Here is a 55102-nt window from a genome sequence, read left to right as displayed (position 1 = left end):
GATCCCGTCCCGCTGACCGAGATCGTGACAAACCGCAAGCAGGCCAGCGAACTGGTCGACCGCGTCGGCTTCGACAACTGATCGGGGCAACCCGGCCGCGGCAAGCTGCGGCCGGAAAGCAGGCATGGCGGTCCTGACGACAGATGGCGAAAAGGTTTCCAGATCCTTCTCTCTCGGGGGAAGGGTCTGGGTCCTTGCCAGCCTGCTGATCGCGGGGCTGGTCCTTGTTCCCTTGCTGGCTCTGGCGTGGCAGGCGGCGCAGGGGTCCGAGGGCCTGTGGTCGCATCTGGCGGCCCATGTGCTGCCGCACGCCCTGGGGCAAACGGCCATGCTGATGGCCGGGGTCGGTGTGCTGACCGCGCTGATCGGCACATCGGCGGCCTGGCTGGTGACGGCGCACGAGTTTCCCGGCCGGCGGCTGCTGGAATGGGCGCTGTTGCTGCCGCTAGCGGTGCCCACATATATTGTGGCCTATGCCTATCTGGACCTGCTGCACCCGCTGGGGCCGGTCCAGTCGCTGGTCCGCGCGGCCCTTGGCTACGACAGCCCTCGCGATTTCCGCCTGCCCGACATCCGGTCCATGACCGGGGCGATCCTGCTGCTGAGCCTTGTGCTCTACCCCTATGTCTACCTGCCCACGCGGGCGATGTTCATGACGCAGGCCGGGAACCTCGTCGAGGTTGCCCGCACCCTCGGCACCACCCGCCGCCAGATCTTCCAGCGCGTCGCCCTGCCCCTCGCCCGGCCCGCCATTGCCGTGGGCGTCAGCCTAGCCCTGATGGAGACGCTGAACGACATCGGCGCCTCGGAGTTCCTGGGCGTCCGGTCGCTGACGATCTCGGTCTACACGACCTGGGTTACACGGTCGGACCTGCCGGGCGCAGCGCAGATCTCGCTGGCGATGCTGCTCTTGGTGGTGGCGCTGATTTCGCTGGAACGCTGGGCGCGCAGGCGCCAGCGCTATGCGGTCAGCGGCCAGCGCGCCCGCAGCTTCGCGCGCGAGCGGCTGTCGCGGCGGGCGGGGTTGGCTGCGCTGGGCCTCGGGCTGCTGCCGGTGATCTTCGGCTTCCTGCTGCCAGCGCTCTACCTCGCGGTCGAGGCTTGGCAGCGCTTCCAGTTCGCCGGGTTGTCGGACCGGCTGATGATCGAGGCGCGCAACACCTTCCTGCTGTCCGCGTTTGCCACCGTGGCGGTGCTGGTCTGCGGGCTGGTTGTCGCCTATGCCTCGCGCGTCTATCCGCAGCGCGCCATGCAGATCGTCCACCGTGTCGCCTCGCTGGGCTATGCCATGCCGGGCACGATCCTGGCGCTGGGCATCCTGATCGCGGCGGCAGGGGTGGACCGCTGGATCAGCCAGACCGGACGGGCGATGTTCGGCATCGACCCCGGACTGGTCCTGATCGGATCGGGGGTGGCGCTGGGCTATGCCTATCTGGCGCGGTTCCTCGCCATCTCGATCGGCTCGGTCGAGGCTGGTCTGACCCGCATCCCGCGCAGCTACGACCAGTCCGCCCGGACGCTGGGCCATGGTGTCACCGGGATGCTGACCCATGTCCACCTGCCTCTGTCCAGGGCGGCGCTGGCCGCCGCCGGGCTGCTGGTCTTCGTCGACTGCATGAAGGAACTGTCCGCGACCCTGCTGCTGCGCCCGCTGAACTTCGAGACTCTGGCCACCCATCTTTACGGCGAAGCCGCGCGCGGCACCTACGAGGAAGCCGCGCTTGCCGCCTGGGCCATTGTCCTTGTGGGCATCCTGCCGGTGATCCTGCTGGCCCGCGTTGGACCGGCCAGTTCGCGCCCGTGATCTCGGCGGCGCAGAGCCGACCGCCACCGCGGGCCGGATGGCAAAGACTGCTTCTGCCGCTTTCCCGTTCCGGGGCCTGCCTCGGTGGTCATGACTAGGCTTGGGAATGGGCCATGCGGTGGCTGATCCTTTCGGACCGCTACGATCACCGCGCCGTAGCCAAGCCCTGCCATGCGCGAACTGCCAAGGACGGGCCCGCGAGCCTGACGGAATCTGTGTCCGCCGGAACAGCCCCGGCGACGCCAGAACGATCGCTGCCGTTTCCGGACCCTACGCCTGCCGTCCCGGCCAGCCGCAAGGCCAGCGGCCGTGATGCGGGTTGTCCCAGGCCGGCATGTCCAGCCACGGATACCAGCAGAGACCGGCGACCGGCACCTCCGACCGCTCGATCTCGGCCTTCACATAGGCGAGCCAGTCCCAGCGGTCGCGGACATGGGGAAAGCGGCGGTGCGCCTCGGGCAGCCCGTCGTGCCAGCCGGTCTCGGTGATCATCACCGGCAGGTGGTAGCGGTCGGCGACGGCGCGAAGGACCCGGTGCAGTGGCTCGATGGCGTGATGGGGATAGTAGTTGACGCCGACCATCCGCACATGGCCGCTGGCAACCAGCCGGTCGGTGGCCTTGAAGACGTTGGGATGCAGGTGGTGGAACGGGTCGCAGGTGGCAAAGCGCGGGCGATTGGGCAGGCAGGCCGCCGTGGTCATCATCCGCAGCGCCATCTGCGTAGCCCGGCCGGGCGTCATGCCCGAGACGCGGCGGCCGATCGAGGGCTCGTTCACCGCGATCACCCAGGAATCCGGCGGCAGCGCGCTGCAGCAGGCGACCGCGTGCTGCGCGGGGCGGGACGGGGCATCGAAATGCACGAGGTCCCAGATCACCGGGAAACCTTCGGGCACCGCGCGGATGCGGGCGGCGATGTCGTGGCGCCAGGACAGCCCGTCGCGAGCGCCGGCGGCGCCCTCCTCGGCGGCGACGCGATAGTGGTGGGGCATCGCACCATCCGGCAGGTGGTTGGTCGAATGCAGCAGGTCGTGGCCATTCCAGTGCAGGCGGCTGCACTCGAATCCGGCGAGGATCGGGGTCGCGCCGGCCATCTGCGCGCGGGCGGGGTCCGGGGTTGAAAGGAACATCGGGTCAACCTGGCTTCGATATGCCGGATGCGCCGCGTGAAAGGGCGTCTGGGCATGGTTGAAGTTGGGGGGATGGACACGGGCACTGTCGGCTGATCGCCGCGCCCTTCGGGTGCCGCCTGATGCCGCAAAACCGCACCAAGGTCAATGCCGGGACCGAAAGCCGGTCGATCCGGGGGACGGAACATGCTTCGATCGTCCTGCGGAAACGTGGAAGGAACGCAGGAATGCGCGATTCAAGCTTCGCTCACCGCTTTCTGGTGCCGGATCAACCCGACGGGTCGGTGATCGTCCTGCTGCATGGCACCGGCGGCGACGAATCCGACCTGATGCCGCTGGCGGGCCGCCTCAGCCCCCATGCCCGGCTGCTGGGCGTCCGCGGCCGCTCGCAGGAGGAAGGGATCAACCGCTGGTTCCGCCGCTTCGACGCCGTGACCTACGACCAGGACCACATCCGCGCCGAGGCGGCGGCCTTTGTCGCCTTCATCGCGGCCGAGCTTGCGGGGCTGGGCCTCGATCCCGCCCGCACGACCTTTCTGGGCTATTCCAACGGCGCCAACCTGTTGGGCGCGATCCTGCGCCTGTATCCGGGCGCGATGCGGCAGGCGATCCTGTTGCGCGGGATCGAGGTTCTGGAACGCCCGCCCGCCGCCGACCTGACGGGCACGCGCGTGCTGCTGGTGACGGGTGCACGTGATCCTTACGGGCGGATGGCCCCGGCGCTTGAAACCTCGCTGTCGGCGGCGGGCGCCGATCTCGACGCGCGGGTGATCGAGGCCGGGCACGAGCTGTCGGCCGAGGACCTGCGGATCGCAGGGGCTTGGCTGCACGGGTGATGCAGCCACGCAAGGCGCTTCAGTCCAGCGGCTTCAGCCCGGCCTCGATCTGGGCGCGGCGGGGTTCGAGGAAGGGCGGCAGCGACAGCGTCTCGCCCATCGTCTCGAAGGGCTCGTCCACGGCGAAGCCGGGACCATCGGTCGCGATCTCGAACAGGTTGCCGCCCGGCTCGCGGAAATAGACCGAGCGGAAGTAATAGCGCTCAACCTCGCCCGAGGACGGGACGCGCAGCGCCTTCAACTGCTCTGCCCATTGCCGGATCGCCACGTTGTCGGCGACCCGGAAGGCGACATGATGGACGGCGCCCGCGCCCTGCCGCGCCACCGGCAGGCCGGGCTGGACGGCGACGTGCAGTTCCGCACCCGGCCCGCCCTCTCCCATGGAAAAGACATGGACCTGCCCCTGCCCGTCCGGGCTGGGGAAGTCGGCCAGCCGCCGCATCCCCATCAGCCGGGTCAGCACCGCCTCGGTCGGGCCGAGGTCGGGAACCGAGATGGTGATCGGCCCGAGGCCGCGGATCTGGTGCTCGGCCGGAACGGGGCTGCGGTTCCACGGATGCGCCGCGCCGGGCTGGTCGGCGGTCAGGCGGAAGCGCTGGCCCTCGGGGTCCTCGAAATCCAGCGTGGCGCGGTTATCCAGCGTGGCGATCCCGCCCACGGTCAGGCCCTCGCCGCGCAGGCGGTCGGCCCAGTAGTCGAGGCTCGGTTCATTCACCCGCAGCCCGGTGCGGCTGATCGAATGGGTGCCCCGCCGTTCCGGCGATGCCGGCCAGTCGAAAAAGGTCAGGTCGGTGCCGGGGCTGCCCGCGCCATCGGCGAAGAACAGGTGATAGGCGGATGTGTCGTCCTGGTTGACGGTCTTCTTGACCCGCCGCATCCCCAAGGTTTGCGTGTAGAAGCGGTTGTTGCCGGTCGCGTCGGCGGTGATCGCGGTCAGGTGGTGAATGCCGATGAGTTGCATGGCGGTGTCCTTTCGTTGAAACCGATATCGGAACCCGGTTTCCGGCCCGCCAGTGGCACAGATGTTACCACCCGTCCCGCACGTTGAATCGACAGGCCCGAACTGCGACATTGCCGCAACGCACAGCCAAGGATCGCCCGTTGGTCGCCGAGATCGCCCGTCCCCTTCCCCGGCCCCCCGCCCGCCTTGCGCGGTCCGGCGGCGCAAGGCTGGCGGTGCTGCTGCTGGCGCTGCTGGCCGTGACCCTGTGGGCGGGCGGGCGCATGGCCTTCCGGCATTACCTGTCAGCCGGGCAGGAACGGGCCGAGATGGCGCTGGGTCTGACGGCCAACGGCCTTGATGCCGATCTCGCCCGCTTCGAGGTCGTTCCGCAGTTGATCGCCGAGTTCGACCTGATCCAGCGGCTCGTCTCGCATCCCACTGACGTCGGGCTGCGCCGGGCGGCCAACGCCTGGCTTTCGGCCGAGAACGCGGCCATCCATGCTTCGGACATCTATGTGATCCGCCCAGACGGCGACACCATCGCCTCGTCAAACTACCTTGACGGCGAGGCCAGCTTCATCGGCCGCAACTTCAGCTACCGCCCCTATTTCATCGAGGCGATGCGCGGAGGGCCGGGCCGCTTCTACGGCATCGGCACCGCGTCATCCGTGCGGGGCTATTACTTCTCGGCCCCCGTCTTCGATATGGACGGCCGGATTGCGGGCGTGGTCGCGGTCAAGGTCGCGGTGGACCGGATCGAGCAGTCCTGGCATGACGGGGAATACCGCTTTCTCGTCACCGACCCCGAGGGGCGGGTCTTCCTGTCATCGGAACCGCGCTGGCTTTCCGCCAGCTTCGAGCCTCCCACCCCAGAACGGCTGGCCCGCACCATCGAGACCCGCCGCTATGCCGATGCCGAGCTTGCCGATCTGGGCGTCGAGCGCGTGACCCGCTTCGGCGTGCCGGTCCTGTGGATCGCGTCCGATGGCGAGGTCCGCGAATACGTCGCCGTCTCGCAGCCGATGCCGCGGGCGGGCTGGACCGTCCATGTGCTGCTGGACAGCGCCGAGTTGCGGCGCGAGGCGCGGATGGCGGTGCTGACGCTGGTCCTGCTGCTTTGCGCCGGGGTCTTCGGCGCGCTGATCCTGGCGCAGCGCCGGGCGCAGGTGGCCGAGCGGATCGCCATGCACCAGTTCGCCACAGCCGAACTGGAACGTCGGGTCGAGGCGCGCACCGCCGACCTCGCCCGCCTGAACGGCCAGCTTGAGCAGGAGGTCGCCGAGCGCCGCGCCACCGAGTCCGAGCTGCGGGCCGCGCAGGCGAGCCTCGTGCAGGTCGGCAAGCTGGCGGCGCTGGGGCAGATGTCGGCGTCCCTGTCGCACGAGATCAACCAGCCGCTCGCCGCCGCCCGCAACTATGCCGACAGCGCCGGTGTCCTGATCGAGCGGGGCGACTACGCCGCCGCGCGCGAGAACATGCAGCATATCCTGTCGCTGGTGGACCGGATGGCGGCCATCGGCAGGCACCTGCGCGATGCCGCCCGCAAGCCCGACGACCGGCTGGGGGCGGTGGACCTGGCCGCGCTGCTGCCCGAGACGCGCACCATCGTGGCCCAACGCCTTGCCAGCAGCGGCGCCATGCTGGAAATCGACCTGCCGCCGGATCTTCCGCCGCTGAAGGCGGGACCGACGCGGCTGCAACAGGTGCTGGTCAATCTCATCACCAACGCCGCCGACGCTGCCGAGGGGACGGACGACCGCCGCATCACCCTGTCGGCAAGCACCGAGGGCGAGTGGATCGCCCTCCGCCTGCGCGACCGTGGCCCCGGCGTGCCCGAGGCCATCGCGGAACGTATCTTCGACCCCTTCTTCACCACCAAGGGCATGGGCGCGGGGCTGGGCCTCGGCCTGTCGATCACTGCCAATATCGTGCGCGACTTCGGCGGCACCATCGCGGTCCGCAATGCCGGCCCCGGCGCCGAGTTCTGCGTCCGCCTGCCTGTGGCGAGGCCCGCATGAGCGGCGGCCGGCTGCTTCTGGTCGATGACGACGACCAGATGCGCGGGTCCACCGCGCAGGCGCTGCGGCTGGCGGGCTTCACGGTCGAGGCGCTGACCGGCGGGACAGAGGCGCTGGCGCTGGCCGCGCCGGGCTTCAACGGCGCCATCGTCAGTGACATCCGAATGCCGGGCATGGACGGGATGACCCTGCTGGGTCGCGTCCACGAGATCGACCCCGACATCCCCGTGATCCTGTTCACCGGCCATGCCGAGGTTCCCTTGGCGGTCGAGGCGATCCGCAATGGCGCCTATGACTTCATCGAAAAGCCCTTCGTGGTGCAGGAGCTGGCCAATGTCATCCGCCGCGCCATCGACCACCGGGCCTTGGTGCTGGAAAACCGCCGACTGCGCGCCGTCGCGGGCAAGCGCGACGATGTCGAGGCGCGTCTGCCCGGCCGGACCCAGGTCATGGTGGATCTCCGCTATCGCCTGCGCGCCATCGGGGCGTCGGACGCCGATACGTTGATCATCGGCCCGACCGGCGTCGGGAAAGAGGTGGTGGCGCGGACGCTGCACGACATCTCCTCGCGCGCGGAACGGCCTTTCATCGCCATCAACTGCGCCGCCCTGCCCGCCGCCCTGATCGAAAGCGAACTGTTCGGCCACGAGGCCGGCGCCTTCCCCGGCGCGCTGCGGCCGCGCTACGGCAAGTTTGAACATGCCCGTGGCGGCACGGTGCTGCTGGACGAGATCGGGTCCATGCCGCTGGACCTGCAGGCCAAGCTGGTCCGGGTGCTGCAGGAACGGGTCATCACCCGGCTGGGATCGAACGACCCCGTGCTGCTTGACGTGCGCTTCATCGCCACCAGCAAGGAAGACCTCGCCGCCCCCGTCCAGCGCGGCGAGTTCCGCGAGGACCTGTTCTGGCGCCTGAACGTCGCCGTCCTGCACGTCCCGCCGCTGTCGGCCCGGCGCGAGGACATCCCGCTGCTGTTCCTGCAACTGATGCGCGAATCCGCCGCCCGCAACAACTTGCCCGAACGCGAGGTGCCCGCGGGTTTCCTGTCCGACCTCGCCGCACGGGATTGGCCCGGCAACGTGCGCGAGTTGCGCAATCTCGCAGAGCGCATGGTCCTCGGCCTCGAAGACCCGCTGAGCGTCGGGGCCGAGGGTGCCCGCCTGCCCGAGCGCGTGGCCGAATTCGAGCGCAGCCTGATCGCGGGCGCCATCGCCGCCCATGGCGGGCGCCTGCGCGCGGTCTACGAGACGCTGGGGATCTCTCGGAAGACGCTTTACGAGAAGATGCAGAAATACGGTCTCGATCGCCGCCTGATCGTCGAAGCCGGCGAGGACGACAGCGGCTGAGGCTCATATGTGTGGATTTCCACACATCAAGTTTCAAGCTTGTCACTGTTTCCACCCATTCGGCTGCCGGGCATGACGGAAAGTGGCAGAAAGGGATGACGAAGCGCTTTGAACAAAGCCGATCCTCGCGCAAACGTTCCGCGATTGGCGCATTCGAGGAGCTTGCGCCATCCGATTCAATACCGGGAGGAATAATGTCGGTTTCCAAACTTCTGGGCGCGGTCTGCGCCGCCTCGATCATGGCCGCTCCGGCCTTCGCGCAGGACTATCCGGCGCGCCAGATCACCATGATCATCCCCTTCTCGGCAGGTGGGCCCACCGACACCGTCGCTCGCCTGCTGGCCGAACGGATGTCGGCCGACCTGGGCAAACAGATCATCGTGGAAAACGTCACCGGGGCCGGCGGCACCCTGGGCGCGGACCGCGTCGCCAAGGCTGACCCCGACGGCTATACCATGCTGCTGCACCACATGGGCATGGCGACCTCGGCCACGCTGTATCGCACCCTGCCCTACGATCCGCTGAACTCGTTCGACTATGTGGGCGAGGTCGTGGACGTGCCGATGATCATCACGGCCCGCAAGGACTTCGAGCCCGCGAACATGGCCGAGTTCATCGACTATGTGAAGGCGAATGCCGAAACCCTGACGCTGGCCAACGCGGGCATCGGGGCGGTCAGCCAGTTGTGCGGGATGCTGCTGATGCACTCGCTTGACGCGCAACTGACCACGGTTCCCTACAAGGGCACCGGCCCGGCGATGACCGACCTGCTGGGCAGCCAGGTTGACATCCTCTGCGACCAGACCACCGGCGCCACCCAGCACATCCAGGGTGGATCGATCAAGGCCTATGCCGCCACCACGCCCGAGCGGCTGGACCTGTTCCCCGACCTGCCGACCGCCATCGAAAGCGGGTTGCCGGACATGGAACTGGCGGTCTGGCACGGCATCTACACGCCCAAGGGCACGCCCGCCGAGATCAACCAGCGCCTGTCGCAGTCGCTGCAGGCGGCGTTGGCGGATGAAGGCGTGGTCCGGCAACTGGCCGAACTCGGCACCGAACCGGTGCCGGTCGAGCAGATGACGCCCGAGGCGTTGAAGACCCAGCTTGAGTCCGAGATCGCCCGCTGGAAGCCAATCATCGAGGCCGCCGGCGTCTACGCCGACTGATCCGCCGGCCTCCACGCCGTTCCTGAGAACACCCGCTCGCCGCCCCCATGAAGGGCGGCGAGTCCTTGCAAGAGACCGGAGGGAAACCACGTGTCCACGAAACCAAAGGACAACACCGACCTGATCGCGGGGCTGGGCCTGATGGCGGTCGCCGCGTTCTTCGGCTGGCAGACGCTGGGACTGGAGATCGGCACCTCGCTGCGGATGGGGCCGGGCTACTTCCCGATGATCCTGTCGGGCCTGATGTTCCTGCTGGGACTGGTGATCTTTCTGCAGGCCTTCGGCCGCGAGGGTGAGCCGATGGGCCCCATCGCCTGGCGCGGCATCTTCTTCATCCTGCCGGCGCCGATCTTCTTCGGCCTGACGGTGCGGGGCCTGGGCTTCGTCCCGGCGCTGTTCATCACCACGCTGATCGCCTCGCAGGCCTCGGTCAAGATGCGCCCCGGCTATGCGCTGCTGCTGGCGGTGCTGGTCACGGTGATCTCGACGCTGATCTTCAGCTATGGCCTAGGGCTGCCGTTCCGGCGCTTCGGACCATGGGTCCAGTTCTGAGGAGGATGGAATGGATCTTCTTTCAAATCTTGCGCTGGGCTTCTCGGTCGCAACGTCGCTGGCGAACCTGCTCTTCTGCCTCATCGGCGTCATCCTCGGCACGCTGATCGGCGTGCTGCCGGGCATCGGCGCGACGGCCACCATCGCCATGCTGCTGCCGATCACCTTCCAGCTTGAACCCGTCAGTTCGCTGATCATGCTGGCCGGGATCTACTACGGCGCGCAATACGGCGGCTCGACCACCGCGATCCTGATCAACATGCCGGGCGAAAGCTCGTCGGCGGTCACCGCCATCGACGGCTACCAGATGGCCCGCAAGGGCCGCGCCGGGACGGCACTGGCGACCGCCGCGATCGGGTCGTTCTTCGCCGGATCGGTCGCGACCTTCCTTGTCGCGCTGTTTGCCCCGCCGCTGACCGCCGTGGCGCTGAAGTTCGGCGCGGCCGAGTATTTCAGCCTGATGGTGCTGGGCCTGGTGATGTCGGTGGCGCTGGCGCATGGCTCGATCATCAAGGCCTTGGCGATCGTGATCCTGGGCCTACTGCTGGGCATCGTGGGCACCGACATCTACACCGGCACGCCCCGCTTCACGATGGGCATCACCCAGTATGCGGATGGGCTGAACTTCGTCGCCGTCGCCATCGGCGTCTTCGGCTTCGCCGAGATCCTGCGCAACCTGGAAAACGAGCATGACCGCGAGGTCATGACCCGCAACATCAACCGGCTCTTCCCCAGCAGGCAGGAGTTCCGCGAGATGGCGGGTCCGATCCTGCGCGGCACGGGGATCGGCTCGGTCCTCGGCATCCTGCCGGGGGGCGGTGCGATCCTGGCCTCCTTCGCCTCCTACACGGTGGAAAAGAAGCTGTCGAAGACGCCGGAGGAATTCGGCAAGGGTGCGCTGGCGGGCGTGGCCGGTCCCGAAAGCGCCAACAACGCGGGGGCGCAGACGAGCTTCATCCCGCTGCTGACCCTCGGCATCCCGGCGAACCCGGTGATGGCGCTGATGATCGGCGCAATGATCATCCAAGGCATCGTCCCCGGCCCCAGCGTCGTCACCGACCAGCCGCAACTGTTCTGGGGCATCATCGCGTCGATGTGGATCGGCAACCTGATGCTGGTGGTGCTGAACCTGCCGCTGATCGGGCTGTGGGTGAAGCTGCTGACCGTGCCCTATTACGTGCTGTTCCCGATCATCATGGCGATGTCGGCGATCGGGGTCTATTCGGTGAACTCGAACACCTTCGACCTTTACGCCGTCGCCTTCTTCGGCCTTCTGGGCTACATCATGTCCAAGCTGCGGTTCGAGCCGGCGCCGCTGCTTCTGGGCTTCGTCCTCGGCCCGCTGCTGGAGGAAAACCTGCGTCGCGCCATGATCCTGTCGCGGGGCGATCCGATGACCTTCATCGAGCGGCCAATCAGCGCGGGCCTGCTGATCGTCTCGCTGATCGTGCTGGTGCTGGTCTTCCTGCCCCAGATCCGCCAACGGCGCGAAGAAGTGTTCACCGAAAGCGAAGACTGATCGACGGGCCGGGGCCGCCTTGCGCCCCGGCCTTTCGCCAATCCATAACAAGCAAGTCCAGACAGGAGGTTGACATGACCCTGACCCTGACCCGCCGTGTCCTCATGGGCACGGCGCTCGCCTTCGGGCTGGCGGGAGCCGCCGCCGCGCAGGATTTCCCCACCCGCTCGATCGAGCTGGTGATCCCCTTCGCCGCGGGCGGCTCGACCGACGTGGTGGGCCGCATCGTCGCCGACCGCATGAGCCAGGAGCTTGGCCAGCAGATCATCGTGCAGAACGTCGGCGGTGCGGGCGGCAGCCTGGGCGCGTCTCAGGTCGCCAAGGCCGACCCGGACGGCTACACCATCCTGATGGGCACCGTCGCGACCCACGCGCTGAACCCGCTGATTCTCAAGCGCAAGCCCTATGACGCGGTCGAGGATTTCGCCCCCGTCTCGCTTCTGGTGCTGGTGCCGAATGTGCTGGCGGTGAACCCCGCCCTGCCCGTCAATACCGTGCAGGAACTGATCGATCTCGCCAAGGCCGAGCCGCTGGCCTATGCCTCGTCCGGCAACGGCACGCCCCTGCACCTGTCGGGCGAGCTGTTCAAGTCGATGGCGGATCTGGACATCACCCACATCCCGTATCAGGGCTCGGGTCCGGCGCTGACGGACGTGCTGGGCAACCAGGTGCCGGTGATCTTCGACAACCTGCCCTCGGCGTCCAGCCACATCAGCAGCGGCAAGCTCAAGGCGCTGGGCGTTACCACGGCCGAACGCGCACCCTCCTTCCCCGACGTCCCCGCCATCTCGGAAACGCTGCCGGGCTACGAGACCTATAGCTGGAACGCCCTTTTCGCCCCCGCCGGCACCCCGCCCGAGGTGGTCGAGGTGCTGGCCAACGCCGCCAAGGCGGCCATGGCCGACCCCAAGGTCGCCGAGCGCATGGCCGAGTTCTCGGCCGAGATCGTGGCCTCCGGCCCCGAGGAACTGGGCGAGCACGTCAAGGCCGAGATGGCCAAGTGGGAACCCGTCGTGGTCGAGGCCGAAGTCAGCCTCGACTGACCACTGCGGCGGAAGCGCCCGGCCCACGCGAACCTGCGCCTTCTGCCACACCGAGACAAGGAGACGCCCGGCCTCACGACCGGGCGTTCTTCACAACAGAAGCCGTGTAACGCCCGGCCTCCCGCGTTCTTCTTCGCAAAAATATCCCGGGGGAGTCGCCCGAAGGGCGACGGGGGCAGCGCCCCCAGCCGCCTCGACGAAGTCCTGCCCTTATCCCGCCAGCACTTCGTCCAACACCTTCGTCAGCCGCGCCACAGTGCCGTCCACGTCCTTCAGCTTGTCCAGCCCGAAGAGCCCTAGCCGGAAGGTCGAGAACTCCGGCCCCTCGCCGACCTGCAGCGGCACCCCCGACGCGATCTGCATGCCCTTCTCGGCGAACTTCCTGCCGCTGCGGATGTCGGGATCATCGGTATAGCTGACGACCACCCCCGGCGCCGCATAGCCCTCGGCCGCGACAGAGCGGATGCCCCGTTCCGCCAACGCCGCGCGGATCTTGCGGCCGAGATCCCATTGCGCCTCACGCGCGGCCTCAAACCCCATCTCGCGGGTTTCCACCATCGCATCGCGCAGGGTCACCAGCGCGTCGGTCGGCAAGGTCGCATGATAGGCGTGGCCGCCGTCCTCATAGGCCTTCATGATTGCGCGCCACTTCTTCAGGTCCAGCGCGAAGCTGTCGCTGGTCGTGGCCTCCAGCCGCTCAAGCCCGCGGCCCGAGAACATCACCAGCCCGGCCGCGGGCGAGGCGCTCCACCCCTTCTGCGGGGCCGAGATCAGCACGTCCACGCCAAGCGCTCGCATGTCCACCCAGATCGCGCCTGAGGCGATGGAATCCAGCACCATCAGCCCGCCGACCTCATGCACGGCATCCGCCAGCGCGGCGATATAGTCGTCGGGCAGGATCAGCCCGGCCGAGGTTTCCACATGGGGTGCGAAGACCACGGCGGGTCGGGTGCGGGCGATCTCGGTCACCACGTCCTCGATGGGCGCCGGCGCATAGGCCGGGCGCGGCTGGTTCCCGTCGGGACGCGCGGCCTGCACCTGTGCCTCGGCGTCGAAATCGGCGGCATCGAGGATCTGCGTCCAGCGGAAGCTGAACCAGCCGTTCCGCACGATCAGCGCATTGGCGTCCCGCGCGAACTGGCGGGCGACCGATTCCATCGCAAAGGTGCCGCCACCAGGCACCAGCGCCACGCCGTCGGCGCCATAGACCTCGCAGGCGATGTCCGAGATGTCGCGCATGACCTGCTGGAACTTCTTCGACATGTGGTTGAGGCTGCGATCGGTGAAGACGACCGAGAACTCCATCAGCCCGTCGGGGTCGACATGGCTGTGTCCGTCGTCGCGCAATCCCGTCATGGCGGTGTCTCCTGCATGAACCTGGGGCGAACCTAGCTGCAGCCCGGGCCGGGTTCCAGCCGCGCCTTTGGTCGGACCGCCCCCTTGCGGCCCCCCCGGCGGCAAGCCTACCTTGACGCCACCACGATCATGAGAGTTCCCGATGCGGATCGGCATCCTGAAGACCGGCCAGTCGCCCGAGGTGACGCGGGCCGAACACGGCGACTACGACGACATGTTCGAGCGGCTGCTGGCCGGGCGCGGCTTCACCTTTGACAGCTATCACGTCGAAGAACTGGACTTCCCCGCAAGCGTCCATGCCGCCCAGGGCTGGCTGATCACCGGATCGCGCCATGGGGTTTACGAGAATCACCCCTTCATTGCCCGGCTGGAAGATTTCATCCGCGACGCCTTTGCGGCCGAGGTGCCGATGGTCGGCGTCTGCTTCGGCCACCAGATCATTGCGCAAGCAATGGGCGGGCGCGTGGTCAAGCATCCCGGCGGCTGGCGCGTGGGCGCGAACGATTATGTCATCGGCGGCCAGCCGATGGTGCTGAACGCCTGGCACCAGGACCAGGTGGTGGACCTGCCTCACGGCGCTACGGTGGCCGGCACCAACGAGTTCTGCCAGGCCGCCGCGCTGATCTATGACCACCGCGCCTTCACGGTGCAGCCCCACCCCGAGTTCCGCGACGGCTTCATCGACGGGCTGATCGACCATCGCGGCGGCCCCGTCCCGCCCGATCTGCTGGACCGCGCCCGCGCCCGCCGGGGGCAGGCGGATCCCCTGGCGCTGGCAGACAGGATCGAGGCGTTCTTCAAGAACCCGCAGACGACCGCGGAAGGCCTGACCTGATGTATGTGCCCCCGCTCTTCGCCGAGAACCGGCCCGAGGTGCTGGCCGCGCTGATGGCCGCCCATCCGCTGGCCACGCTCGTCAGCCTGGGGCCGCAAGGGTTGACGGCGAACCTCATCCCCTTCCTGCACGATACGAACGGCGGCATCCTGCGCGCGCATCTCGCCCGCGCGAACCGGCAGCTTGACGATCTGCGCGAGATGCAGGAGACGGGCAGGCAGGTGCTGGTGCTGTTCCAGGGTGCGCAGGCCTATGTCTCGCCCGGCTGGTATGCGACCAAGGCGGAAACCGGCAAGGTGGTGCCGACCTGGAATTATCTTGCCGTCGAGATCCGGGGCGTGCCCCGCGTCATCGACGATCCCGCGTGGCTGCGCGCGCAGGTGGGCGCGCTGACCGACCGACACGAGGCCCCGCAGCAGACCCCTTGGTCGGTCGGGGACGCGCCCCCGCCCTTCGTCGCGGCGCAACTGCGCGGCATCGTCGGAGTTGAGATTCCGGTGGCGCATGTTACCGGCAAGTGGAAGGCCAGCCAGAACCGCAGCCTTCCTGACCGGCAGGGCGTGATTGCCGGGCTTGCCGCGCAGGACAATCCGATGGCCGGGATCGTTCCCGGCGCCTGAACCCGAAAGCGAAAGCCGGCCCAGCCGGCGGAAAGTAACCATGTCAGACTGGCTGACGCAGATCCCCCAACCCGCCCGCGATTATGTCGAGGGCCGACGGCTCGACGAGATCGAGTGCATCGTTCCCGACATGGCGGGCGTCGCCCGCGGCAAGGCCATGCCTGCATCCAAGTTCGCGCGGCAGGAAAGCTTCTACCTGCCGAACTCGATCTTCCTGCAGACTATCACGGGGGAATGGGCCGACAACCCGGCCGGGGCCTTCACCGAGCCCGACATGGTGCTGGTCCCGGATTTCGACACCGTTTCAGCCGCGCCCTGGACGGCCGACGTGACCCTGCAGGTGATCCACGACGTCTTCGACCAGCAGGGGCGGCCGGTGCCGATGGCGCCGCGCAACGTGCTGAAGCGCATCGTCGGCCTTTACGCCGAACGCGGCTGGCGCCCCATCGTGGCGCCCGAGATGGAGTTCTTCCTCGTCGCCCGCAACATCGACCCGAACCAGCCGATCCAGCCGCCGATGGGCCGCTCGGGCCGTCGCGCGGCGGCCAAGCAGGCCTATTCGCTGTCGGCGGTGGACGAATACGGCAAGGTGATCGACGACATCTACGACTTCGCCGAGGCGCAGGGCTTCGAGATCGACGGCATCCTGCAGGAAGGCGGCGCGGGGCAGGTGGAAATCAACCTGGCCCACGGCGACCCGGTCAAGCTGGCCGACGAGATCTTCTACTTCAAGCGCCTGATCCGCGAGGCCGCGCTGCGCCACGACTGCTTCGCCACCTTCATGGCCAAGCCCATAGAGGGCGAGCCGGGCTCGGCCATGCACATCCACCACTCGGTGATCGACGTGGCAACGGGCCGCAACATCTTTTCCGACGAAAAGGGCCGCGAGACGCCCGAGTTCCTGCATTTCATCGCCGGAATGCAAAGCCACCTGCCCGCCGCGATCGCGCTGCTGGCGCCTTACGTCAACAGCTATCGCCGCTATGTCCCGGACTTCGCCGCGCCCATCAACCTTGAATGGGGCCGCGACAACCGCACGACAGGACTGCGGGTGCCGATCTCGGCGCCCGAGGCGCGGCGAGTGGAAAACCGGCTGGCCGGGATGGACTGCAACCCTTATCTAGGCTTCGCGGCCTCGTTGGCGACGGGCTACCTTGGGTTGGTGCAAGGGGCGAACCCGCGCGCCGAATGCCTGGGCGATGCCTACATATCCGAGGACGAACTGCCCACGAACATCGGCGACGCGCTGGACGAGATGGTGGCGTCCGAACCCATGGGCGAGGTGCTGGGGTCCGAGTTCCTGGCCGTCTACGAGGCCGTCAAGCGTAATGAATACAAAGAGTTCCTGCAGGTTATCAGCCCTTGGGAACGCGAGCATCTGCTGCTGAACGTGTAAGCGCGCCCCTGCGTCCATTCACCGCTTGCGGCGGCACGCGGGCGGTGGCAAGGGACTGGGCATGAGCGACAAAGACCAGAAACTTGCCATCGTGACCGGCGCCTCGCGCGGCCTCGGCGCGGCCATTGCCGAGCGCCTGGGCGCGCGCGGCTACCATGTCGTGGCCGTTGCCCGCACCACCGGCGCGCTTGAAGAACTGGACGACCGCATCCGCGCCGTCGGCGGCGCCGCGACGCTGGCGCCGATGGACGTGACCCAGCCGGCAGCGATGATCCAGCTTGTGCAGGCGGTGCTGGACCGCTGGGGCGGCTGCGACCTGTGGGCGCATGCGGCGATCCATGCGGCACCGCTTGGGCCTGCGCCTCATGTCGATCCCAAGGACATGGACCGCTCGATCTCGACCAACATCACCGCGACGCACGGGCTGTCGGTCCTGATCGAGCCGCTGCTGCGCGCCCGCAACGGCACCGCGCTGTTCTTCGACGACCCGCGCGGGGGCGAGTCCTTCTTCGGCGCCTATGGCGCGACCAAGGCCGCCCAGATCGCCTTTGCCCGCAGTTGGCAGGCGGAAAACCAGCGCATCGGCCCCCGCGTCGTTATCGCCACGCCCAAGCCGATGCCGACCGCCATCCGCGGCCGCTTCTTCCCCGGCGAGGACCGTTCAGCCCTGACCCCCTGCCGGACCGAGGCCGACCGCATCCTGTCGGAACTGGCGATCTGACGGCCCCTTACAGGCCGTAGATCGCCCCGAACTTTCCTTCCAGATAGTCCAGCAGCGGCTCGGGCGTGACCGGGCCGCTGACCGCCTGCTCGACCAGCGCGGCGGGTTCGTAAAGCCCGCCGTGGCGCTGCAGGTTCTCGCGCAGCCACTCGGTCCCCGGTGTCGCGTCGCCGCGGGCCAGCGCCTCGTCCAGATCGGGCACCGCCTCGCGCATGGCCGCATTCAGGGCGCCGGCATAGACGTTCCCCAGCGCATAGGTCGGGAAATAGCCGAACAGCCCGACCGACCAGTGGACATCCTGCAAAACCCCGTTCGAGGGCCGGTCCACCGCCACGCCAAAGTCGCGCAGGAAGCGGTCGTTCCACGCCTCCTCCAGATCGTCGGTGGAGAGCCTTCCGGCGATCAGGTCGCGTTCCAGGTCGAAGCGCATCATGATGTGCAGGTTGTACTGCACCTCGTCGGCCTCGGTGCGGATATGGCCGGGCGTTACCCGGTTCACGGTGCGGTAGAAGGCGTCAGCGTCGGGCACCGACAGCCCGCCCATCATGTCGCTCATCCGCTGGAACAGCCAGCCGGTGAAGGCGCGGCTGCGGCCCATCTGGTTCTCGTAAAGCCGGCTCTGGCTTTCATGGACGCCCATGGACACGCCGCGCCCCAGCGGGGTGAAGGCGTGGTCGGGGTCGACCCCCTGCTCATAGCCGGAATGGCCGACCTCGTGGATGGTCGAATAGATGCAGTTGAAAGGGTCGGTTTCCACGATCCGCGTGGTGATCCGGCTGTCCTGCCAGCGCCCGCTGGAGAAGGGATGCACCGCGATGTCCATCCGCCCGCGCGTCCAGTCATAGCCGAAGCCCGTCGCGCAGGCGCGGGCAAGACGCATCTGACCTTCCTGCGGGAAGCGCCCTTCCAGCGGCGCGGGCTGGTCGGGGGCGCCCAGCACAGCCTCGCGCAACTGCACCAGCCGGGGGCGCATCGCCTCGAACAGGGACGCGATCTCGGCCTGCGTGGTGCCGGGTTCATAATCATCCAGCAGCGCGTCGTAAGGGTCGCCACCGCCGAAGCCCGCGGCCACCAGCGCATGGGCCTGATCCTGCTTCAGCACGAGGATCTGGTCCAGCGTCGGCAGGAAGTCCGCCGGCTCCTCGTTGGCCCGCGCCCCGGCCCATATCCCCTGCCCGAGACTCGTCTGCCGCGCGAGTTCTGTCGCGAGATCGGCGGGAATTGCGTTCGCCCGAGCATGGTCGCGGCCGATTAGCGCGAGAATGCGCTCCTCGTTTTCCGTCTGCGGGTCGGCGGCGTCCAGCCATTCGCCGATGCGGGGATCGGTGCGGCGCTCGTGCAGGACGGCTTCGATCGCGGCCATTTCCTCGGACCGCTGCTCGACCGCGCCGCGTGGCATCATGGTTTCCTGGTCCCATGACAGCCGCTCGGCGACCGAAGACAGCGCCTCGGTCTGGCGCTGAAAGGCCAGAAGGGCATTCATCGCTGCATTCTCCGAAATCATCGGATCGTCCCCCTGACGCTGGTTTCATAAGGATAACGGGCGTGGTGCCGCGCCCGGATGATGAGGACGAACAGCGCCACCGCGCCGAACTGGTGCGCCAGCGCCTCGCCCAAGGGCGCGCCGCGCATCACCGTGACGATGCCCAGCACGATCTGGAAGGCGACCGCCGCGATCATCACCGTGAAGGCGCCGCGTGTCACCGGATGGGGCGAGCGGCGCGAGCGCATCCAGACCACCACGGCGAAGATCGCCAGAAGATAGGCCACCATACGGTGCGTGAACTGCACAGTCGCCGCGTTCTCGAAAAAGTTGCGCCACCCGAGCGCGGGGTCCCAGATGGCGGCCGGAATCCATTCGCCGCCCATTGTCGGCCAGCCGGTATATTGCCGCCCTGCGTCGATCCCTGCGACCAAGGCGCCGATCAGGATCTGCACAAAGGTCAGGTGCATCAGGCCGGTGGTCATGGAAAACAGCTTCGGCTCTCCGGCCCGGCGGGCGCGGATAAGTTGCGCCTCTGGCCGGTCCAGGTGGAACACATACCACGCGATCAGCCCGAGGATGGCGAAGGCCAGTCCAAGATGCGTCGCGAGGCGATATGAGGCGACCGCCGTCATCCCCTCGACCAGCCCCGAGGCGACCATCCACCAGCCGATGGCGCCCTGCAGCGCGCCAAGGCCGCCCAGTATCAGCAAACGCGGCGTCCAGCCCGGCGGGATGCGCTTTGTCAGCCAGAAGAACAGGAAGCCCACCGCCCAGACGAGGCCCACGGCGCGGCCGAGCTGCCGGTGGCTCCATTCCCACCAGTAGATGCGCTTGAACCCTGAAAGGTCCATTGTCGGGTTGTCCTCGCGGAACTGCGGGATCTGCTGGTATTTGGCGAACTCGGCCTCCCACGCTGCCGCACCGCTGGGCGGCAGCGCGCCGGTGACGGGTTTCCATTCGGTGATCGACAGGCCCGAGCCGGTCAGCCGCGTGGCGCCCCCCAGCGCTATCATTGCGGCGACCAGCACGAAAAGGACGATCAGCCAGACGCGGATCGCCCCGCGCGCACCCTTGGGGGCGGTGTCGATCAGGTTGGCGACGGGTCGGGCGGAAGGCGTCGCGGTGGACACCTCCTCGAAAATCGGGCGCTTGGCCATGCGGGGCCCCTTCGGTGTTCGCTTGCGGTCCGCTTGCGGGATGCGGCCGGACATTGGCGTTCCGGCCCGCAAAGGTCAATCCACGCGGCTTTTCCACGTCAGTTGCCGCACCATGCCATGCAGGATCTGCACATCGGCGCGGGTCAACGGCAGGCGCGACCACAGGTTCCGCAACGTCAGCCGCATGGGCGCGGCCTTTTCCGGCGGGAAGAAGAACCGCGCCTCGGTCAGCTTCTCCTCCCAGTGGTCGGCGAGCCTTTCGATCTCCAGCCGGGTCGCCGGGATTTCACCCGGCGGGCGCTTGGCGGCAGGGGCGGGCTGGGCCGGCAGGGCGTCGCGGCCCCATTCATAGCCCATCAGCAGAACCGCCTGCGCGAGATTGAGCGACGGAAACTCCGGGTTCACCGGGACGGTCACGATGGCGTTGGCCCGCGCGATGTCGTCGTTCTCCAGCCCCGCGCGTTCCGGTCCGAAGATCAGGGCCACACGGCCTCCCTCGGCCACAAGCCCGCGGGCCTCGGCCATCGCCGTCGCGGGCGTATGGACGGGCTTCGTCAATTCCCGTCCTCGCGCCGTGGTGGCATAGGCGTGATCGACGTCGAACATCGCCTCGGCCAGCGTCGGGAATACCTGCGCGCGGTCCAGCACCTGCCCCGCCGCGCCGGATGCCATGGCCACGGCGCGCGGATTGGGCCAGCCGTCGCGCGGATCGACCAGCCGCATCCCGGTCAGGCCGAAGTTCAGCATCGCGCGGGCGGCGGCCCCGATGTTCTCGCCCATCTGCGGGCGCACCAGGATTACGACGGGCTGCGGCATGGAGATCTCGGTCATGCGCCGCCCCTACTCTCCCGCTGCGGGGCCGGCAAGCCTGCCCCCTTTCCCGTCGCCCCTGCCTGCGCTATCCGTGTCCGCCGCAGGAAAGGACCGACCATGACCGAGGACGCGCCGCAGCTTTACCTGATCGCCCCGGCCCTGATTCCCGCGCCCGACCTCGGGCCGCGGCTGTCGGCGGTGCTGGACGCCCATCCCGTCGCCTGCCTGCGCCTGCCCGGCACGGGGGACGAGACGGAACTGGGCCGCATCGCCGATCTGGCCCGCGACATCGCCCATGCCCGCGACGTGGCGGTGGTGATCGAGGATCACGTTGCCCTGGCGCTGCGCCACGGGCTGGACGGCGTTCACCTGACCGGTGGTGCGCGAGCGGTGCGCTATGCCCGGAAGGAGCTTGGCGCCGATGCCATCGTCGGGGCATTCTGCGGCGCCTCGCGGCACGAGGGCATGAACGCGGCCGAGGCCGGGGCCGACTATGTCTCCTTCGGCCCCTGCGGCCCAACGGCTCTGGGGCATGGAGAGCCTGTCGGCCTCGATCTGTTCCAGTGGTGGTCCGAGATGATCGAGGTGCCGGTCGTGGCCGAGGGCGCGCTTGACGCCGCGCTGATCCGCCAGATCTGGGGGGTGGCCGACTTCATCGCCCTGGGGCCGGAAATCTGGTCCGCCGACGATCCCGCAACAGCGCTTTCGGCGCTCTGGCCCGAATGAAGGGGCGTTGTGCCCTCTGGCGCGCAATCCTCTGAACGCAGGCTTGCCGACGCTAACGCGCGGGCCTAAAGCGCCAAGCATGACCCAGCACCAGCGCCTGCTCATCATCGACTTCGGCTCTCAGGTCACGCAGCTTATCGCGCGGCGGCTTCGCGAGCTTAATGTTTTCTGCGAGATCCGCGCCTATCAGGCGGTGACGGATGCAGCGTTGCGCGCAGATCCGCCGCAGGCGGTGATCCTGTCGGGTGGCCCCGACAGCGTGACGCGGGACGGCAGCCCGCGCGCCCCGCAGGCGGTGTTCGACCTCGGCATTCCGGTTTTCGGCATCTGCTACGGCCAGCAGGTGATGATGCAGCAGCTTGGCGGCCGGGTCGAGGCAGGCCACCATGCCGAATACGGCCGCGCCTTCGTGACACCTGCGCCGGGTCACGCGGGGGACGGCATCTTCGCCAGCCTCTTCGCCGACGGGCGCGAGGAAGTCTGGATGAGCCACGGCGACCGCGTGACCGCGCTTGCCCCCGGCTTTGCGGTGATCGGCACATCGCCCAATGCGCCCCTGGCGATGATCGCGGATGAGAAGCGGCGCTTCTACGGCGTCCAGTTCCACCCCGAGGTGCATCACACCCCGAACGGCCGCATCATGCTGGAAAACTTCGTCCGGCTTGCGGGCTTCACCGGCGACTGGACTATGGCCGGTTATCGCGCCGAGGCCGTGCGCCGCATCCGCGAGCAGGTGGGCGACGCCAAGGTGATCTGCGGTCTGTCGGGCGGCGTGGATAGCTCGGTCGCGGCCGTCCTGATCCACGAGGCGATCGGCGACCAGCTGACCTGTGTCTTCGTGGACCACGGCCTCCTGCGGCTGGGCGAGGCCGAGGAGGTCGTGACCATGTTCCGCGACCATTACAACATCCCGCTGATCCATGCCGACGAATCCAAGCTGTTCCTTGGCGCGCTGGAAGGCGTCAGCGACCCCGAAGTCAAGCGCAAGACCATCGGCCGCCTGTTCATCGACGTGTTCCAGAAGCACGCGGCCGAGATCGGCGGGGCCGAGTTCCTGGCGCAGGGCACGCTTTATCCCGACGTGATCGAATCGGTCAGCTTCACCGGCGGCCCCTCGGTCACGATCAAGTCGCACCACAATGTCGGCGGCTTGCCCGAGAAGATGGGCCTCAAGCTGGTGGAACCCCTGCGCGAGCTGTTCAAGGACGAGGTCCGCGCCCTTGGCCGCGAACTCGGCCTGCCCGAGCAGTTCATCCGCCGCCATCCCTTCCCCGGCCCCGGCCTCGCCATCCGCTGCCCCGGCGAGATCACCCGCGAGAAGCTGGAGATCCTGCGCAAGGCCGACGCCGTCTACATCGACCAGATTCGCAGGCACGGGCTTTACGACGAGATCTGGCAGGCTTTCGTCGCGATCCTGCCGGTCCGCACCGTGGGGGTGATGGGCGACGGCCGCACCTATGACTTCGCCTGCGCGCTGCGGGCAGTGACCTCGGTGGACGGGATGACTGCGGATTACTATCCCTTCACGCACCAGTTTCTGGGCGAGACGGCGACGCGCATTATCAACGAAGTCAAGGGCATAAACCGGGTGACTTACGACATCACCTCAAAGCCGCCGGGCACGATTGAATGGGAATGAACCGCCGCCTGCGCGAAAGCTGAGACCCATTGGGCGGAACCCGGCCGGACCTGCGGGCGACTCTCAGCAATTCGTTGGCAAGCGCCTGTTCTTGTGCATGATCGGGCCAGAGGTGTTTTCCCGAGTTTTCGTCATGCGCCTTTTGCAAGCCCTTCTTGTCGCACTCTGCCTGTATTTTCCGGCAGTCGCCGCCCAGGCCGACAACGCCACCTGCGAGATCACCGTCAAGGGCGAGCGTGTGGACGGCCCCTGCCGGTTCCAGCCGCATCGGGGCGGCAGCTTCAGCATCGCCATGATGGACGGCAGGCTGATGGGCGGCGCGACTTCGCTGTCGCTTGACGTCGTCTCGGCGGGGGTGGGTGAGGTGCGCGGCCTGACCGCCTTCGGCGTCCGTTCCCGCTGGGGAGAGGCGCGGCGGATGGGAGAGGACCGGGCCTGCTGGCGCGGGGCGGATTTCACCCTCTGCGTCCGGGCCGCCGCAGTTCAGCCCCCGCCTTCGTCCACCGTCTTTTCGGGGCGCTGCCACATGGATGTCTGCACCTGGGTCGATCAGCCCCCCGCGCGCCAGATCGGAACCGGCAGCATCAGAGTTCCGGGGCGGCGGGTTGAAACCACCGTCAGCCTGGCGCAAAGCGAGCACGTCGGCGGCAGCTATCCCGACAGGCTGCCCGAGGGATTGGATTGGACGGCGCCGCAGCCGGCGCAGTTCTTCTGCTCGACCTTCCGGCCCGCCTTCCTTGACGCGGATGGAAGCTGGATGGTCCGGCCCCTGCCCGAGGTATTCGGCGCGACCGAAAGCGTCACCCGCCGCTATCTGCGCGCCTGCCACCCGGGGGCCGAGGGCCGCGACCCCTACCGGATGCCGGCCGAACTGGGCTATTCCGCCGGAATGCCGCGCCAGGATCTTTATCCCGACTTCGATGCCCTGATCAGGGGCTGACCTTTTCCAGGAGCATCTTCATGTCAGCTTGTGCCTGCGGCTGCGGCCACCACCACCATGACAGCGGCCCTCCGGCCCCCTTGGGCGCCCAGATCGGGCGCTCGGGCCACATCACCTGCGCCGACCCGTCGCAACTGATGACCCTGCTGATGCATGTCGAGGCCCATGTCTTGGCCAGTCGCGCCGAACCCGGCTGCCTTTATTTCGAGATCGCGCAGACCGATGATCCGCTGGTCTGGCGCGTCGAAGAACTGTTCCGCGATGCCGAAGCCCTGGCGGCCCATCGGCGGCGCACCGCCGCAAGCGCATGGGCAACGGCAACCGCCGGCTTCTCCCGCAACCTTCACGACGTCACCCCTGCCTGATTCGCATTCGGCCAAAGGCTTGCGACAGCTTTTTGCAGGCCCTTCCAAGCATCGCGCCCGTGGCGACGTCAGGCGACCGTTGTCCCGGCTGCGCTGCCGGGAAGCCGAAGCCGAACGCGCTTGATCCGGCGGGCGTCGGCGTCCACCACCTCGAACTCGACCCCGTTGTCGTCGCGCACGATCTCGCCGACGACCGGCACTCGGCCGGCAAGCATGAAGATCAGCCCCCCGACAGTGTCGATCTCTTCCTCGTAAATGCCGCAGACCAGCTTGGTGCCGATCTCTGCCTCGACCCGGTCGATGGGCGCGCGCGCCAGCACCAGCCACTGGCCGGGGCGTTCCTGCACCCACAACTCATCATTGCTGTCGTCATGCTCGTCGTCGATCTGGCCGATCACCTGCTCGATCAGGTCCTCGATGGTCACCAGTCCCTCGACGCCGCCGTATTCGTCGATCACCAGCGCCATGTGGATGCGCTTCTGCTGCATCTGCTGCAGCAGCGCGCCGATGGGCATGGTGCCCGGAACGTAAAGCAGCGGACGCAGCAGCGGACGCAGCGCGAAACGTGGCGCGCCCTTGGAGGCAAAGCCGTGCTTGAGCGCGAGGTCCTTGAGATGCACCAGCCCCAGCGGCTGGTCCAGGTTGCCGCGATGAACCGGCAGGCGGGAATATCCGTGCTCGCGGAAGACCTCGACCAGTTCTGGCAGACCCACGGTCACCGGAACGGCGACGATGTCGGCCTTGTTCACCGCGACGTCGTCCACGGTCTTGCGGCGCAGGTTCAGGATGCTGGGCGCCTGCGCCGAGGTGGCGGCCTCCATCATCGAATCAGGACCGTCCTCGTTGTCCGAAGACAGCGGCCCCAGCGTTTTGAAGATGCGGCCGAGGAAGCTGCGCGAGGGGGCCTCGCGCGGCTCACGCGACGCCTCGTCCCAACTCGGAGGTTCGGAGGCTTCGTCCTGGGGATCATCCGCGGGATGCGGGTCCGGGCTTCGGGGATCGTTCATGAACATTCAATGCTCTCGGTAAGGATCCGGGATGCCGAGGCCGGCGAGAATCGAACGCTCGGCATCCTCCATGGTTTCCGCATCGGCCTCGACCTCGTGATCGTAGCCGGCCAGATGCAGGATGGCGTGGACCAGCAGATGGGTCACATGGTCGGCGAAGGGCTTGCCCTGTGATTCGGCCTCGGCCAGGCAGGTATCGTAGCTGATGGCGATGTCGCCCAGTTCATCCGTCTCCGGCGGCACCGGCACCTCGCCCGGTCTCCGGGGGGCATGTTCGACCGAGGGCCAGCTCAGCACGTTGGTGGGCTTGGCCTTGCCGCGGAAATGGTCGTTCAGCCCGGCGATGCGGGCGTCGTCGCAGCCCATGACGATGATCTCGACCGGATCGATCCCCATGTGGCGCGTCGTGGCGACGGCCGCCCGCTCGGCCATGCCCTGCAGATCGACGTCCAGCCAGCGTTCGTCCTCGATCACCAGATCGACGGGGTCCGGTCCGGCATGAAGCTGCGGCTCAAGAGTGTCAGGCATTGCGCGGTCCGCGCCATTCGCGCCGGGGAGGATAGGCGCCGTGATTCTGCGGCGGGGCGTCGGGATCGCCGCCGCGTTCGTCGTCTGCGTCATAGGCCTGGATGATGCGCGCGACCAGCGGGTGCCGCACCACGTCCTGCGCGGTGAAGTAGCTGAACGAGATCCCCGCCACCCCGCCGAGGATGCGCTCGGCATCCCGCAGGCCAGATTGCACCCCGCGCGGCAGGTCCACCTGGGTGCGGTCGCCGGTGATGACCATGCGCGAGCCTTCGCCCAGGCGGGTCAGGAACATCTTCATCTGCATGGTGGTGGCGTTCTGCGCCTCGTCCAGCACCACGAAGGCATTGGCAAGCGTGCGCCCCCGCATGAACGCCAGGGGCGCGATCTCGATGCGCTTTTCCTCGACCAGCTTCTGCATCTGGCGTGCCGGAATGAAATCGTTCAACGCATCATACAGCGGCTGCATGTATGGATCGACCTTTTCCTTCATGTCGCCGGGAAGAAAGCCCAGGCGCTCGCCCGCCTCGACGGCGGGGCGCGACAGGATGATCTTGTCCACATGGCCGTCGATCAGCATGGTGACGCCGACCGCGACCGCCAGATAGGTCTTGCCGGTGCCCGCCGGGCCGATCCCGAAGGCAAGTTCGTTGGCGAAAAGCGCCCGGACATAGTCGCGCTGCGCCTCGGTCCGGGGCTCGACGACCTTCTTGCGGGTCCGAAGCTCGATCTTGCCCTGCCCGAACATCTCGAGCTGCTGCGCCGGGCTTGGTGCTGGCACGTCCGGCTCGGTCCCCATCCGCAGGGCGGCCTCGACCTCGTTCAACTCGACATTGCGGCCCTGTTCCAGCCGGGCGTAAAGGCTCTGCAGGATCTGCGCGGCCTCGGCCTGTGCCTCGGGCGGGCCCATGATCGCCAGCAGGTTGCCACGCCGGATGACATGGACGCCAAGCGCCTGCTCGATGCGGGCAAGGTGCCGGTCATGCGGGCCGCACAGGTCGATCAGCAGGCGGTTGTCGGGAAACTCCAGCAGGATCTCGCCGGCCGGGGCGGAAAGGTTCGTCGGGGTCAGACCCACTGCGTCCTCGTCATTGACTCGCTTCCATGTTGCCGGCGAGCCGGGGCGAAGGCAAGGCTTCGCATCTTAACTTGCTTGCAGGCCGCTTCATCGCGGCTGATCCTGCAGGGCCAGAGGGCGCCAGTCCAGAGCCTGACCCGCGACGAAGGCGCGTAGGGCGGGGTCGGTCGCACCGTCCATCTCGGCGACCGTTCCCTGCCAGCGGAGGCGGCCATGGTCCAGCATCGCCACGCGATCGGCGATGGTCCGCACGCTGGTCATGTCATGGGTGATGGTCACGGCGGTCGCATGCGTTTCGGTCACGATGTCGCGGATCAATCGGTTGATCGCGGCGGCGCGCTGGGGGTCAAGCCCGGTGGTCGGCTCGTCGAAGAAGATCACCTTGGGGTCGGCGGCAATGGCGCGGGCAAGGCCCACGCGCTTGCGCATCCCGCCCGACAGGTCGGCGGGCATCCGGTCGGCGATCTCGGGTCCGAGGCCTACCCGGGCCAGCCGCTCGACCGCGCGGGTGCGGGCCTTTGCAGCAGGCATCTTCTGCAGCAGGCGAAAGGCCACGTTGCGCCAGACGGGAAGGCTGTCGAACAGCGCTGCGTTCTGGAACAGCATCCCGAAGTCCTGCATGAACCGCGCCCGCACCGCAAAGGTCGCGGCTTCGCCATGCAGCCGCACCTCGCCCGCTTCGGCCTCCTCAAGGCCGAGGATCGTGCGCATCAGCACCGACTTGCCCGAGCCGGAACCCCCGATCACGACAAGGCTCTCCCCCTGCGCCACCGACAGATCGACGCCGTTCAGAACCTTGTGGCCGGGGAATGACTTGGCCAGCCCGCGCGTCTCGATGACCGGGGCGCTCATGTGAAGAACAGCCCGGTCAGGACAAAATTCGCCCCGAGGATACCGACCGAGGCCACCACCACTGCCCCCGTCGTCGCCCGGCCCACGCCCGCCGCGCCACGGCCCGCGTGCATCCCGAACCAGCAGCCCGCCAGCGCCACGATAAAGCCGAAGACCGCGCCCTTGATCAGCCCCGACACCACGTCCCAGGTTTCAAGAAAGGCCCAGGAGCCTGACAGGTAGGCCTGAGAGGTGAAGCCCAGCGTCGTCGTCCCGATCAGCCAGCCCCCCATGATGCCGATGGTGTCGCCGACGCCAACCAGCAGCGGCACCGTCAGGATCGCGGCCCACAGGCGTGGCGCGACCAGCCAGCCCATCGGGTCCGTGGACAACGTCACCAGCGCGTCGATCTGTTCCGTCACCCGCATTGAGCCCAGTTCCGCCGCGATGGACGAGGCGACCCGCGCCGCCACCATCAGCCCGCCCAGAACCGGCCCCAGTTCCCGCGCCATGCCGATGGCGACGATGGCGGGCACCACGTCGCCGGCCTGGAAACGCTCGCCCCCCGCATTGATCTGCAGGGCGAGCGCGGCGCCGGTGAACAGCGCCGTCAGCCCCACGACCGGCAGCGACAGCCAGCCGATCCGCAGCAGTTGCTCGGCCAGGCGCGGCAGGGAAAATCCGGGCGCAGCCAGCCCCCGCGCGGCGAAGATCGCGACCGCGCCGGTGCCGCGCACCAGCGCCAGCGTGGCCCGGCCGATGGCGCGGACCGGGTCAGGCCGGCGAAAGGGGCGCCTGCGCCGGGTCAAAGGGCAACTCGATCCGTAGCCGGCGCGACAGGTCGGCCGGATCGGACGTGGCGCGGGACAGTTTGAACCCCTCTCCCAGCAGATGCTTCACATACATCTTGTTGTAGATGAACGGGAACACGAGGCCGGACAGACCGAAGGTCAGGAAACCCACCAGGAAGATGATCACTGCACCGCCCCAGTGTCCCCGGATCAACGCCGGAAAAAAGCCGAAGAACAGCGCCGTCCAGGAAAATCCGACCGGCGCCTGCTTCAGCGCCCCGGTCAGCGGGTGGTGAAAGTCGATCGTGGCGTAAGCCATGCCGAATCCTCTGAAAGTCATATGACTGGGGATTCGGTAGCATGGGTGCCCTAACCGAGGATTAAGCCGGCCGGTATTCGCGCGGATAGCGCGGACCCAGCGAGGTCAGGATCTCGTAGCCGATGGTGCCGGCCAGCGCGGCCAGGTCGTCCACGCCCTGCCGGTCGTTCAGGATATCCAGCCTCTCGGGGACATCGGGCAGGTCGGTCACATCGACCGTGATGAGGTCCATCGACACCCGCCCGACCACCGGCACGCTGCGCTCGCCCGCCCAGAGCCGCAGGCCCTTTCCCGACAGGGCGCGCGGCAGCCCATCGGCATAGCCCGCCGACACAGTCGCGATGCGGCAGGCGCGCGGGGTCGTCCAGGCGCAGCCGTAGCCCACCGCCTCGCCAGCCGTCAGGTTGCGGGTCTGGATGACGTCGAGCGAGAGGGTGACGACCGGCCGCGCGTGCGCGAACGGCTCGCCGCCGTAAAGGCCGATGCCCGCGCGGGTCACGTCGAAATGATAGTCGGACCCGAGCAGGACGCCGCCGGTCGCCGCCAGCGAACGCGGGGCCGTGACGCCCTCGGTCATCCCGCGAAAGGCGCGAAGCTGCGCGGCATTGGCCACATGGTGAGCGTCGTCGGCGCACATCAGATGCGACATGACCAGCGCGGGTCCAATGCCCGTATCGGTGCGCGCCGACAGCGCCTCGGACCGGACGGCAGCCCATTCGGCAGGCTCGAAGCCCAGCCGGTTCATGCCCGAGTCGAGCTGGATCGCAAAGGCACCCCGCGGCCGCGTCGCGCGGTCGCGGAAAAACTGCCCGGGGCCGTTCAGCACCGGGATAAGCCCTGTCAGATCCTGCCCCGGCATGTGCCCCGACAAGATGAAGATATGCGCATCGGGGCCGAGCAGCGGACGAATCGCTCTGCCCTCGACCGCCTGCGCCACGAAGAAGTCCCGCGCCCCCGCCCCGTACAGCGCAGGCGCCACCATGGCGGCGCCAAGGCCATAGGCATCCGCCTTGACCACCGCGCCGGGCCGCGAGCCGGGGGCGAGCGCGGCCAGCGCCTTCCAGTTCGCCACCACGGCGGCAAGGTCGATCGTCAATCCCATGGCTTGCGGGATGGCCGCCCATGCCGCCCGCGTCAAGGGCGCCGTTCAGCGGGTTTAGCTGTTTTGCGGTCACACCTTCCCGCTAAGGCTCGTGTTTGCAAACTTTCCCCTTTCCGCTTTGCGCCGCCTGCTGCTTTCCCTATTGTCCCGCCAGACATGACGGAGAGGCTTCATGAAGGACATTCCCGGACAGCTTGAACAGCTGCGGCACCAGGCGCGGATGGGCGGGGGGCAGCGCCGGATCGACGCGCAGCACGCCCGCGGCAAGCTGACCGCGCGCGAGCGGCTGGACATCCTTCTGGACGAAGGCTCGTTCGAGGAGTTCGACATGTTCGTCCGCCACCGCTCCACCGACTTCGGGATGGAGGACGATCGCCCCTATGGCGACGGCGTCGTGACCGGCTGGGGCACGATCAACGGCCGCATGGTTTATGTGTTTTCGCAGGATTTCACCGTCTTCGGGGGTTCGCTGTCGGAAACCCATGCGCAGAAGATCTGCAAGATCATGGACATGGCCATGCAGAACGGCGCGCCGGTGATCGGGCTGAACGATTCCGGCGGCGCGCGTATTCAGGAAGGCGTTGCCTCTCTCGCGGGTTACGCGGATGTCTTCCAGCGCAACATCATGGCCTCGGGCGTGATCCCGCAGATCAGCGTCATCATGGGTCCCTGCGCGGGCGGCGCGGTCTATTCGCCGGCGATGACGGACTTCATCTTCATGGTGAAGGACACCTCCTATATGTTCGTGACCGGACCCGACGTGGTGAAGACCGTCACCAACGAGGTCGTGACGGCCGAGCAACTGGGCGGTGCATCCACCCATACCAAGAAATCCTCGGTCGCCGACGGGGCCTTCGAGGATGACGTCGAGGCGCTGTCGGAAATCCGGCGGCTGTTCGACTTGCTGCCGCTGTCGAACCGGGAAAAAGCGCCGACACGGCCGTTCTTCGACGATCCCGCGCGCTTCGAGCCGTCGCTGGACACGCTGATCCCCGACAACCCCAACCAGCCTTATGACATGAAGGAACTGATCGCGAAGGTCGCCGACGAGGGCGACTTCTACGAGATCCAGCGCGATTTCGCGGGCAACATCCTGACCGGCTTCATCCGGATCGAAGGCCAGACGGTCGGCGTCGTCGCCAACCAGCCGATGGTGCTGGCTGGGGTTCTCGACATCGATTCCAGCCGCAAGGCCGCACGCTTCGTGCGCTTCTGCGATGCCTTCAATATCCCGATCCTGACGCTGGTGGACGTGCCGGGCTTCCTGCCGGGCACGGCGCAGGAATACGGCGGCGTCATCAAGCACGGGGCGAAGCTGCTCTTCGCCTATGGCGAGGCGACTGTGCCCAAGGTCACGGTCATCACCCGCAAGGCTTACGGCGGGGCCTATGACGTCATGGCATCCAAGCACCTGCGGGGCGATTTCAACTATGCCTGGCCCACGGCCGAGATCGCCGTGATGGGAGCCAAGGGCGCGGTCGAGATCCTGTATCGCAGCGAGTTGGGCGACTCGGACAAGATCGCCGCGCGGACCAAGGATTACGAGGACCGTTTCGCCAACCCCTTCGTGGCAGCCGAAAAGGGCTTCATCGACGAGGTGATCCAACCCCATTCGACGCGCAAGCGGGTGGCGCGGGCGCTGGCCTCGCTGCGGACCAAGAAACTGTCCAACCCCTGGAAGAAGCACGACAACATTCCGCTGTGACGCCATTGTCCGCCGCCCTCCTTTTCGCCACGACGGCGGCCGGCATGGCCGCGAACGGGGCCCAGCCGCTGGTTCCGGTGCCCTCGGGCGCCGAGGTCTGGCTGCAGGAGGAACTGGCGGACAGCATCCCCGGCGTGGGGCCGGTGCATCGTTACCGCTTTGTTATGCCGTCGCTTGCGGCACTTGTGCCCCCTTGGGATGAGGGAGAGACAACAGCCGACCTGCCCCCAGAACTGCTGGACGAGACGGGACCCGAGATGCCTTTGACGCCCGAGGAACAGGCTGAACTCGATGCTGCTTTGGGCGAACTGGTGATCGAGATCATGCCAGAGGATGAGGGCATCCTGATCGCGCCTGCGATGCCCGATGACGATGGCGCATTTGACGCTCCGCTTCCCTCGGAACTCTCTCCGCCAGACCCGCCCCTGACCGATGACGCCTTGTCTATCGAGGGAGAGACCGAGGATTTCGCTGCAGAAGCGGGCGATCCCGGCGCGGGCGAGATCGCGCTTCCCGCCGCGCCCGACATCCTGATGCAGGACCCCCTGCACCGCGACATCCTCTGGCTCTGCGAACGCTTCGTCCTGCCGAGACTGGCGGGCCAGACGCCAAGGCCACGGCAGGTGGTGATCTCGATGGCCTCTGCCCCCAGTCCTTTCGGAAACTTCGATCCCGGGATCGTGCAACTGTTTGAAGGCTTCTCGATCCCGTCCGACCGGGATGCCTGCATATGGGAGCCATTGTGATGCCGACGGTTCATGACGCATCCGTGATCGAAATGTGCCGGAATGATGCACTCCTGCCACAGGCAGGCGGGGAAGCCGCCTGCCCGGTCTGTCGGCCCCTTCCGGCAATCCGTAAGATGCCCGGACGGTCGCATGGTGCGGCCGGTTCAACGAGCAGTCGGGGCGCCAAGGCCCCACTTTACAGGAGCCTCTCATGTCCAAAAAGCTCGCTCTCGCGCTGGTTCTGGTCGGCGTCGTCTCGGCTTGCCAGCAGCAGCCCCAGCCGGTGGCCCCGGCCGCGGTCGTCGTGGCGCCCGAGCCCGTGTTCCAAGGCAAGTTCGGCGCCAACTGACGCCATGCGGCGCGGACCTGCGGGTCCGCGCACCTCCGACCTGTCCCGCAACCTCATCAATAGCGGGGCATCATGCTGAAGCATCGCGGCTTTCCCGGACGCCTGCCGTCCACCGACCACCAGTTCACCATCCGCCGCGCAAGCGCCAAAGGGGCGACGAAGCTGGTCGCCCGCGAACGCTATCGCGACCGCTCGGCCGGTGACCGCCGGGCCGACGCCGGCTTTCTCGCCGCGCTGATCGAGCATTTCGGCGACGAACCCTTTGAACGCGGCAATCTCGATGCTGGCCGCCTGTCCTGGCTGCTGGGGCGCGAGGTCCTGCCGGTCGGCAAGCTGGACCCCACCAGCTATGAACAGTTGCTGCGCGTCGACCTGAAACGCGCCGAGGCGAACTTCCCCGAGCTTTTCGCCCAAGAGGCCAGCGAGACTTTTCGCTGGGATGACGAGGACTTCGACGAGGAAGATGAATGATGCGCGGGATGATGCTTGTGCGTGCGCCATCACCCGCTTGTCAGTTTGATCCCGGTTTACGGGATGTCATAATAAGCGCGCACGCTAAGTCACTCGCTCGGAAACGGGCCACGAATACAGGCAGAATACCATGCAGAAATCCCTCCTCCTCCGCGTCTGCGGCGCAGTCCTGCTCGTCGGGGGCGTCGCGGCCTGCCAGCCGGGCTACGGCACCGGCCTCTCGCCCGACGCGCAGCGTGCAGCCGGCGGCGCGGTCGCGGGTGCCGTCGTTGCCAAGGCGCTGGACGAACGTGTCGCAACCGGTGCGTTGCTCGGCGGCGCGGCGGGTGCGCTTTGCGATGACGTGGGCGTCTGCGCCCCCTGACCGGAAACCTGATCTTCGGCTGGCGTTGATCGCCGGCCGCGACCGTCTGAACCTTCATCTGCCGGGTGCTGCATCGCACAGTGACATACCTGTCGCGGTTGGCCCCGGCATTCTGTTCAAGGATACTCCATGTCCAGAAAGCTTCTTCTTGTGGGTGGCCTCAGCGCGGCGCTGCTTGCCGGCTGCACCCAGAACATCCGGCCGACCGACGCCGACCGCGCCATCATCGGTGCCGGCACCGGCTATGTCGTCCAGCAGGTCCGCGGCAAAGACGGCAGCGATCGCCTTGCGGGTGCAGCGGTGGGCGCCCTCGGCGGCGCGCTCTGCGACGACGTGCGGCTTTGCCAGTAAGCTGACCGGCGCGTCTGACGCACGTTACCTGAACCATTCCACCGTCCCGGTCATGCCGACTGGGACGGTTTTTTCATGCCTTACCGCCACCAAGGGACCCGAATGTTCAAGAAGATCCTGATCGCCAACCGCGGAGAGATCGCCTGCCGCGTCATCAAGACCGCACGGAAGATGGGGATCGCGACCGTCGCCGTCTATTCCGACGCCGACCGCAACGCGCTGCATGTCAGGATGGCGGACGAGGCGGTGCATATCGGACCTCCGCCCGCGAACCAGTCCTATATCGTGATCGACAGGATCATGGAGGCAATCCGGCAAACCGGCGCCGAGGCAGTGCATCCAGGATATGGTTTTCTTAGCGAGAACAGGAACTTTGCCGCAGCTCTTGAGAAAGAGGACGTGGTTTTCATTGGCCCGCCCTCGCCTGCCATCGAGGCGATGGGCGACAAGATCACCTCGAAGAAGCTGGCGCAGGAGGCCGGGGTTTCGACGGTTCCCGGCTATATGGGCCTGATCGCCGACGCGGATGAGGCAGTGCGGATTTCCACCGAGATCGGCTATCCGGTGATGATCAAGGCGTCAGCAGGCGGTGGCGGCAAGGGGATGAGGATTGCCTGGGATGACCAGGAAGCGCGCGAGGGTTTTGAGTCCTCGAAGAACGAGGCAGCCAACAGCTTCGGCGACGACCGCATCTTCATCGAGAAGTTCGTGACCCAGCCGCGCCACATCGAAATACAGGTGCTGGCCGACAAGCATGGCAATTGCGTCTACCTGCACGAACGCGAATGTTCGATCCAGCGCCGCAATCAGAAGGTCATCGAGGAGGCGCCCTCGCCCTTCCTCGACCCCGAAACGCGGCGCGCGATGGGTGAGCAGGCGGTCGCGCTGGCCAAGGCCGTGGGCTATACCTCGGCGGGCACGGTCGAGTTCATCGTCGATGCGAACAAGAACTTTTACTTCCTTGAAATGAATACGCGTCTGCAGGTCGAGCATCCGGTGACCGAACTTATCACCGGCGTCGATCTGGTGGAACAGATGATCCGCGTCGCGGCAGGCGAGCCTCTGCCCTTCACGCAGGACGACCTGAAGATCACCGGCTGGGCCATCGAAAGCCGCCTTTACGCCGAGGACCCCTATCGCAGCTTTCTGCCCTCGATCGGGCGGCTGACGCGCTATCGGCCGCCTGTCGAAACGGCGGCAGGTCCCCTGCTGGAAAACAACCGCTGGGTGCCATCAAACCCGGGCGAACAGCCGCGGGTGGCCGAAACGGGCGTCCGCAACGATACCGGCGTCTACGAAGGCGGCGAGATTTCAATGTATTACGACCCGATGATCGCCAAGCTCTGCACCTGGGCGCCGGACCGGGCGCAGGCAATCGAGGCGATGCGCGGTGCGCTGGACAGCTTTGAGGTGGAAGGCATCGGCCACAACCTGCCCTTCCTGTCGGCGGTGATGGATCACCCCCGCTTCGTTTCAGGTGACATCACCACTGCCTTCATCGCCGAAGAATACCCCGAGGGCTTCCAGGGGGCGACCCTGCCCCCCGAGCAGCTGGAGCGTGTCGCCGCCGCGGCCGCCGCCATGCATCGCGTCGCCGAAATCCGCCGGACCCAGATCACCGGCCGGCTGGACAACCACGAACGCCGCGTGGGCGAGAACTGGGTCGTTACCCTGAACGGGCAGCAGTTTCCCGTTCGCGTCCGCGCCGACCGTCGCGGTTCGACGGTCGAGGTGAATGGCCGCAGCCTGCGGGTGGAATCGGACTGGAAGCCGGGCATGTCGCTGGTGCGGATGACGGTGGACGGCGACCCCATGGCCCTGAAGGTGGACAAGATCACGGCCGGCATGCGGCTGCGGACGCGCGGGGCCGACCTCAAGGCCCATGTCCAGCGTCCCCGCACGGCCGAACTGGCCCGGCTGATGCCGGAAAAGCTGCCGCCCGACACCTCGAAGTTCCTGCTGTGCCCGATGCCCGGCCTTGTCGTCCGCATCAACGTCCAGCCCGGCGACGAGGTGCAGGAAGGCCAGTCGCTCGCCACCGTCGAGGCCATGAAGATGGAAAACATCCTGCGCGCCGAGCGCCGGGGCATAGTCAAGTCGGTGAACGCCGAGGCCGGGCAGAGCCTCAGGGTCGATGACGTCATCATGGAGTTCGAGTGATCCTTGGACCTGCGCGCGCTGTTTCTGAACGACCGGGTCGCCGCGGCGCTCGTCACCGCCCTTGTCGGTGGCGGCGTGGTGGCGGCCGGGTGGTTCTGGACGCACGCGCTGTCCCGCAGGCGGGATCGCCAACTGAGGGACGAACGCGTAAGCGACATCCAGCGCGCGCTTCTGGCCGAGATCCGCGCCCATGTGGCGGCGCTGGAGGGGCAGACCCTGGACGACCCGCAGGCGCGCGAGGCGATGGTGGCGCGGTTCGCCGCGGGCGGTCATGTGCCGATCCTGCCGCATGACGCAAACGACCGCATCTTCCGGGCCATCGTCGAGGATGTGCATATCCTGCCGGAATGGGCCATCGACCCGGTGGTGCGCTATTACCGGCTGCTGGCCGTGCGCGGGGCGCTGGCGCAGGATATCCGCGCCACCAAGGACCAGCCGGAACGGGCGACGGACATGTTCCGCGACTACCTGACGCTGAACGACGAGACGCTGGTCACGGGACAACGCGCAATGATCGTGCTGACGGCCAGCCTGCAGGGCGGGCGCGAGACGGTGGAGGCCTTGCTTGCGGCCGCGCAGCAGCGCGAAGCGGCCCGCATCACGAGCACGCTGCCCGGCGAGCTGGCCAGGTTGCGCGCCGGTCTCAGTAAGCGATCTTCGGACCCGAGAGGCCCGTGATGGGAGGCAGCCCGATCACCGCCGAAATCTCGTTCGAGTTGCGGGCATTCAGCAGCCGCTCGACCATCTCGTCGGTCGTGGCGGGCCGCTTGACCTGCCGCGGCGGCGGCGAGGCCTCGATCTTGCGCGGGGATGTTTCCTTGGCCATGGCCCTGCCCTGTCATGCACGATGCGGCACAGCGCATCCTTCACGGATCAAGATAGTGGCGCTGCCCCGGTTCCGCAATGAAATCACGCGCAGCGCCTATCGCCCGCCGCTTGCCCGCGTCTCGCTGCGCCGCACGGGGGTCTTGTCGATGGCGCGGCCGATCTCTCGCGTGTCCCAGGGAGAGGGCTTGCGGTCGATCACCGTGCCGTCGCTGTCCAGCACCATCAGGGAAAAGCCGCGCGGCCTCAGCCGCTGCCGCCAGACCGAGTTCGCCGCCGGATCGGTGTCGGTGATGACGGTGACGCTGCGGCGCTCCAGTGCGGCGGGGTCGCGGGCAAGCAGTTCCATCTGCGTGGCGAAGGCCGTGTCCTCGGGCGTGTCGGCAAAGACAAGGACGGGCCGTCGCTCGAACAGCAGCGCCTCGGGCGTGACGTCGTTCGCCGAACGGATGTCCATCTCGGCTTGTTCGGGCTGGCCGACGGGCGCATCGGTTGCCCCCGCTGCGGCAGCGGGACGGGCGGGGGCGGCGCGTTCGACCCGCACGGGTTCGGGCGGGGGCGTCGGGGCACCCATGGCAAGCGCCTGCGCGCCCGTCACGGCCAGCGCGAGGGCCAACATGTTCGACAGAAATATCTTCATGTTTCAGAATATAGCGACTGCGGTCGCATCGGAAAGGACCAAGAGATGACCCGGACCCCCGACCTCGATCAATGGCGCGCGATGGCCTCGAAGGAACTGAAGGGCGCGGACCCCGACACGCTGAACTGGGACACGCTGGAAGGCATCACCGTCAAGCCGCTGTATACCGACGCCGATACGGCGGGGCTGGACCACATGGGCAGCCTGCCCGGCATCGCGCCCTTCACGCGCGGGCCGCGGGCCACGATGTATGCGGGGCGCCCCTGGACGATCCGGCAATATGCGGGATTTTCGACGGCCGAAGAATCCAACGCCTTCTACCGCCGCAACCTCGCCGCTGGTCAGCAGGGCGTGTCGGTGGCCTTCGACCTGGCGACCCACCGCGGCTATGACAGCGACCATCCGCGCGTGGAAGGCGACGTCGGCAAGGCGGGAGTCGCCATCGACAGCGTCGAGGACATGAAGGTGCTGTTCGACGGCATCCCGCTGGAGAAGGTCAGCGTCAGCATGACCATGAACGGCGCGGTGATCCCGATCCTCGCCAGCTTCATCGTCGCGGGAGAGGAGCAGGGCGTGCCCCGCGCCCAGCTTTCAGGGACCATCCAGAACGACATCCTCAAGGAGTTCATGGTCCGCAACACCTACATCTATCCGCCCGAGCCTTCGATGCGGATCATCGCGGACATCATCGGCTATACCTCGCATGAGATGCCCAAGTTCAATTCGATCTCGATTTCCGGCTATCACATGCAGGAAGCGGGCGCGAACCTGGTGCAGGAACTGGCCTATACGCTGGCCGACGGGCGCGAATATGTCCGCGCGGCCATTGCGGCGGGCATGGACGTGGACGCCTTTGCCGGCAGGCTCAGCTTCTTCTTCGCCATCGGCATGAACTTCTTCATGGAGGCCGCCAAGCTGCGCGCCGCCCGCCTGCTGTGGCACCGGATCATGACCGAGTTCGGGGCGAAGAAGACATCCTCGCTGATGCTGCGGACGCATTGCCAGACCTCGGGCGTGTCGTTGCAGGAACAGGACCCTTACAACAACGTGATCCGCACAGCCTATGAGGCGATGAGCGCGGCGCTTGGCGGGACGCAATCGCTGCACACCAACGCGCTGGACGAGGCGATCGCGCTGCCCACCGACTTCTCGGCCCGGATCGCTCGGAACACGCAACTGATCCTGCAAGAGGAAACGGGGATCACCCATGTCGTCGATCCGCTGGCAGGGTCCTATTACGTCGAGAGCCTGACCGCCGAACTGGCCGAAAAGGCCTGGGCCATCATCGAGGAAGTCGAATCGATGGGCGGCATGACCAAGGCGGTCGCCTCGGGCCAGCCCAAGCTGCGGATCGAGGAGACCGCCGCCCGGCGGCAAGCCATGATCGACCGGGGCGAGGAAGTGATCGTCGGCGTCAACAAGTACCGCAAGGACAAAGAAGACCCGATCGACATCCTCGACATCGACAACATGGCCGTCCGCCGCAGCCAGATCGAGCGGCTGGAGAATATCCGCGCCACCCGCGACTATTCTGCCTGCGATCACGCGCTGGCCGAGGTGGAACGTTGCGCCCGCGAGGGCGGCAACCTGCTGGAAGCGGCGGTCGAGGCCGCCCGTGCACGCGCAACCGTGGGGGAAATCAGCATGGCGATGGAAAAGGTCTTCGGCCGCCACCGGGCCGAGGTGAAGACGCTCGCCGGCGTCTATGGCGCCGCCTACGAGGGCGACGAGGGCTTCGCCCGGATCCAGAAGGACGTGGAAAGCTTCGCCGAGGAGGAAGGCCGCCGTCCCCGGATGCTGGTGGTCAAGATGGGCCAGGACGGCCATGACCGCGGCGCCAAGGTGATCGCCACCGCCTTTGCCGACATCGGCTTCGACGTGGACGTGGGGCCGCTGTTCCAGACCCCCGAGGAGGCCGCGCAGGACGCCATCGACAATGACGTCCATATCGTGGGGATTTCCTCGCAGGCCGCGGGCCACAAGACGCTGGCGCCCAAGCTGATCGAGGCCCTGAAGGCGCAGGGCGCGGGCGATATCATCGTCATCTGCGGCGGCGTGATCCCGCAGCAGGACTATGCCTTCCTGAAGGACGCAGGCGTGGCCGCCATCTTCGGGCCGGGGACCAACATCCCCTATGCCGCGCGCGAGATCCTCGACATCGTGCGGACCCGGCGCCCGGCCTGAGTCCCGCGTTACCGCCGCACTGGGGGGTTGACTGCCCCCCTGGCCGCTGCTGCGGCTTCCTCGCTGAAAACAGTCCCTCGGACCTGTCAGGCGGGAAGACAACCATCACGGATGTTTTCCTGTCCGGGCACCCGGAAGCCCCGAGGTATTTGAACCAGAAAGAAGCCTCCTGTCCCGCATCTTCTTTCTGGTCCCAAATACCCTGGGGTGAGGTCCCGAAGGAACCGAGGGGCAAAGCCCCTTTCTTCCGCTTGCCCCTTTGCCCATGCCCGTGCCACGACTCGGAACCATGAGCGCCGTCAAACAGATCATCTGCATCAAGTGGGGCAGCAAGTTCGGTCCCGAATACGTCAACCGCCTGCGGGGGATGATCGCGCGGAACATCACCCCGCCCTTCCGGCTGATCTGCTTCACCGATGATGGCGCCGGACTGCACCCTGATGTCGTGGTGCGGCCCCTGCCCGAGTTCGACTATGAGGCGCCAAGGAACACGCTGGGGAAATGGCCCAAGTCGCGGCTCTGGGGGGACTTGGGGGATATCACCGGAACGGTGCTGTTTCTCGACCTCGACGTGGTGATCGTCGGCAATCTGGATGATTTCTTCAGCTTCGGCGATCCCGACGACACGGTGCTGGCCACCAACCCGCAAAGCATCAAGCCCTTCGAGAAGCTGGGCCAGACCTCGGTCTACCGGATGCGGGTCGGCAAGCTCGCCCCCTTGCAGGAAATCTTCCGCGCCGACCCGCAGGGCATCGCCGACGAATACCGCTTCGAGCAGCGTTTCGTCACCCGCCGCGCGCCGGGGGGCGTCAGGTTCTGGCCCAAGGGTTGGGTCGTCCATTTCCGCGCCGATTGCGTCCCGGCCTTTCCTGCGCGCTACTGGTCCGCGCCGCGCATCCCGAAAGGGGCGCGCATCGTGATCTTCGCCGGCAGCCTCAACCCGCCGGACGCCATTGCCGGCCGGTGGAGCGAGAAGGACAGCCCGCGCCCTTCCTTCGACCATCTTCGCGCGGCTTTCGACGGACGCCGACGCGAAAGCCTCGGCCGCCACCTGCGGCACTATCTTCGTCCCACCGACTGGGTGGACCGGCTGTGGCGGGAATAGGAAACCAGCCGTGACACAGATGATCCGGAAGCTGGCAGACTATCCGCCGGTCTGGCTGCTGGCCTTCGCGCTTCTCGCCTTTCTTGCGGGACAAATCCTGCCGATGCCCGGCCTCCCCACGGCAGGCTGGACGCTGGCGGGGCTGGGACTGGGACTGATGGCCGTCGCGGCCCTGACGATGATGCGCGCGGGCGCAACGGTCGATCCGACGCGGCAACCGACCGCCCTGGTGACGCATGGGGTCTTTCGCCTGTCCCGGAACCCGATCTACCTGAGCGACGTGTTGATTCTTGCCGGGCTCTGCCTTGTCTGGCAGCCATTCGCGGCGCTGATCCTCGTGCCCCTCTTTGTCCTGCTGCTCGACCGCCGCTTCATCCGGCAAGAGGAGGCGTGGCTGCGCCGCCGCGATGCCCAAGCCTTCGACCTGTGGGCCGCGCGCACCCGCCGCTGGTTGTAGACGCGGCCACGTTGCCAAGCCCCAAACCCCGCGCTAACACCCGAACGCTGCCCTGCCCTTCATCAGACGAGGCCCTTCATGTCCGCCACGCCCACGCCGCTGCGCCTTGGCATCGCCGGTCTGGGGACCGTCGGGATCGGCGTGGTCAAGATCATCCAGAAGCACCCCGACCTGATCGCGTTGCGCGCCGGGCGGCCCGTCGAGATCACCGCCATCTGCGCCCGCGACCGCACCCGCAACCGTGATGCCGACCTGTCGGGCTATGCCTGGGTGGAGCGGGCCGCCGATCTCGCCCTGCGCGACGACGTGGACGTGGTGGTCGAACTGATCGGCGGAGAGAACGGTGCCGCACGCGAGATGATCGAACTGGCGCTGGACAACGGCAAGGACGTCATCACCGCGAACAAGGCCCTTCTGGCCGTTCACGGGCACAAGCTGGCCGAGCGGGCCGAGGCCGCCGGCCGCACCATCCGCTTCGAGGCCGCTGTCGCGGGCGGCATTCCCGTCATCAAGACGCTGACCGAAAGCCTCGCCGGCAACCGCATCAAGCGGGTCATGGGTGTGATGAACGGCACCTGCAACTATATCCTGACCCGGATGCAGTCAGCCGGCCTGCCTTATGACACGGTGTTCGAGGAAGCCCGACGGCTCGGCTATCTTGAGGCTGACCCGACGCTGGACGTGGGCGGCATCGACGCCAGCCACAAGCTCGCGATCCTCGCCTCGCTGGCCTTCGGGACCAAGATGGCCTTCGACGGCGTGGAAATCGAGGGGATCGAGCGCGTCTCGATCGACGACATCAGCCGCGCCGCCGACATGGGCTATCGCATCAAGCTTCTGGGTGTGGCGCAGATGACGGCGCGGGGGCTGGAACAGCGGATGTCGCCCTGCCTCGTGCCCTGCGACAGCCCACTGGGGCAGTTGGAAGGCGGCACCAACATGGTGGTGATCGAAGGCGACTCGGTCGGCCAGATCGTGCTGCGCGGCGCGGGCGCGGGCGAAGGGCCGACGGCCAGCGCGGTCATGTCCGACATCGTGGAACTGGCGCGCGGGGTCCGTCTGCCGGTCTTCGGGCAGCCGGCGGTAACGCTCGACTCGCCCCAGACGGCGCGGACCGCTGTGCCTGCGGCCTACTACCTGCGGCTGACGCTGGCCGACAAGCCGGGGGCGCTGGCAAAGGTGGCCTCGGTGCTGGGCGAGGCAGGCATCTCGATCGACCGGATGCGACAGTATGGTCACGCCTCGGGTTCGGCGCCGGTGCTGATCGTCACCCACAAGACCACGCCCGAGGCGATCGACCACGCGATGGAGGCGCTGCCGCGCACGGGCGTCGTCGAAGGCGATCCGGTAGAGCTGCGGATCGAGGAAGTCTGACCTCAGCGGCCTGCCTCTCCTGCCGTCGGCAGCAGATGGCGCAGTCCCTGCGTCACATCCGTCCTGATCGCCAGCCGCAGCGCCGGCTCATCCCCCGCCCGCAGCGCGGCGAGGATCATGCGGTGATGCCGGGGCGCCTCGTTCCGGCGCATCCGCTGGTAGACGGCGCGCATGGTCGGCCCGAGCTGCAGCCAGATCGTTTCCAGCATCGCCAGCATCGCCGGCGCCTGTGCGCGCAGGTAGAGCGTGCGGTGGAATTCAAGGTTGCTGCGGATGTATCCGACCGAGTCGTGGTTCTGCGCCGCCTCGCCGATGGCGGTGTTGATCACCGCAAGCCGGTCGATCAGCGCAAGATGGGCGCGGGGAAGGGCGCGGCTGGCCAGTTCCGGCTCGATCAGGGCACGCAGTGCGGCAAGCTCCTCGATCCGCTCGACCGACAGCGCGGGGGTGGACACGCGCCCCGAGGCCGACAGCGTCAGCGCCCCTTCGGCCACCAGCCGGCGGACCGCTTCCCGCGCGGGGGTCATGCTGACACGTTCCTCGGCCGCGATCCCGCGCAGGGTCAGCGCACGGCCGGGCGGCAGTTCGCCCAGCATGATCCGGCTTCGCAGGGCGCGATACAGCCGCTCATGCACGGCGGGCTGGGTTGTCGTCTGAGGGCGCAGCGTCGTCACCATGCGCATTTGTGATCACGTCGGGGAAAGCTGTCAATTTCCTTGATGCCTGGAACGCAGAAACGCGCTCATTTCATCCAAGAAGCGTCTCCTCCTCTTCTGTGTGGAAATATCCGCGAACGCAGCCACCCTCGCCGGCCTTATTCGGCCCGGAAGCGCCATGCGTGCAGGCTTGCGCCATTCTGCCGCAACCATGCCCTTGGCTGCGCGAATCCCGGATACAGCCGGGCAACCGTTCCCCAGAAGGCCGGCGAATGATTCATATGCGCCAGATGCGCGACCTCATGGGCGGCGACGTAGTCCAGCACCTCGGGCGGCGCCATGGCCAGCCGCCAGGAATACATCAGCCGCCCCTGATGCGTGCAACTGCCCCAGCGCGACCGCGTGTCGCGCAGCGTGATCGCGACAAAGCGGCGGCCGAGGGCTGAGGCATGGCGGTCACTTGCCGCCGCAAGCCGCGCCTGCGCCAGCGTGCGAAGATAGGCCCCCGCCGACACCGCAGCCGAATGCCCTCCGGGCAGCAGCAGCAGCGCCGCCTCGACCCGCGGCGCGCGCACCGGCGCAGGGGTCAGTGTCAGCGGCCTTCCCTCGACCGGCAGGGCAGTCCCGAACTCCACCGATTGCTGCGGCTCGACCCCGGCCAGGGCGCGCGAAAGCCAATCGCTGCGGTCGTCCAGGAAGGCCAGCGCTTCTGCCCGGGCCAGGCTCGGCGGCAGCGTCAGCGTCACCGAGCCGTCCCTGCGCGAGACGCGCAGCGTCATCCGCCGGGCGCGGGTCGTCCGGCGCAGGCTGACCGTTGTTCCATCCGTCAGAATCACAGTGCCGTCCAAGCGTCACCTCTGCGCCGTCCGAAAGCCTTTGACACCCCCCATGCCCTGTGGCACGGGAGGCCGGATTTACCTGACCCTTGGCGAAAAGAGAACACCATGCCCAAAGAGGAATGGGGCACCAAGCGCCTTTGCCCCGCCTGCGGAAGCCGTTTCTACGACCTTCGCAACGATCCCATGACCTGCCCGGCCTGCAGCACCGAGTTTTCGGCCGAAAGCCTCATGAGCGCACGCACCCGTTCCCTGATCGCGGAAAAGGCTGCCGCGCGCGAGGCTGAAACGGATGAGGTGATCGACGACGATCTGGACGATGCGACGGATGCGGGCGAACTGGACGACGACCTGCTTGACGAGGACGATGACGCCGACGTGTCGCTGGACGAGATCGCCGACGTGGCCGAGCCCGACGAGGACTGAGCAGGACCACATCGCTTTCCAAGGGGGGCCTTCGGCCCCCTTTTCTTTTGCGGGTCAGGAACTTGCGCAGACAGATGACCCAGGGCAGAGACGGCGTTCTTTTTCGCTTGCACCCCTGCGCGACTGCCCATATACGACCCCCCACGCGGGCGGCGGACAACGCAGCCCGAGACCTCCGGTGGGGCCATAGCTCAGTTGGTAGAGCGCTTGAATGGCATTCAAGAGGTCAGGGGTTCGACTCCCCTTGGCTCCACCATCTTATCCTTTCACGACATGAATGGCGTGTCTGCCCCGCAGCGGGTGGCTTCCGCATGACGGGGCTGGTCTATGCAGTCGCCGCGCTGGCCGAGATCGCGGGATGCTTTGCCTTCTGGGCCTGGCTGCGGACGGGGAAAAGCTGGCTGTGGGCGCTGCCGGGAACGGCAAGCCTGTTGCTGTTCGCCGTCCTGCTGACGCGCGTGCCGTCGGATGCGGCAGGGCGGGCCTTCGCGGCCTATGGCGGGATCTACATCTGCGCCTCGCTCGGGTGGCTCTGGGCGGTCGAAGGGGTGCGGCCCGACCGCTGGGATGCGATCGGCGCCGCCCTCTGCCTTGCCGGGGCCGCAGTGATCCTTTTCGGTCCCCGCGGCTGAGAGGGCCGCGTCCTTGCGGCCCTGCCTGTTTCAGCTCAGCGCCTGATCCAGATCGGCGATGATATCCTGCACGTCCTCGATGCCGATCGAAAGCCGCACCAAGTCCGGCCCGGCGCCCGCGGCGATCTGCTGTTCTTCGGTCAACTGGCTGTGCGTGGTTGAGGCCGAATGGATCGCCAGCGTCCGCGCATCCCCGAGATTCGCGACATGGCTGATCATCTTCAGCCGCCCGATCATCTCCACGCAGGCTTGGTATCCGCCCTTCAGTCGAATGGTGAACAGCGCCCCTGCCCCCTTGGGATAAAGCCGCTGCAGGCGGTCGGCCCAAGGCGAGGACGGCAGGCCGGCATAGCTGACCTCCTCGACGCGGGGATCGGTCTCCAGCCACTCGGCCACTTTCCTGGCATTCTCGACATGGCGCTGCATCCGCAGGCCCAGCGTCTCGATCCCCATCAGCGTGTAATGCGCGGCCTGCGGGTTCAGGGTCATGCCCAGATCGCGCAGCCCGATGGCGATGGAATGGAAGGTGAAGGCGGCAGGCCCGAAGGTTTCTTGGAACTTGAGCCCGTGATAAGCCGGCTCGGGCTGGGACAGCGAGGGGAACTTGTCCGAGGCCGACCAGTCAAAGCGGCCCGAGTCGATCACCGCCCCGCCCATGACGGTGCCGTTGCCGGTCAGGTATTTCGTCAGGCTGTGGACGACCAGGGTCGCCCCCGCCTCGATGGGCCGGCACAGCGCGGGTGTCGCCAGCGTGTTGTCCACGATCAGCGGCACCCCCGCTTCATCGGCAATCTGCGCCAGCGCCGGGATGTCGGTCAGGTAGCCACCGGGGTTCGAGATCGATTCGCAGAAGATCGCCCGCGTGTCCTCGTCGATGGCGGCGCGCACGGCCGCCGCATCCTCAAGGTCGACAAACCGGCAGGACCAGCCGAAGCGGCGGATCGTCTGGCCGAACTGGGTGACCGTGCCGCCGTAAAGCCGGCTCGATGCGACGAGGTTCCTGCCCGGCCCCATCAGCGGGAACAGCGCCATGATCTGCGCCGCGTGCCCCGAGGAACAGCAAACCGCCCCTGCGCCCCCTTCCAGTGCCGCCACGCGGCTCTGCAGTGCCGCGACGGTGGGGTTGGTCAGGCGGGAATAGATGTAGCCGACCTCCTTCAGCCCGAAAAGCCGGGCGGCATGCTCGGCATCGCGGAACTGGTAGGCCGTTGTCTGGTAGATCGGCACCTGCCGCGCGCCCGTGGCAGGGTCGGGTGCTGAACCCGCGTGGATGGCAAGCGTGTCAAAGCCTTGCGGGCGGTCGGTGTCGGGCATGGCAGCCTCTCCTTCGGGTGATCGTCGGGCGCGAGGCTAGGGTCCGGGCGCGTGGCTGGCAATCGCCGGACGCGCCGGAACCTTCCTCTGCCCCCATCTTCTTCACGCAAAAATCCCAGGATCGTCGTATGCGACGATGGGGCAGCGCCCGACCCAACCTCAACGCAGACACCCCGCCCGATGCCACAGCACGGGTTGAACCGACGGCCCTCAGAGGACAAATGTTGGGCAATGCTGAAAAGGAGATCCCCATGACCCGCCTGCCCCTTCGCGAGACCCTGCTGCTTGACGCTGAAAACCACGGCGCCGGTGTTTCGCTGGGAAACCTGCCGGAATGGGACCTGACCGACCTTTACGCCTCGCCCGAGGCGCCGGAACTGGCGCGCGACCTTGAAAGGCTGCAGGCCGCCTGCACCAGCTTCGCCGCCGACTACGAAGGCAAGCTGGCCGGCCTGACCCCCGCCGGGATGCTGGAATGCATCCAGCGCTACGAGGAGATCGACCTGATCGCCGGGCGGATCATGTCCTATGCGGGCCTGCGCTATTACCAGAACACGACCGACGCGGGACGCGCCAAGATGCTGGGCGACCTGCAGGCGAAGATCACGGACATGACGACTCCGCTGGTGTTCTTCAGCCTGGAATTCAACCGCATCCCCGATGATGTCTACGCCCAGACCTTCAGCGCCCCCTGCGGGCCGTCGCGCTACAAGCCGGTGTTCGACCGGATGCGGGCGATGCGCCCCTATCAGTTGTCGGATGAGCTTGAGAAGTTCCTCCATGACAACTCGGTCGTGGGCGCCGCCGCCTGGAACCGGCTGTTCGACGAAACCACCGCCGCCCTGACCTTCGATGTGGACGGCGAGGAACTGGGGCTGGAAGCCACGCTGAACCTGCTGACCGACCACGACCGCAGGCAGCGCGAGGCCGGGGCCAGGGCACTGGCCGAGGTCTTCGGCGGGAACGTCAAGCTTTTCTCGCGCATCCACAACACGCTGGCGAAGGAAAAGGCGATCGAGGACAGGTGGCGCAAGTTGCCGACGCCCCAGACCGCGCGGCACCTGTCGAACCACGTCGAACCCGAGGTCGTGCAGGCGCTGCGCGATGCGGTGGTCGCCGCCTATCCGCGCCTGTCGCACCGCTATTACCGGCTGAAGGCGAAATGGCTCGACCTCGACAAGCTGCAGGTCTGGGACCGCAACGCGCCTTTGCCGCAGGAAAGCCCGCGTCTGGTCGGCTGGGACGAGGCCAAGGCGACGGTGCTGGACGCATACGCAGGCTTCGACCCGGAGCTGGCAAAGCTGGCCCAGCCGTTCTTCGAGAAGGGCTGGATCGACGCGGGCGTGAAGCCGGGCAAGTCGCCGGGCGCCTTCGCGCATCCGACCGTCACCGACGCCCATCCCTATGTGCTGCTGAACTACCTCGGCAAGCCGCGCGACGTGATGACGCTGGCGCATGAGTTGGGCCACGGCGTCCACCAGCGGCTGGCGGCGGGCCAGGGAGAACTCCTGTCCTCGACGCCGCTGACGCTTGCGGAAACGGCCTCAGTCTTCGGCGAGATGCTGACCTTCCGCGCGCTGCTGGCGAAGACGGAAGACCCGGCCCAGCGCAAGGCGCTGCTGGCGGGCAAGGTCGAGGACATGATCAACACCGTCGTCCGCCAGATCGCCTTTTACGATTTCGAATGCCGCCTGCACGCGGCGCGGGCAGAAGGCGAACTGACCCCCGACGACATCAACGCGATCTGGATGTCGATCCAGCATGAATCGCTGGGCGACGCCTTCGAGTTCATGCCGGGATATGAGAGTTTCTGGACCTACGTCCCGCATTTCGTGCACTCGCCCTTCTACGTCTATGCCTATGCCTTCGGCGACGGGCTGGTGAATGCGCTTTATGCGGCCTACGAGGCGCAGCCCGAGGGCTTCCAGGCGAAATACTTCGAGATGCTGCGCGCGGGCGGCTCCAAGCATCATTCGGAACTGCTGGCACCCTTCGGGCTGGACGCGGCGGACCCCGCCTTCTGGGACAAGGGCCTGTCCATGATCGAGGGCTTCATCGACGAGCTTGAGGCGATGGAAGCCTGAGCCGGTGGCGCGCGATCCCTTTCGCCGGCGCCGCGGCCGCGGTGTTCTGCGCGTCCTCTGGGTGCTTCTGGCGGTGGTGCTGCTGGGCGCGCTCGGGGTCGGGGTCTTCGGCCCGCGCATCGTGGCCGACCAGTTGAACCCGGTCACCGCGCGCAGCCCTTGGCCGGTCTCGCCGCAGGCACAGGCGCTGCATGACCGGCTGGTGATCGGCGACCTGCATGCCGACGCCCTGCTGTGGGACCGCGACCTGTCGGTGCGCCGCCCCGAGGGGCACGTGGACCTGCCGCGGCTGGATCAGGGCAACATCGCCATCCAGGTCTTCACCGCCGTCACCCGAAGCCCGCGCGGCCAGAACTATGCGGAAAACGAGGCCGCGGCCCCCGACAACATCACCCCGCTGGTGATCGGCCAGCTTCGCCCTGTGCAGACATGGTTCAGCCTCAAGGAGCGGGCGCTCGACCAAGCCGCCCGGCTGCGGCGTCTGGCCGAGGCCGAGCCCGCAAGCCTGCGTCTGATCCGCACGCGCGGCGATCTGGATGCGGTTCTGGCGGATCGGGCCTCGGGCAGCCGGGTCGTCGGCGCGATCCTGGGGATCGAGGGCGCGCATCCGCTGGAAGGCGACCTCACCAACCTCGCGGTGCTGGAGGGCGCGGGCTACCGGCTGGTCGGGCTCACGCATTTCTTCGACAACGAACTCGGCGGCTCGTTGCACGGGCAGTCGCAGGCGGGGCTGACGGATTTCGGGCGCGAGGTGGTCGCGGAAGCCGTGCGCCGGGGCATGGTCATCGACCTCGCCCATGCCTCGCCGCAGATGGTGCGCGACGTGCTGGCGATGCCGGGGACGCGGCCGATCATCAGCCATACCGGCGTGCATGGCACCTGCAACACGCCGCGGAACCTTCAGGACGACCTGCTGCAGGCGGTGGCGGCCAGCGGCGGGATCATCGGGATCGGCTTCTGGCCGGACGTGACCTGCAACGACAGTCCGGCGGGGATCGCTGCCTCCATCCTCGCCGCAATCGCGCTGGTGGGCGAGGATCACGTGGCGCTGGGCTCGGACTGGGACGGCTCGGTCGGCGTGCCCTTCGACGCGGCGGGACTGTCCGCGCTGACGCAGGCGCTGATGGATGCAGGGCTGACCGAGGACGAGATCGCCAATGTCATGGGCGGCAACATGGTGCGCTATTTGCGCGAGGTGCTGCCTCGGGCCTGAACCGGGGGCGGCGCGCCTGATGGCACTGCCGCAATGGGTATTTGAGCCAGAAAGAAGCCCGCAGGCGTCAGGCTTCAGCGGCGGATGATGTTGACGTGACCCATCTTGCGGCCGGGGCGGGCCTCGGCCTTGCCATAAAGGTGGATCTGGGTGTCGCTCTGCCGCAGCAGGTCCGGCAAGCGGTCGATGTCGTCGCCGATCAGGTTCTCCATCACCACGTCGGCGTGGCGCTTGCCGTCGCCCAGAGGCAGGCCCGCGACGGCGCGGATATGCTGCTCGAACTGGTCCACGGCGCAGCCCGCTTGCGTCCAGTGGCCCGAGTTGTGGACGCGCGGGGCGATCTCGTTGACGATCAGGCCGCGCGGCGTGACGAACAGTTCCACTCCCATCACACCCACATAGTCGAGCGCGGTGACAATGCGGCTGGCGGTCAGCACGGCATCGGGGATCAGCCGCGCGGACAGGCCGCAGGGGACGGTGGTGGTCCGCAGGATGCCCTCGCGGTGGACGTTCAGGCCCGGATCGTAGGCCGCGACGGCGCCATCCTGACCACGGGCGACGATGACGCTGATCTCGGCGGTGAAATCAACGAAGCCTTCCAGAACCGACGGCGCGTTCACCTGCGCCCATGCGGCGGAAAGGTCGTCGCCCGCCTTGATGGGGACCTGCCCCTTGCCGTCATAGCCCATTCGCCGGGTCTTAAGGATGGCGCGGTCCCGTCCCTGCATCGCGGTGCCGAGGTCGTCGGCCGAACCGACGGCGGCATAGGGTGCAACCGATAGGCCCAGTCCCCCGAGAAAGTCCTTTTCCGCCAGCCGGTCCTGGCTCACGGCCAGCGCACGGCGGTTCGGGCGGATCGGGACCAAGCTTTCGATCAGGTCCAGCGAGGCGGCGGGGACGTTCTCGAACTCGTAGGTGACTACATCGACCGAAGCCGCGAAGTCGCGCAGGGTGGTGTCGTCCTCGTAGGGGGCGCTCGTCAGGCGGTGGGCCACGTCGGCGGCTGGCGCAGGCCCCGGTTCGTAGATGTGGCAGCGATAGCCGAGGCGGCTGGCGGCAACGGACAGCATCCGGCCCAACTGGCCGCCGCCGAGGATGCCGATGGTGGCGCCGGGTTTCAGCGGGTCAGTCATCGGCAGGCTCCTCGGGTATCGAGGCCGACAGCGCCGCGCGCCAGTCGTCCAGACGCTGCGCCAGCGCAGGGTCGGAAAGGGCAAGGATCGCGGCGGCCATCAGCCCCGCGTTGGCCGCTCCGGCCGCACCGATCGCCATGGTGGCGACAGGGAAGCCTTTGGGCATCTGGACGATGGAATAAAGGGAGTCGACACCGTTCAGGGCACGGGTCTGGACGGGCACCCCGATCACCGGCAACTGGGTCTTGGATGCCATCATGCCGGGCAGATGCGCCGCCCCGCCCGCCCCCGCGATGATGACCTGAAGGCCCCGGCCCAGGGCGGAACGGCCATAGTCCCACAACCGGTCGGGGGTGCGGTGGGCGCTGACGATGCGCGTCTCATAAGCCACGCCCAGTTCGTCCAGAATCGCCGCCGCCTCGCGCATCGTGGCCCAGTCTGACTGGCTGCCCATGATGATGCCGACCGGAACCGTCATCCCTGCCCCCTTCGCGCGGAAAGCCCGCATCATACCGGCGGCGCCGGCGGGCGCAATCAGGCGATGATGTCGGGAGTCAGCTCGTCCTCCAGCCGGGCGATCTGGTCCTTGAGCGCCAGCTTCTGCCGCTTCATCCGGCCCAGTGTCATGCTGCAGACGACGCCGTCCACGGCCATGGCCATGATCGCCTCGTCAAGTTCGCGATGCTGACGCCGCAGCCCGTCCAGCCGGGTGCGGGCCATCTCGTCATGCGACATCTCGTTCTGGGCGTTCATCGAATCGTCAGGCCTGCCGGGCGCGTGCAGGCGCGCCAAAGGATCATAGCTGCGGATTTTCGCTTTGGTAAGCATAACCTTGCCCCCTCTTGCGGGACGCGGGCCGCGCCTACATATCATGGTCATGGCCGGGTCGCCGCAACGGGGCCGGGCCGAAGCAGTCGCTTGTTGACCGAGGACGCCGATGACCAAGATGACCTTGGGCACCCACCCCTACCTGCTGGGCTTCGACCAGCTTGAACGGCTGGCGGAACGTGCCGCCAAGGGGGCCGAGGGTTACCCGCCCTACAACATCGAGCATCGCGCCCCCGACGGGTTCCGCATCACCCTGGCCGTCGCGGGCTTCGCCGAGGACGACCTGTCGCTGACCATCGAGGATCGGCAACTGGTGATCCGCGGGCGGCAGGCCGAGGGCTCGGACGAGCGGGTCTTCCTGCATCGGGGCATCGCCGCCCGCGCCTTTCAGCGCAGTTTCGTGCTGGCCGAAGGGATCGAGGTCGAGAATGCCGCGTTGGAAAACGGATTGCTTCACATCGATCTGCGGCGGGTGACGCCGCAGAGCTTCGTCAAGACCATACCGATCAGCCGAAAGTGAAGGGGATCGCCATGAACATGAAACACGATTTTCCGACCGACGCCGGCAACACCGTCTATGTCCGCCGCGTGACGATGGAGAGCCTTCCCACCGAGGTGCGGATGCAGGCGCCCGAACTGGACGCGCTTTATGCCGTCCACGGCGTCGATGGCGAGCGCTTGGCGCTGGTCGCCGACCGCCGCCTCGCATTCGCCCTCGCGCGCCAGAACGAACTGGTGCCTGTCAGCGTCCACTGAGCGGCTGCGGGACACCGGCGGCAAGCCGGTGTTCCATGTCGCGGATCGCCCGCTCGACCTGCAGGCGGGCGCGGTATTTGGGGCGACCCAGCATCGCCCCTAGGATGACCTTGCGGCGCGTGTTCCATCCGGACAGGCGCCGCTTCCATCTTTCCTTGTCCAGCGGTGGCATCAGGTCGGCAATGGTGGCCGCATAGCTCTCCCACACCCGACCAAGGGGAACCCGCCCGGCCCAAGGCTTGAGCCCGACGACATAGTGGATCACCGCCGGGTCGCGCGGCAGGTCGGCAACCGTCCCATGGGCCGCCGGATCGGCATAGGTGTTGAAGCGCGCGGGCAAAGGCAGCACCCGGCCACGGGCGGCGAGGTTGAGGGCGCTCTGATCTTCGCTCCGCAAGGGACGGCTCGGGTCGGACAACAGCGCCCTGCAACGGTCGGCAAGGCCCTCGGCCCTCCAGGCGGGCAGGTTCATGACCAGAAGCCCCGCGTTGACATATTCCCCCCGCGGCATCCCCATGTCCGCCAGTTCGGGCGCGCTGGGGCTGGGGCACGGGACCGCGGCCAGCAGCGCATCATCAAGCGGCAGCCTTCCCAGCGGGGACAAGTCATCCGTCACGACCATGTCGCAGTCCATGTAGAGGACGCGATCCTCGTCGGGCATCAGCGCGGGGATCAGCAGCCGCAAATAGGTGCTGCGTGTCAGGTGCCCGCGCGTGACCGGCAGGTCGGCGAAGTCGTCCCCGTCGATCTCGATCCGCCTGACGGGGATGCCCAGCCGGGTGCCCAGCGCGTCGATGCGGGCGCGGTTCGCGGCCGAGATGCCATTGTCCAGCACCGTCGCCCTCAGCCCCGGCGTATGGGCCGCCGCCGAGGCGATCAGCACCAGCACCCCCGGCAAGTAGTTGTCGTCAGAACCGGTGACGAGATGCAGGCTCATGGATTGTCTTCCCAAGCGCGGCGCAGCCAGCCGGTGTCGCCGATGTGGCGATACCAGCGCCCGCCCCGACCGGCCAGCACATCGGCCATCTTGGGGCTGCCCGCAAACAGCACGATCCGCGCGTCCGCCGGGCACTCGGGATCGCGCAGGTAGCTCGCGGGTCCGCGCCTCACGCAGTCGTTCTTGAAGCTGACGCACCAACTGCGCGGCCAGTATCCCAACGCCCCCTGCCGGTGCAGGATGTCGCTGACCATCTGCTGCTCGTGCTCGTAGCGCCTGGCGGCCGCCTGCGGGTCGGCGACATAGGTCTCGACGATCTCGGGATGGGCGCCGATCTCGTAGCGGAAGACCGAGGTGTTGCCGACCATGTGCAGGAAGCGGTCGCGCGAGCGGTTCAGCCGCCGCAGGGGCTTGGGCCGGAACAGGTCGTCGTCGCGCAGGATCACGAAGCGGCCCGGATGGTCGAAGAACGGGCCGAGCGGCCCGACCACCACCAGATCGAGGTCCAGAAACAGCGCCGTGCCGGAAAGCCCGAAAAGATCGGGGTTGAACAGGGCAAGCTTGCGCCAGCGCGTATCCTGGTTGCCCGGCGGCATGTCGAGCGCGGGCAACGGATGGGCCTCGATCCGGGGATCAAGCCCGGCCGCGTCATCGGTGAAGCAGATGAAGCGGTGCGGCTGGTCCAGATGCCGCCGCACTCCTGCCGCAAGGTTGTTCACATCCGCCGCGCCGTAAAGCGTGCCCCATTTCATGGAAAGGATAAGGACGGGCTGTGGCATCCGGGGCTCGGGGACGAAAACGCCCTCCGGGTTGGACCGGAGGGCGGCATCTTGTCAATGAGTCGATCAGTTCAACCCGATCAGGCCCATCTGTTCCAGCTTCAGCAGCACCTGCTGGGCGGCGTAATCGACGTCCACCCCTTCGGTCTGGACGCGCAACTCGGGCGTCGCGGGTTCCTCGTAGGGGTCCGAGATGCCGGTGAACTCCTTGATCTTGCCTTCGCGGGCGAGCTTGTAGAGCCCCTTGCGGTCCCGGCGCTCGCACTCCTCAAGCGAGGTGGCGACATGGACCTCGATGAAGGCGCCGAACTGCTCGATCATCTCGCGCACCGCGCGGCGGGTGGCCGTATAGGGCGCGATGGGCGCGCAGATGGCGATGCCGCCGTTCTTGGTGATCTCGGACGCGACATAGCCGATGCGCTTTATGTTGATGTCGCGGTGTTCCTTGGAAAAGCCCAGTTCCGAGGAAAGGTGCTTGCGGACCACATCGCCGTCCAGCAGCGTCACGGGGCGCCCGCCCATCTCCATCAGCTTGACCATCAGGGCGTTGGCGATGGTGGACTTGCCGGACCCAGAAAGCCCGGTGAAGAACACCGTGAAGCCCTGCTGGTCGCGCGGCGGCGAGGTGCGGCGCAGCTGCGTCACGACCTCGGGGAAGCTGAACCACTCGGGGATATCCAGCCCCTCGCGCAGACGGCGGCGCAGCTCGGTGCCCGAGATGTCGAGGATG

The 55102-nt window shown here is 67.4% G+C and carries 59 protein-coding genes and 1 tRNA gene (2 of these 60 running past the window's edge); 36 read left to right on the top strand and 24 right to left on the bottom strand.

All coding sequences use genetic code 11. The features are described from left to right. A protein-coding gene (locus tag H5395_RS10610) for a Fe(3+) ABC transporter substrate-binding protein (RefSeq protein ID WP_200559446.1) crosses the window boundary here: on the top strand, positions 1–81 show its final stretch. It extends 945 nt beyond the left edge of the window; 81 of the gene's 1026 nt are visible here — the last part of the coding sequence; its start codon lies beyond the left edge, outside the window; its stop codon occupies positions 79–81. A 43-nt stretch (positions 82–124) separates the two neighbouring features. After that, entirely contained in the window at positions 125–1804 is a 1680-nt protein-coding gene (locus tag H5395_RS10605; protein WP_182792539.1) for an iron ABC transporter permease, read from the top strand. Between the two features lie 270 nt (positions 1805–2074). Here the strand turns inward: H5395_RS10605 and H5395_RS10600 are convergent, their stop codons facing one another. Then, positions 2075–2932 (bottom strand): hypothetical protein, encoded by an 858-nt coding sequence (locus tag H5395_RS10600; RefSeq protein ID WP_182792538.1) that lies wholly within the window; start codon positions 2930–2932, stop codon positions 2075–2077. A 227-nt stretch (positions 2933–3159) separates the two neighbouring features. Between H5395_RS10600 and H5395_RS10595 the strand changes: the two genes are divergently transcribed. Next, positions 3160–3768 (top strand): alpha/beta hydrolase, encoded by a 609-nt coding sequence (locus H5395_RS10595; RefSeq protein ID WP_182792537.1) that lies wholly within the window; start codon positions 3160–3162, stop codon positions 3766–3768. 19 nt (positions 3769–3787) lie between these two features. Here the strand turns inward: H5395_RS10595 and H5395_RS10590 are convergent, their stop codons facing one another. Beyond that, the gene (locus H5395_RS10590) at positions 3788–4729 is read right to left on the bottom strand and encodes a ring-cleaving dioxygenase (RefSeq protein ID WP_182792536.1); all 942 of its coding nucleotides are present in this window, start codon (positions 4727–4729) and stop codon (positions 3788–3790) included. Between the two features lie 140 nt (positions 4730–4869). Between H5395_RS10590 and H5395_RS10585 the strand changes: the two genes are divergently transcribed. The 6 genes from H5395_RS10585 to H5395_RS10560 all read left to right on the top strand — a co-directional run bounded on the left by H5395_RS10585 (position 4870) and on the right by H5395_RS10560 (position 12358). Continuing rightward, positions 4870–6729, top strand: a complete 1860-nt coding sequence (locus H5395_RS10585) for an ATP-binding protein (protein ID WP_234450858.1) — start codon at positions 4870–4872, stop codon at positions 6727–6729. After that, complete coding sequence (locus tag H5395_RS10580) at positions 6726–8075, top strand: sigma-54 dependent transcriptional regulator (protein WP_182792535.1); 1350 nt, start codon at positions 6726–6728, stop codon at positions 8073–8075. The genes H5395_RS10585 and H5395_RS10580 overlap by 4 nt, the downstream gene beginning before the upstream one ends. Before the next feature lie 194 nt (positions 8076–8269). Further along, positions 8270–9244, top strand: coding sequence for a tripartite tricarboxylate transporter substrate-binding protein (locus tag H5395_RS10575; protein ID WP_182792534.1), 975 nt, complete (start codon positions 8270–8272; stop codon positions 9242–9244). A gap of 90 nt (positions 9245–9334) precedes the next feature. After that, positions 9335–9796 carry a tripartite tricarboxylate transporter TctB family protein gene (locus tag H5395_RS10570; RefSeq protein WP_182792533.1) on the top strand — a complete coding sequence of 154 codons (462 nt, stop codon included), beginning with the start codon at positions 9335–9337 and terminating at the stop codon, positions 9794–9796. Between the two features lie 10 nt (positions 9797–9806). Next, on the top strand, positions 9807–11315 hold the full coding sequence (locus H5395_RS10565) for a tripartite tricarboxylate transporter permease (RefSeq protein WP_182792532.1): 1509 nt from the start codon (positions 9807–9809) through the stop codon (positions 11313–11315). 74 nt (positions 11316–11389) lie between these two features. Next, complete coding sequence (locus H5395_RS10560) at positions 11390–12358, top strand: tripartite tricarboxylate transporter substrate binding protein (RefSeq protein WP_182792531.1); 969 nt, start codon at positions 11390–11392, stop codon at positions 12356–12358. A 210-nt stretch (positions 12359–12568) separates the two neighbouring features. Here the strand turns inward: H5395_RS10560 and H5395_RS10555 are convergent, their stop codons facing one another. After that, positions 12569–13714 (bottom strand): aminotransferase class V-fold PLP-dependent enzyme, encoded by a 1146-nt coding sequence (locus H5395_RS10555; RefSeq protein ID WP_182792530.1) that lies wholly within the window; start codon positions 13712–13714, stop codon positions 12569–12571. A 142-nt stretch (positions 13715–13856) separates the two neighbouring features. Here H5395_RS10555 and H5395_RS10550 point away from each other — a divergent pair, with 142 nt between their 5' ends. From H5395_RS10550 to H5395_RS10535, 4 genes are all read left to right on the top strand, one after another. Then, on the top strand, positions 13857–14549 hold the full coding sequence (locus H5395_RS10550; protein WP_182792529.1) for a type 1 glutamine amidotransferase: 693 nt from the start codon (positions 13857–13859) through the stop codon (positions 14547–14549). Continuing rightward, positions 14549–15169 carry an FMN-binding negative transcriptional regulator gene (locus tag H5395_RS10545; protein ID WP_182792528.1) on the top strand — a complete coding sequence of 207 codons (621 nt, stop codon included), beginning with the start codon at positions 14549–14551 and terminating at the stop codon, positions 15167–15169. Before H5395_RS10550 ends, H5395_RS10545 begins: the two co-directional genes overlap by 1 nt. 40 nt (positions 15170–15209) lie before the next feature. Beyond that, positions 15210–16565 carry a glutamine synthetase family protein gene (locus H5395_RS10540; RefSeq protein WP_182792527.1) on the top strand — a complete coding sequence of 452 codons (1356 nt, stop codon included), beginning with the start codon at positions 15210–15212 and terminating at the stop codon, positions 16563–16565. Between the two features lie 61 nt (positions 16566–16626). Further along, positions 16627–17286: an SDR family oxidoreductase gene (locus tag H5395_RS10535; RefSeq protein ID WP_182792526.1), complete on the top strand. Its 660-nt coding sequence runs from the start codon at positions 16627–16629 to the stop codon at positions 17284–17286. A gap of 7 nt (positions 17287–17293) precedes the next feature. Here H5395_RS10535 and H5395_RS10530 read toward each other — a convergent pair whose 3' ends face one another. The 3 genes from H5395_RS10530 to H5395_RS10520 form a co-directional block, all read right to left on the bottom strand. Next, positions 17294–18769 (bottom strand): carboxypeptidase M32, encoded by a 1476-nt coding sequence (locus tag H5395_RS10530; protein WP_255434851.1) that lies wholly within the window; start codon positions 18767–18769, stop codon positions 17294–17296. 17 nt (positions 18770–18786) lie between these two features. Continuing rightward, on the bottom strand, positions 18787–19929 hold the full coding sequence (ctaA, locus tag H5395_RS10525; protein ID WP_182792524.1) for a heme A synthase: 1143 nt from the start codon (positions 19927–19929) through the stop codon (positions 18787–18789). 75 nt (positions 19930–20004) lie between these two features. Continuing rightward, a complete protein-coding gene (locus tag H5395_RS10520; protein ID WP_182792523.1) occupies positions 20005–20760 on the bottom strand; it encodes an RNA methyltransferase in 756 nt (251 codons plus the stop codon). A 99-nt stretch (positions 20761–20859) separates the two neighbouring features. Between H5395_RS10520 and H5395_RS10515 the strand changes: the two genes are divergently transcribed. The 4 genes from H5395_RS10515 to H5395_RS10500 all read left to right on the top strand — a co-directional run bounded on the left by H5395_RS10515 (position 20860) and on the right by H5395_RS10500 (position 24412). Further along, positions 20860–21468 (top strand): thiamine phosphate synthase, encoded by a 609-nt coding sequence (locus H5395_RS10515; protein WP_182792522.1) that lies wholly within the window; start codon positions 20860–20862, stop codon positions 21466–21468. 79 nt (positions 21469–21547) lie between these two features. Further along, a complete protein-coding gene (guaA, locus tag H5395_RS10510; RefSeq protein ID WP_182792521.1) occupies positions 21548–23107 on the top strand; it encodes a glutamine-hydrolyzing GMP synthase in 1560 nt (519 codons plus the stop codon). Between the two features lie 133 nt (positions 23108–23240). After that, positions 23241–24047, top strand: coding sequence for a hypothetical protein (locus H5395_RS10505; protein WP_182792520.1), 807 nt, complete (start codon positions 23241–23243; stop codon positions 24045–24047). Between the two features lie 20 nt (positions 24048–24067). Next, on the top strand, positions 24068–24412 hold the full coding sequence (locus H5395_RS10500; RefSeq protein ID WP_220494968.1) for a putative quinol monooxygenase: 345 nt from the start codon (positions 24068–24070) through the stop codon (positions 24410–24412). A gap of 68 nt (positions 24413–24480) precedes the next feature. On the opposite strand, the gene H5395_RS10495 is transcribed toward H5395_RS10500, so the two are convergent. The 7 genes from H5395_RS10495 to alr form a co-directional block, all read right to left on the bottom strand. Then, a complete protein-coding gene (locus tag H5395_RS10495; RefSeq protein ID WP_182792519.1) occupies positions 24481–25419 on the bottom strand; it encodes a transporter associated domain-containing protein in 939 nt (312 codons plus the stop codon). A gap of 6 nt (positions 25420–25425) precedes the next feature. After that, positions 25426–25947, bottom strand: coding sequence for an rRNA maturation RNase YbeY (ybeY, locus tag H5395_RS10490; RefSeq protein WP_182792518.1), 522 nt, complete (start codon positions 25945–25947; stop codon positions 25426–25428). Next, on the bottom strand, positions 25940–27022 hold the full coding sequence (locus tag H5395_RS10485) for a PhoH family protein (RefSeq protein WP_182792517.1): 1083 nt from the start codon (positions 27020–27022) through the stop codon (positions 25940–25942). The genes ybeY and H5395_RS10485 overlap by 8 nt, the downstream gene beginning before the upstream one ends. Before the next feature lie 87 nt (positions 27023–27109). Continuing rightward, positions 27110–27874: an ABC transporter ATP-binding protein gene (locus H5395_RS10480; RefSeq protein WP_182792516.1), complete on the bottom strand. Its 765-nt coding sequence runs from the start codon at positions 27872–27874 to the stop codon at positions 27110–27112. Beyond that, positions 27871–28662 carry an ABC transporter permease gene (locus H5395_RS10475; RefSeq protein WP_182792515.1) on the bottom strand — a complete coding sequence of 264 codons (792 nt, stop codon included), beginning with the start codon at positions 28660–28662 and terminating at the stop codon, positions 27871–27873. Before H5395_RS10475 ends, H5395_RS10480 begins: the two co-directional genes overlap by 4 nt. After that, positions 28628–28963: a hypothetical protein gene (locus H5395_RS10470; protein WP_182792514.1), complete on the bottom strand. Its 336-nt coding sequence runs from the start codon at positions 28961–28963 to the stop codon at positions 28628–28630. The genes H5395_RS10475 and H5395_RS10470 overlap by 35 nt, the downstream gene beginning before the upstream one ends. 61 nt (positions 28964–29024) lie before the next feature. Continuing rightward, a complete protein-coding gene (gene alr / locus H5395_RS10465) occupies positions 29025–30065 on the bottom strand; it encodes an alanine racemase (RefSeq protein ID WP_182792568.1) in 1041 nt (346 codons plus the stop codon). 172 nt (positions 30066–30237) lie between these two features. On the opposite strand from alr, the gene H5395_RS10460 reads away from it, so the two are divergent. From H5395_RS10460 to H5395_RS10425, 8 genes are all read left to right on the top strand, one after another. Further along, positions 30238–31770, top strand: coding sequence for an acyl-CoA carboxylase subunit beta (locus tag H5395_RS10460; RefSeq protein WP_182792513.1), 1533 nt, complete (start codon positions 30238–30240; stop codon positions 31768–31770). A gap of 44 nt (positions 31771–31814) precedes the next feature. Further along, positions 31815–32516, top strand: coding sequence for a DUF6497 family protein (locus H5395_RS10455; RefSeq protein WP_182792512.1), 702 nt, complete (start codon positions 31815–31817; stop codon positions 32514–32516). A gap of 193 nt (positions 32517–32709) precedes the next feature. Further along, positions 32710–32847 carry a hypothetical protein gene (locus H5395_RS10450; protein WP_182792511.1) on the top strand — a complete coding sequence of 46 codons (138 nt, stop codon included), beginning with the start codon at positions 32710–32712 and terminating at the stop codon, positions 32845–32847. 72 nt (positions 32848–32919) lie between these two features. Beyond that, a complete protein-coding gene (locus H5395_RS10445; RefSeq protein ID WP_182792510.1) occupies positions 32920–33318 on the top strand; it encodes a hypothetical protein in 399 nt (132 codons plus the stop codon). 130 nt (positions 33319–33448) lie between these two features. Beyond that, complete coding sequence (locus tag H5395_RS10440; RefSeq protein ID WP_182792509.1) at positions 33449–33682, top strand: hypothetical protein; 234 nt, start codon at positions 33449–33451, stop codon at positions 33680–33682. Between the two features lie 129 nt (positions 33683–33811). Beyond that, on the top strand, positions 33812–34033 hold the full coding sequence (locus H5395_RS10435; RefSeq protein ID WP_182792508.1) for a hypothetical protein: 222 nt from the start codon (positions 33812–33814) through the stop codon (positions 34031–34033). 102 nt (positions 34034–34135) lie between these two features. After that, positions 34136–36193, top strand: a complete 2058-nt coding sequence (locus H5395_RS10430; protein WP_182792507.1) for an acetyl/propionyl/methylcrotonyl-CoA carboxylase subunit alpha — start codon at positions 34136–34138, stop codon at positions 36191–36193. A 3-nt stretch (positions 36194–36196) separates the two neighbouring features. After that, a complete protein-coding gene (locus tag H5395_RS10425; protein WP_182792506.1) occupies positions 36197–36871 on the top strand; it encodes a hypothetical protein in 675 nt (224 codons plus the stop codon). On the opposite strand, the gene H5395_RS10420 is transcribed toward H5395_RS10425, so the two are convergent. Both H5395_RS10420 and H5395_RS10415 read right to left on the bottom strand, forming a co-directional pair. Next, positions 36837–37019 carry a hypothetical protein gene (locus H5395_RS10420; RefSeq protein WP_182792505.1) on the bottom strand — a complete coding sequence of 61 codons (183 nt, stop codon included), beginning with the start codon at positions 37017–37019 and terminating at the stop codon, positions 36837–36839. The genes H5395_RS10425 and H5395_RS10420 overlap by 35 nt on opposite strands. A gap of 96 nt (positions 37020–37115) precedes the next feature. Further along, positions 37116–37658: a DUF4174 domain-containing protein gene (locus H5395_RS10415; RefSeq protein WP_234450859.1), complete on the bottom strand. Its 543-nt coding sequence runs from the start codon at positions 37656–37658 to the stop codon at positions 37116–37118. A gap of 45 nt (positions 37659–37703) precedes the next feature. On the opposite strand from H5395_RS10415, the gene scpA reads away from it, so the two are divergent. The 4 genes from scpA to H5395_RS10395 all read left to right on the top strand — a co-directional run bounded on the left by scpA (position 37704) and on the right by H5395_RS10395 (position 42778). Next, positions 37704–39842 carry a methylmalonyl-CoA mutase gene (gene scpA / locus H5395_RS10410; RefSeq protein ID WP_182792504.1) on the top strand — a complete coding sequence of 713 codons (2139 nt, stop codon included), beginning with the start codon at positions 37704–37706 and terminating at the stop codon, positions 39840–39842. Positions 39843–40131: 289 nt separating this feature from the next. Further along, on the top strand, positions 40132–40947 hold the full coding sequence (locus H5395_RS10405) for a glycosyl transferase (RefSeq protein ID WP_182792503.1): 816 nt from the start codon (positions 40132–40134) through the stop codon (positions 40945–40947). 19 nt (positions 40948–40966) lie between these two features. Continuing rightward, complete coding sequence (locus tag H5395_RS10400; protein ID WP_182792566.1) at positions 40967–41404, top strand: isoprenylcysteine carboxylmethyltransferase family protein; 438 nt, start codon at positions 40967–40969, stop codon at positions 41402–41404. 78 nt (positions 41405–41482) lie between these two features. Further along, the gene (locus H5395_RS10395; protein WP_182792502.1) at positions 41483–42778 is read left to right on the top strand and encodes a homoserine dehydrogenase; all 1296 of its coding nucleotides are present in this window, start codon (positions 41483–41485) and stop codon (positions 42776–42778) included. Between the two features lie 2 nt (positions 42779–42780). On the opposite strand, the gene H5395_RS10390 is transcribed toward H5395_RS10395, so the two are convergent. Together H5395_RS10390 and H5395_RS10385 are read right to left on the bottom strand one after the other, a co-directional pair. Then, positions 42781–43455, bottom strand: a complete 675-nt coding sequence (locus tag H5395_RS10390; protein WP_182792565.1) for a GntR family transcriptional regulator — start codon at positions 43453–43455, stop codon at positions 42781–42783. Positions 43456–43592: 137 nt separating this feature from the next. After that, the gene (locus tag H5395_RS10385) at positions 43593–44282 is read right to left on the bottom strand and encodes a M48 family metallopeptidase (protein WP_234450860.1); all 690 of its coding nucleotides are present in this window, start codon (positions 44280–44282) and stop codon (positions 43593–43595) included. Positions 44283–44378: 96 nt separating this feature from the next. Here H5395_RS10385 and H5395_RS10380 point away from each other — a divergent pair, with 96 nt between their 5' ends. From H5395_RS10380 to H5395_RS10370, 3 genes are all read left to right on the top strand, one after another. Continuing rightward, a complete protein-coding gene (locus H5395_RS10380; RefSeq protein WP_182792501.1) occupies positions 44379–44696 on the top strand; it encodes an FYDLN acid domain-containing protein in 318 nt (105 codons plus the stop codon). A gap of 180 nt (positions 44697–44876) precedes the next feature. Continuing rightward, positions 44877–44952: transfer RNA gene (locus H5395_RS10375), tRNA-Ala, on the top strand. A gap of 55 nt (positions 44953–45007) precedes the next feature. Continuing rightward, the gene (locus H5395_RS10370; protein WP_182792500.1) at positions 45008–45328 is read left to right on the top strand and encodes a YnfA family protein; all 321 of its coding nucleotides are present in this window, start codon (positions 45008–45010) and stop codon (positions 45326–45328) included. A 30-nt stretch (positions 45329–45358) separates the two neighbouring features. Here H5395_RS10370 and H5395_RS10365 read toward each other — a convergent pair whose 3' ends face one another. Continuing rightward, positions 45359–46642 carry an O-acetylhomoserine aminocarboxypropyltransferase/cysteine synthase family protein gene (locus H5395_RS10365; protein ID WP_182792499.1) on the bottom strand — a complete coding sequence of 428 codons (1284 nt, stop codon included), beginning with the start codon at positions 46640–46642 and terminating at the stop codon, positions 45359–45361. 251 nt (positions 46643–46893) lie between these two features. Between H5395_RS10365 and H5395_RS10360 the strand changes: the two genes are divergently transcribed. Both H5395_RS10360 and H5395_RS10355 read left to right on the top strand, forming a co-directional pair. Then, entirely contained in the window at positions 46894–48726 is a 1833-nt protein-coding gene (locus tag H5395_RS10360; protein ID WP_182792498.1) for a M3 family oligoendopeptidase, read from the top strand. Between the two features lie 4 nt (positions 48727–48730). Beyond that, complete coding sequence (locus H5395_RS10355; RefSeq protein WP_370576434.1) at positions 48731–49939, top strand: dipeptidase; 1209 nt, start codon at positions 48731–48733, stop codon at positions 49937–49939. 74 nt (positions 49940–50013) lie between these two features. On the opposite strand, the gene H5395_RS10350 is transcribed toward H5395_RS10355, so the two are convergent. From H5395_RS10350 to H5395_RS10340, 3 genes are read right to left on the bottom strand one after another with little or no spacing between them, the layout of a single operon-like run. Further along, entirely contained in the window at positions 50014–51072 is a 1059-nt protein-coding gene (locus H5395_RS10350; protein ID WP_182792497.1) for a 5-(carboxyamino)imidazole ribonucleotide synthase, read from the bottom strand. Beyond that, positions 51065–51550, bottom strand: coding sequence for a 5-(carboxyamino)imidazole ribonucleotide mutase (purE, locus tag H5395_RS10345; RefSeq protein WP_182792496.1), 486 nt, complete (start codon positions 51548–51550; stop codon positions 51065–51067). The genes H5395_RS10350 and purE overlap by 8 nt, the downstream gene beginning before the upstream one ends. Positions 51551–51606: 56 nt before the next feature. Next, on the bottom strand, positions 51607–51825 hold the full coding sequence (locus H5395_RS10340; protein WP_182792562.1) for a YdcH family protein: 219 nt from the start codon (positions 51823–51825) through the stop codon (positions 51607–51609). Positions 51826–52009: 184 nt separating this feature from the next. On the opposite strand from H5395_RS10340, the gene H5395_RS10335 reads away from it, so the two are divergent. Both H5395_RS10335 and H5395_RS10330 read left to right on the top strand, forming a co-directional pair. Next, positions 52010–52420, top strand: a complete 411-nt coding sequence (locus tag H5395_RS10335) for an Hsp20 family protein (RefSeq protein ID WP_182792495.1) — start codon at positions 52010–52012, stop codon at positions 52418–52420. Between the two features lie 11 nt (positions 52421–52431). Then, on the top strand, positions 52432–52656 hold the full coding sequence (locus H5395_RS10330; protein ID WP_182792494.1) for a DUF1150 family protein: 225 nt from the start codon (positions 52432–52434) through the stop codon (positions 52654–52656). Here the strand turns inward: H5395_RS10330 and H5395_RS10325 are convergent. From H5395_RS10325 to H5395_RS10315, 3 genes are all read right to left on the bottom strand, one after another. Then, positions 52643–53593 (bottom strand): glycosyltransferase family 8 protein, encoded by a 951-nt coding sequence (locus tag H5395_RS10325; protein WP_182792493.1) that lies wholly within the window; start codon positions 53591–53593, stop codon positions 52643–52645. The genes H5395_RS10330 and H5395_RS10325 overlap by 14 nt on opposite strands. After that, on the bottom strand, positions 53590–54372 hold the full coding sequence (locus tag H5395_RS10320; RefSeq protein WP_182792492.1) for a hypothetical protein: 783 nt from the start codon (positions 54370–54372) through the stop codon (positions 53590–53592). The genes H5395_RS10325 and H5395_RS10320 overlap by 4 nt, the downstream gene beginning before the upstream one ends. A gap of 66 nt (positions 54373–54438) precedes the next feature. Continuing rightward, a protein-coding gene (locus H5395_RS10315) for a bifunctional sulfate adenylyltransferase/adenylylsulfate kinase (RefSeq protein WP_182792491.1) crosses the window boundary here: on the bottom strand, positions 54439–55102 show its end. Its footprint extends 1049 nt past the window's final position; only the last 664 of its 1713 coding nucleotides appear in the window; its start codon lies off the right edge, out of view — the gene reads right to left on this strand; it ends in the stop codon at positions 54439–54441.

Source organism: Paracoccus sp. MC1854 (genome assembly GCF_014164635.1).
In the GTDB taxonomy this organism is placed as follows: Bacteria; Pseudomonadota; Alphaproteobacteria; order Rhodobacterales; family Rhodobacteraceae; genus Paracoccus.
Note: the sequence above shows the minus strand (reverse complement) of the source record. Positions and strands in the feature narration are given on the sequence as shown.

Coding starts and splice junctions, on each gene's coding strand:
- H5395_RS10365 (WP_182792499.1), bottom strand. CDS start 46,642: ATGCCCGACACCGACCGCCCGCAAGGCTTTGACACGCTTGCCATCCAC.
- H5395_RS10595 (WP_182792537.1), top strand. CDS start 3,160: ATGCGCGATTCAAGCTTCGCTCACCGCTTTCTGGTGCCGGATCAACCC.
- H5395_RS10350 (WP_182792497.1), bottom strand. CDS start 51,072: ATGACTGACCCGCTGAAACCCGGCGCCACCATCGGCATCCTCGGCGGC.
- H5395_RS10535 (WP_182792526.1), top strand. CDS start 16,627: ATGAGCGACAAAGACCAGAAACTTGCCATCGTGACCGGCGCCTCGCGC.
- H5395_RS10335 (WP_182792495.1), top strand. CDS start 52,010: ATGACCAAGATGACCTTGGGCACCCACCCCTACCTGCTGGGCTTCGAC.
- purE (WP_182792496.1), bottom strand. CDS start 51,550: ATGACGGTTCCGGTCGGCATCATCATGGGCAGCCAGTCAGACTGGGCC.
- H5395_RS10605 (WP_182792539.1), top strand. CDS start 125: ATGGCGGTCCTGACGACAGATGGCGAAAAGGTTTCCAGATCCTTCTCT.
- H5395_RS10540 (WP_182792527.1), top strand. CDS start 15,210: ATGTCAGACTGGCTGACGCAGATCCCCCAACCCGCCCGCGATTATGTC.
- H5395_RS10495 (WP_182792519.1), bottom strand. CDS start 25,419: ATGAACGATCCCCGAAGCCCGGACCCGCATCCCGCGGATGATCCCCAG.
- H5395_RS10455 (WP_182792512.1), top strand. CDS start 31,815: ATGGCCGCGAACGGGGCCCAGCCGCTGGTTCCGGTGCCCTCGGGCGCC.
- scpA (WP_182792504.1), top strand. CDS start 37,704: ATGACCCGGACCCCCGACCTCGATCAATGGCGCGCGATGGCCTCGAAG.
- H5395_RS10600 (WP_182792538.1), bottom strand. CDS start 2,932: ATGTTCCTTTCAACCCCGGACCCCGCCCGCGCGCAGATGGCCGGCGCG.
- H5395_RS10420 (WP_182792505.1), bottom strand. CDS start 37,019: ATGGCCAAGGAAACATCCCCGCGCAAGATCGAGGCCTCGCCGCCGCCG.
- H5395_RS10435 (WP_182792508.1), top strand. CDS start 33,812: ATGTCCAGAAAGCTTCTTCTTGTGGGTGGCCTCAGCGCGGCGCTGCTT.
- H5395_RS10580 (WP_182792535.1), top strand. CDS start 6,726: ATGAGCGGCGGCCGGCTGCTTCTGGTCGATGACGACGACCAGATGCGC.
- H5395_RS10400 (WP_182792566.1), top strand. CDS start 40,967: ATGATCCGGAAGCTGGCAGACTATCCGCCGGTCTGGCTGCTGGCCTTC.
- H5395_RS10370 (WP_182792500.1), top strand. CDS start 45,008: ATGACGGGGCTGGTCTATGCAGTCGCCGCGCTGGCCGAGATCGCGGGA.
- H5395_RS10575 (WP_182792534.1), top strand. CDS start 8,270: ATGTCGGTTTCCAAACTTCTGGGCGCGGTCTGCGCCGCCTCGATCATG.
- alr (WP_182792568.1), bottom strand. CDS start 30,065: ATGGGATTGACGATCGACCTTGCCGCCGTGGTGGCGAACTGGAAGGCG.
- H5395_RS10440 (WP_182792509.1), top strand. CDS start 33,449: ATGCAGAAATCCCTCCTCCTCCGCGTCTGCGGCGCAGTCCTGCTCGTC.
- H5395_RS10505 (WP_182792520.1), top strand. CDS start 23,241: ATGCGCCTTTTGCAAGCCCTTCTTGTCGCACTCTGCCTGTATTTTCCG.
- H5395_RS10460 (WP_182792513.1), top strand. CDS start 30,238: ATGAAGGACATTCCCGGACAGCTTGAACAGCTGCGGCACCAGGCGCGG.
- H5395_RS10530 (WP_255434851.1), bottom strand. CDS start 18,769: ATGAATGCCCTTCTGGCCTTTCAGCGCCAGACCGAGGCGCTGTCTTCG.
- H5395_RS10515 (WP_182792522.1), top strand. CDS start 20,860: ATGACCGAGGACGCGCCGCAGCTTTACCTGATCGCCCCGGCCCTGATT.
- H5395_RS10565 (WP_182792532.1), top strand. CDS start 9,807: ATGGATCTTCTTTCAAATCTTGCGCTGGGCTTCTCGGTCGCAACGTCG.
- H5395_RS10380 (WP_182792501.1), top strand. CDS start 44,379: ATGCCCAAAGAGGAATGGGGCACCAAGCGCCTTTGCCCCGCCTGCGGA.
- H5395_RS10520 (WP_182792523.1), bottom strand. CDS start 20,760: ATGACCGAGATCTCCATGCCGCAGCCCGTCGTAATCCTGGTGCGCCCG.
- H5395_RS10560 (WP_182792531.1), top strand. CDS start 11,390: ATGACCCTGACCCTGACCCGCCGTGTCCTCATGGGCACGGCGCTCGCC.
- H5395_RS10330 (WP_182792494.1), top strand. CDS start 52,432: ATGAACATGAAACACGATTTTCCGACCGACGCCGGCAACACCGTCTAT.
- H5395_RS10320 (WP_182792492.1), bottom strand. CDS start 54,372: ATGCCACAGCCCGTCCTTATCCTTTCCATGAAATGGGGCACGCTTTAC.
- H5395_RS10470 (WP_182792514.1), bottom strand. CDS start 28,963: ATGGCTTACGCCACGATCGACTTTCACCACCCGCTGACCGGGGCGCTG.
- H5395_RS10405 (WP_182792503.1), top strand. CDS start 40,132: ATGAGCGCCGTCAAACAGATCATCTGCATCAAGTGGGGCAGCAAGTTC.
- H5395_RS10590 (WP_182792536.1), bottom strand. CDS start 4,729: ATGCAACTCATCGGCATTCACCACCTGACCGCGATCACCGCCGACGCG.
- guaA (WP_182792521.1), top strand. CDS start 21,548: ATGACCCAGCACCAGCGCCTGCTCATCATCGACTTCGGCTCTCAGGTC.
- H5395_RS10445 (WP_182792510.1), top strand. CDS start 32,920: ATGCTGAAGCATCGCGGCTTTCCCGGACGCCTGCCGTCCACCGACCAC.
- H5395_RS10545 (WP_182792528.1), top strand. CDS start 14,549: ATGTATGTGCCCCCGCTCTTCGCCGAGAACCGGCCCGAGGTGCTGGCC.
- H5395_RS10395 (WP_182792502.1), top strand. CDS start 41,483: ATGTCCGCCACGCCCACGCCGCTGCGCCTTGGCATCGCCGGTCTGGGG.
- H5395_RS10325 (WP_182792493.1), bottom strand. CDS start 53,593: ATGAGCCTGCATCTCGTCACCGGTTCTGACGACAACTACTTGCCGGGG.
- ybeY (WP_182792518.1), bottom strand. CDS start 25,947: ATGCCTGACACTCTTGAGCCGCAGCTTCATGCCGGACCGGACCCCGTC.
- H5395_RS10430 (WP_182792507.1), top strand. CDS start 34,136: ATGTTCAAGAAGATCCTGATCGCCAACCGCGGAGAGATCGCCTGCCGC.
- H5395_RS10550 (WP_182792529.1), top strand. CDS start 13,857: ATGCGGATCGGCATCCTGAAGACCGGCCAGTCGCCCGAGGTGACGCGG.
- H5395_RS10450 (WP_182792511.1), top strand. CDS start 32,710: ATGTCCAAAAAGCTCGCTCTCGCGCTGGTTCTGGTCGGCGTCGTCTCG.
- ctaA (WP_182792524.1), bottom strand. CDS start 19,929: ATGGCCAAGCGCCCGATTTTCGAGGAGGTGTCCACCGCGACGCCTTCC.
- H5395_RS10500 (WP_220494968.1), top strand. CDS start 24,068: ATGTCAGCTTGTGCCTGCGGCTGCGGCCACCACCACCATGACAGCGGC.
- H5395_RS10340 (WP_182792562.1), bottom strand. CDS start 51,825: ATGAACGCCCAGAACGAGATGTCGCATGACGAGATGGCCCGCACCCGG.
- H5395_RS10360 (WP_182792498.1), top strand. CDS start 46,894: ATGACCCGCCTGCCCCTTCGCGAGACCCTGCTGCTTGACGCTGAAAAC.
- H5395_RS10555 (WP_182792530.1), bottom strand. CDS start 13,714: ATGACGGGATTGCGCGACGACGGACACAGCCATGTCGACCCCGACGGG.
- H5395_RS10415 (WP_234450859.1), bottom strand. CDS start 37,658: ATGAAGATATTTCTGTCGAACATGTTGGCCCTCGCGCTGGCCGTGACG.
- H5395_RS10480 (WP_182792516.1), bottom strand. CDS start 27,874: ATGAGCGCCCCGGTCATCGAGACGCGCGGGCTGGCCAAGTCATTCCCC.
- H5395_RS10390 (WP_182792565.1), bottom strand. CDS start 43,455: ATGGTGACGACGCTGCGCCCTCAGACGACAACCCAGCCCGCCGTGCAT.